General features: G+C 60.6%; 52 protein-coding genes (2 of these 52 running past the window's edge). 36 read left to right on the top strand and 16 right to left on the bottom strand.

Going from position 1 to position 57,534, the window contains the following annotated elements; genetic code table 11:
• From C4N24_RS05550 to C4N24_RS05470, 17 genes are all read left to right on the top strand, one after another.
• On the top strand, positions 1-1,292 hold the 3' portion of the coding sequence (locus C4N24_RS05550; RefSeq protein ID WP_112090642.1) for an NAD(P)/FAD-dependent oxidoreductase. Its footprint begins 154 nt before the window's first position; only the last 1,292 of its 1,446 coding nucleotides appear in the window; the start codon falls outside the window, past its left edge; its stop codon occupies positions 1,290-1,292.
• On the top strand, positions 1,285-2,538 hold the full coding sequence (locus C4N24_RS05545) for an NAD(P)/FAD-dependent oxidoreductase (RefSeq protein WP_112090641.1): 1,254 nt from the start codon (positions 1,285-1,287) through the stop codon (positions 2,536-2,538). Before C4N24_RS05550 ends, C4N24_RS05545 begins: the two co-directional genes overlap by 8 nt.
• 5 nt (positions 2,539-2,543) lie before the next feature.
• Positions 2,544-2,891: a DUF1667 domain-containing protein gene (locus tag C4N24_RS05540; protein WP_112090640.1), complete on the top strand. Its 348-nt coding sequence runs from the start codon at positions 2,544-2,546 to the stop codon at positions 2,889-2,891.
• Between the two features lie 215 nt (positions 2,892-3,106).
• Positions 3,107-3,877 (top strand): formate dehydrogenase accessory sulfurtransferase FdhD, encoded by a 771-nt coding sequence (locus C4N24_RS05535; protein ID WP_112090639.1) that lies wholly within the window; start codon positions 3,107-3,109, stop codon positions 3,875-3,877.
• 179 nt (positions 3,878-4,056) lie between these two features.
• The gene (locus C4N24_RS05530; protein ID WP_112090638.1) at positions 4,057-4,974 is read left to right on the top strand and encodes an FMN-binding protein; all 918 of its coding nucleotides are present in this window, start codon (positions 4,057-4,059) and stop codon (positions 4,972-4,974) included.
• A 22-nt stretch (positions 4,975-4,996) separates the two neighbouring features.
• Positions 4,997-5,641, top strand: a complete 645-nt coding sequence (locus C4N24_RS05525; RefSeq protein ID WP_055186098.1) for a ferredoxin-like protein — start codon at positions 4,997-4,999, stop codon at positions 5,639-5,641.
• A gap of 12 nt (positions 5,642-5,653) precedes the next feature.
• Positions 5,654-7,810: an aldehyde ferredoxin oxidoreductase N-terminal domain-containing protein gene (locus tag C4N24_RS05520; protein ID WP_112090637.1), complete on the top strand. Its 2,157-nt coding sequence runs from the start codon at positions 5,654-5,656 to the stop codon at positions 7,808-7,810.
• Positions 7,811-7,849: 39 nt separating this feature from the next.
• The gene (locus C4N24_RS05515; RefSeq protein WP_112090636.1) at positions 7,850-8,767 is read left to right on the top strand and encodes a hypothetical protein; all 918 of its coding nucleotides are present in this window, start codon (positions 7,850-7,852) and stop codon (positions 8,765-8,767) included.
• A gap of 442 nt (positions 8,768-9,209) precedes the next feature.
• Positions 9,210-10,448 carry a molybdopterin molybdotransferase MoeA gene (locus tag C4N24_RS05510; RefSeq protein WP_112090635.1) on the top strand — a complete coding sequence of 413 codons (1,239 nt, stop codon included), beginning with the start codon at positions 9,210-9,212 and terminating at the stop codon, positions 10,446-10,448.
• Positions 10,438-10,956 (top strand): molybdopterin-guanine dinucleotide biosynthesis protein B, encoded by a 519-nt coding sequence (gene mobB / locus C4N24_RS05505; RefSeq protein WP_112090634.1) that lies wholly within the window; start codon positions 10,438-10,440, stop codon positions 10,954-10,956. Before C4N24_RS05510 ends, mobB begins: the two co-directional genes overlap by 11 nt.
• Positions 10,957-10,969: 13 nt before the next feature.
• The gene (locus C4N24_RS05500) at positions 10,970-11,989 is read left to right on the top strand and encodes a molybdopterin-binding protein (protein ID WP_112090633.1); all 1,020 of its coding nucleotides are present in this window, start codon (positions 10,970-10,972) and stop codon (positions 11,987-11,989) included.
• Between the two features lie 197 nt (positions 11,990-12,186).
• A complete protein-coding gene (gene moaC / locus C4N24_RS05495) occupies positions 12,187-12,684 on the top strand; it encodes a cyclic pyranopterin monophosphate synthase MoaC (RefSeq protein ID WP_112090632.1) in 498 nt (165 codons plus the stop codon).
• Complete coding sequence (moaA, locus tag C4N24_RS05490; protein WP_112090631.1) at positions 12,677-13,654, top strand: GTP 3',8-cyclase MoaA; 978 nt, start codon at positions 12,677-12,679, stop codon at positions 13,652-13,654. Before moaC ends, moaA begins: the two co-directional genes overlap by 8 nt.
• Positions 13,655-13,660: 6 nt before the next feature.
• On the top strand, positions 13,661-14,593 hold the full coding sequence (locus C4N24_RS05485; RefSeq protein ID WP_112090630.1) for an MOSC domain-containing protein: 933 nt from the start codon (positions 13,661-13,663) through the stop codon (positions 14,591-14,593).
• A gap of 74 nt (positions 14,594-14,667) precedes the next feature.
• Entirely contained in the window at positions 14,668-15,552 is an 885-nt protein-coding gene (modA, locus tag C4N24_RS05480) for a molybdate ABC transporter substrate-binding protein (RefSeq protein ID WP_112090629.1), read from the top strand.
• 10 nt (positions 15,553-15,562) lie between these two features.
• A complete protein-coding gene (gene modB, locus C4N24_RS05475; protein ID WP_112090628.1) occupies positions 15,563-16,234 on the top strand; it encodes a molybdate ABC transporter permease subunit in 672 nt (223 codons plus the stop codon).
• Entirely contained in the window at positions 16,231-17,280 is a 1,050-nt protein-coding gene (locus C4N24_RS05470) for a sulfate/molybdate ABC transporter ATP-binding protein (protein WP_112090627.1), read from the top strand. The genes modB and C4N24_RS05470 overlap by 4 nt, the downstream gene beginning before the upstream one ends.
• Before the next feature lie 73 nt (positions 17,281-17,353).
• Here C4N24_RS05470 and ade read toward each other — a convergent pair whose 3' ends face one another.
• Both ade and C4N24_RS05460 read right to left on the bottom strand, forming a co-directional pair.
• Positions 17,354-19,093 carry an adenine deaminase gene (gene ade / locus C4N24_RS05465; protein ID WP_112090626.1) on the bottom strand — a complete coding sequence of 580 codons (1,740 nt, stop codon included), beginning with the start codon at positions 19,091-19,093 and terminating at the stop codon, positions 17,354-17,356.
• Positions 19,094-19,331: 238 nt separating this feature from the next.
• On the bottom strand, positions 19,332-20,702 hold the full coding sequence (locus tag C4N24_RS05460; protein ID WP_112090625.1) for a sodium-dependent transporter: 1,371 nt from the start codon (positions 20,700-20,702) through the stop codon (positions 19,332-19,334).
• Between the two features lie 126 nt (positions 20,703-20,828).
• Here C4N24_RS05460 and C4N24_RS15140 point away from each other — a divergent pair, with 126 nt between their 5' ends.
• Positions 20,829-21,083 (top strand): hypothetical protein, encoded by a 255-nt coding sequence (locus C4N24_RS15140; protein WP_146746790.1) that lies wholly within the window; start codon positions 20,829-20,831, stop codon positions 21,081-21,083.
• 17 nt (positions 21,084-21,100) lie between these two features.
• On the opposite strand, the gene C4N24_RS05455 is transcribed toward C4N24_RS15140, so the two are convergent.
• The 6 genes from C4N24_RS05455 to C4N24_RS05430 form a co-directional block, all read right to left on the bottom strand.
• Positions 21,101-22,594, bottom strand: a complete 1,494-nt coding sequence (locus C4N24_RS05455) for a DUF1846 domain-containing protein (protein WP_112090624.1) — start codon at positions 22,592-22,594, stop codon at positions 21,101-21,103.
• A 261-nt stretch (positions 22,595-22,855) separates the two neighbouring features.
• Complete coding sequence (locus C4N24_RS05450) at positions 22,856-24,784, bottom strand: PTS fructose transporter subunit IIABC (RefSeq protein WP_112090623.1); 1,929 nt, start codon at positions 24,782-24,784, stop codon at positions 22,856-22,858.
• A gap of 30 nt (positions 24,785-24,814) precedes the next feature.
• A complete protein-coding gene (gene pfkB, locus C4N24_RS05445; protein ID WP_112090622.1) occupies positions 24,815-25,720 on the bottom strand; it encodes a 1-phosphofructokinase in 906 nt (301 codons plus the stop codon).
• Positions 25,717-26,472 (bottom strand): DeoR/GlpR family DNA-binding transcription regulator, encoded by a 756-nt coding sequence (locus tag C4N24_RS05440; RefSeq protein WP_112090621.1) that lies wholly within the window; start codon positions 26,470-26,472, stop codon positions 25,717-25,719. Before C4N24_RS05440 ends, pfkB begins: the two co-directional genes overlap by 4 nt.
• A 283-nt stretch (positions 26,473-26,755) precedes the next feature.
• A complete protein-coding gene (locus tag C4N24_RS05435) occupies positions 26,756-28,240 on the bottom strand; it encodes a C69 family dipeptidase (protein ID WP_112090620.1) in 1,485 nt (494 codons plus the stop codon).
• A gap of 302 nt (positions 28,241-28,542) precedes the next feature.
• Positions 28,543-29,595: an ABC transporter substrate-binding protein gene (locus C4N24_RS05430; RefSeq protein ID WP_112090619.1), complete on the bottom strand. Its 1,053-nt coding sequence runs from the start codon at positions 29,593-29,595 to the stop codon at positions 28,543-28,545.
• A 186-nt stretch (positions 29,596-29,781) separates the two neighbouring features.
• Between C4N24_RS05430 and C4N24_RS05425 the strand changes: the two genes are divergently transcribed.
• From C4N24_RS05425 to C4N24_RS05415, 3 genes are read left to right on the top strand one after another with little or no spacing between them, the layout of a single operon-like run.
• A complete protein-coding gene (locus C4N24_RS05425; RefSeq protein WP_112090618.1) occupies positions 29,782-30,462 on the top strand; it encodes a Crp/Fnr family transcriptional regulator in 681 nt (226 codons plus the stop codon).
• Positions 30,463-30,502: 40 nt separating this feature from the next.
• Positions 30,503-31,483 carry a glycosyltransferase family 2 protein gene (locus tag C4N24_RS05420; RefSeq protein ID WP_055186158.1) on the top strand — a complete coding sequence of 327 codons (981 nt, stop codon included), beginning with the start codon at positions 30,503-30,505 and terminating at the stop codon, positions 31,481-31,483.
• Positions 31,480-32,064 (top strand): flavin reductase family protein, encoded by a 585-nt coding sequence (locus tag C4N24_RS05415; RefSeq protein ID WP_112090617.1) that lies wholly within the window; start codon positions 31,480-31,482, stop codon positions 32,062-32,064. The genes C4N24_RS05420 and C4N24_RS05415 overlap by 4 nt, the downstream gene beginning before the upstream one ends.
• A gap of 38 nt (positions 32,065-32,102) precedes the next feature.
• On the opposite strand, the gene metA is transcribed toward C4N24_RS05415, so the two are convergent.
• The 5 genes from metA to C4N24_RS05390 form a co-directional block, all read right to left on the bottom strand.
• Positions 32,103-33,038 carry a homoserine O-acetyltransferase MetA gene (gene metA / locus C4N24_RS05410; RefSeq protein WP_097782494.1) on the bottom strand — a complete coding sequence of 312 codons (936 nt, stop codon included), beginning with the start codon at positions 33,036-33,038 and terminating at the stop codon, positions 32,103-32,105.
• A gap of 136 nt (positions 33,039-33,174) precedes the next feature.
• The gene (locus C4N24_RS05405) at positions 33,175-34,449 is read right to left on the bottom strand and encodes an O-acetylhomoserine aminocarboxypropyltransferase/cysteine synthase family protein (RefSeq protein ID WP_112090616.1); all 1,275 of its coding nucleotides are present in this window, start codon (positions 34,447-34,449) and stop codon (positions 33,175-33,177) included.
• A gap of 92 nt (positions 34,450-34,541) precedes the next feature.
• The gene (locus C4N24_RS05400; RefSeq protein WP_112090615.1) at positions 34,542-35,198 is read right to left on the bottom strand and encodes a methionine ABC transporter permease; all 657 of its coding nucleotides are present in this window, start codon (positions 35,196-35,198) and stop codon (positions 34,542-34,544) included.
• Positions 35,195-36,208, bottom strand: coding sequence for a methionine ABC transporter ATP-binding protein (locus C4N24_RS05395; RefSeq protein ID WP_112090614.1), 1,014 nt, complete (start codon positions 36,206-36,208; stop codon positions 35,195-35,197). Before C4N24_RS05395 ends, C4N24_RS05400 begins: the two co-directional genes overlap by 4 nt.
• A gap of 18 nt (positions 36,209-36,226) precedes the next feature.
• Positions 36,227-37,141 carry a MetQ/NlpA family ABC transporter substrate-binding protein gene (locus C4N24_RS05390; RefSeq protein ID WP_112090613.1) on the bottom strand — a complete coding sequence of 305 codons (915 nt, stop codon included), beginning with the start codon at positions 37,139-37,141 and terminating at the stop codon, positions 36,227-36,229.
• A gap of 559 nt (positions 37,142-37,700) precedes the next feature.
• Between C4N24_RS05390 and C4N24_RS05385 the strand changes: the two genes are divergently transcribed.
• The 6 genes from C4N24_RS05385 (at position 37,701) to C4N24_RS05360 (ending at position 42,234) form a co-directional block, all read left to right on the top strand.
• Positions 37,701-38,492, top strand: coding sequence for a threonine/serine ThrE exporter family protein (locus C4N24_RS05385; RefSeq protein ID WP_055186150.1), 792 nt, complete (start codon positions 37,701-37,703; stop codon positions 38,490-38,492).
• Entirely contained in the window at positions 38,489-38,941 is a 453-nt protein-coding gene (locus C4N24_RS05380) for a threonine/serine exporter family protein (protein ID WP_112090612.1), read from the top strand. The genes C4N24_RS05385 and C4N24_RS05380 overlap by 4 nt, the downstream gene beginning before the upstream one ends.
• Positions 38,942-38,982: 41 nt before the next feature.
• Positions 38,983-39,558, top strand: coding sequence for a nitroreductase family protein (locus tag C4N24_RS05375; RefSeq protein WP_112090611.1), 576 nt, complete (start codon positions 38,983-38,985; stop codon positions 39,556-39,558).
• A 208-nt stretch (positions 39,559-39,766) separates the two neighbouring features.
• Positions 39,767-40,603, top strand: coding sequence for an ABC transporter substrate-binding protein (locus C4N24_RS05370; RefSeq protein WP_112090610.1), 837 nt, complete (start codon positions 39,767-39,769; stop codon positions 40,601-40,603).
• A gap of 112 nt (positions 40,604-40,715) precedes the next feature.
• On the top strand, positions 40,716-41,480 hold the full coding sequence (locus C4N24_RS05365) for an amino acid ABC transporter permease (protein WP_112090609.1): 765 nt from the start codon (positions 40,716-40,718) through the stop codon (positions 41,478-41,480).
• The gene (locus tag C4N24_RS05360) at positions 41,470-42,234 is read left to right on the top strand and encodes an amino acid ABC transporter ATP-binding protein (protein ID WP_112090608.1); all 765 of its coding nucleotides are present in this window, start codon (positions 41,470-41,472) and stop codon (positions 42,232-42,234) included. The genes C4N24_RS05365 and C4N24_RS05360 overlap by 11 nt, the downstream gene beginning before the upstream one ends.
• Before the next feature lie 70 nt (positions 42,235-42,304).
• Here the strand turns inward: C4N24_RS05360 and C4N24_RS05355 are convergent, their stop codons facing one another.
• The 3 genes from C4N24_RS05355 to C4N24_RS05345 form a co-directional block, all read right to left on the bottom strand.
• A complete protein-coding gene (locus C4N24_RS05355; protein ID WP_112090607.1) occupies positions 42,305-42,856 on the bottom strand; it encodes a TetR/AcrR family transcriptional regulator in 552 nt (183 codons plus the stop codon).
• A gap of 96 nt (positions 42,857-42,952) precedes the next feature.
• Entirely contained in the window at positions 42,953-43,471 is a 519-nt protein-coding gene (locus tag C4N24_RS05350; RefSeq protein ID WP_112090606.1) for a transcription repressor NadR, read from the bottom strand.
• A gap of 177 nt (positions 43,472-43,648) precedes the next feature.
• Positions 43,649-45,004: an alpha-amylase family glycosyl hydrolase gene (locus C4N24_RS05345; RefSeq protein WP_112090605.1), complete on the bottom strand. Its 1,356-nt coding sequence runs from the start codon at positions 45,002-45,004 to the stop codon at positions 43,649-43,651.
• A 237-nt stretch (positions 45,005-45,241) separates the two neighbouring features.
• On the opposite strand from C4N24_RS05345, the gene glgB reads away from it, so the two are divergent.
• From glgB to C4N24_RS05295, 9 genes are all read left to right on the top strand, one after another.
• Complete coding sequence (gene glgB, locus C4N24_RS05340; RefSeq protein WP_112090604.1) at positions 45,242-47,197, top strand: 1,4-alpha-glucan branching protein GlgB; 1,956 nt, start codon at positions 45,242-45,244, stop codon at positions 47,195-47,197.
• A 135-nt stretch (positions 47,198-47,332) separates the two neighbouring features.
• A complete protein-coding gene (locus C4N24_RS05335) occupies positions 47,333-49,276 on the top strand; it encodes a hypothetical protein (protein ID WP_112090603.1) in 1,944 nt (647 codons plus the stop codon).
• 30 nt (positions 49,277-49,306) lie between these two features.
• Complete coding sequence (tig, locus tag C4N24_RS05330) at positions 49,307-50,281, top strand: trigger factor (protein ID WP_112090602.1); 975 nt, start codon at positions 49,307-49,309, stop codon at positions 50,279-50,281.
• Between the two features lie 5 nt (positions 50,282-50,286).
• The gene (locus tag C4N24_RS05325) at positions 50,287-51,585 is read left to right on the top strand and encodes a 4Fe-4S dicluster domain-containing protein (RefSeq protein WP_112090601.1); all 1,299 of its coding nucleotides are present in this window, start codon (positions 50,287-50,289) and stop codon (positions 51,583-51,585) included.
• Positions 51,586-51,868: 283 nt separating this feature from the next.
• Entirely contained in the window at positions 51,869-53,896 is a 2,028-nt protein-coding gene (locus tag C4N24_RS05315) for an ABC transporter substrate-binding protein (RefSeq protein ID WP_242983187.1), read from the top strand.
• A 27-nt stretch (positions 53,897-53,923) separates the two neighbouring features.
• Entirely contained in the window at positions 53,924-54,865 is a 942-nt protein-coding gene (locus C4N24_RS05310) for an ABC transporter permease (protein WP_112090598.1), read from the top strand.
• Complete coding sequence (locus C4N24_RS05305) at positions 54,865-55,887, top strand: ABC transporter permease (protein WP_112090597.1); 1,023 nt, start codon at positions 54,865-54,867, stop codon at positions 55,885-55,887. Before C4N24_RS05310 ends, C4N24_RS05305 begins: the two co-directional genes overlap by 1 nt.
• Positions 55,888-55,897: 10 nt before the next feature.
• Positions 55,898-56,947, top strand: a complete 1,050-nt coding sequence (locus C4N24_RS05300) for an ABC transporter ATP-binding protein (RefSeq protein ID WP_112090596.1) — start codon at positions 55,898-55,900, stop codon at positions 56,945-56,947.
• A gap of 1 nt (position 56,948) precedes the next feature.
• Positions 56,949-57,534, top strand: partial view of an ATP-binding cassette domain-containing protein gene (locus tag C4N24_RS05295; protein WP_112090595.1) — the 5' portion only. The gene runs 347 nt beyond the window's last position; the window shows 586 of its 933 coding nt (coding positions 1-586); the start codon lies at positions 56,949-56,951; the stop codon falls past the right edge of the window.

The following is a 57,534-nucleotide window of genomic DNA, read 5'->3' as shown; positions in this document are numbered from 1 at the left end:
ACGACCCCGCCCCCGGCACCCGCATGGCACGGCTGAATGTGCGCGGCGTGGCACTGGCAAAGGAGATCTGCGCAAAGCTGGATGTCTCCTATAAGCAGTGCGGCTCGCTGGTGCTGGCACTGGACGAAAAGGAACTGCCCCACCTGCAGCATCTGTTCGAAAACGGCACCGCCAACGGCGTACCCGGCATGAAGATCCTTTCCCGGGAAGAGACTCTTGCCATGGAGCCGAGCCTCTCTGAGAAGGTCTGCGGCGCACTGTGGGCACCCAGCGCCGCCATCGTGAACCCGTGGGAGTACGCACTGGCCATGACCGAGGTGGCAGTGCGCAACGGCGTGGAGCTGCGCCGCAGCTGCAAGGTGACCGATGCCGAAGCCATCGAGGGCGGTTACCGCCTGACCGTGCCCGGCGGCACGGTAGAGACCCGCTGCGTCATCAATGCCGCCGGTATCTGGGCGGACAAGGTGCACTCCATGGTAGAGCCCGCCAACTTCCGCATCATCCCCACCCGGGGCGAGTACTACCTGCTGGACAAGAGCGAGGGCACCCGCGTGAGCCACGTTATCTTCCAGTGCCCCAACGCGCTGGGCAAGGGCGTGCTGGTAGCACCTACCGTGCACGGCAACCTGCTCGTCGGCCCCAACGCAGAGCCGGTGGAAGGCAACGACACCTCCTGCACCAGCAGCGGTCTGGAATTCGTCAAGACCACTGCCCAGCGCAGCGTGCCCAGCATCAACTTCGGCGAGTCCATCCGCAGCTTTGCGGGCGTGCGCGCCAATCTGGACGTGGACGACTTTATCATTGGCGAAGAGCCGGAAGCACCCGGCTGGATCGACCTTGCCGGCATGAAGAGCCCCGGCCTGTCCGCTGCCCCGGCGGTTGCTGAGGAAGCTGTTGCCATCCTGCAGCAGCGCGGTGTTCTGGGCGCTGAAAAGGCCGATTACAAGGACGGCCGCCGCCATATCCGCTTCAAGGAGCTTTCCGCAGAGGAAAAGGCGGCACTGGTCAGGGAACAGCCCGCCTATGGCCGGGTGATCTGCCGCTGCGAGACCATCACCGAGGGCGAGATCTTAGCAGCCCTCCACAGCGAGGTGCCCGCCACCACCATCGACGGCGTCAAGCGCCGCGCCGGTGCAGGCATGGGCCGCTGTCAGGGCGGTTTCTGCGGCCCCCGCGTGCTGGAGCTGATCAGCCGTGAGCTGGGCATAGACCCCTTGGACATCCTGCAGGACAAGAACGGCTCGAACGTTCTGGTCAGCGAAACGAAGGTAGGAGGAAAGAGCAATGGTTGATCTGGTCATTATCGGCGGCGGCCCTGCGGGCCTTGCTGCTGCCTGCAAGGCATGGGAAAGCGGTCTGCGCGACATCCTCATTCTGGAGCGCGACAAGGAGCTGGGCGGCATTCTGAACCAGTGCATCCACAACGGCTTCGGTCTGCACCGCTTTGGCGAGCAGCTCACCGGCCCAGAGTACGCCGGACGCTTTATTGCGATGCTCAAGAACACCGGCGTGAAGGTGCAGCTGGACACCATGGTGCTGGAAGTGACCCCGGACAAAAAGGTTCACTGCGTCTCCAAGGAGTACGGCTATCAGATCATCGAAGCCAAGAGCATCGTTCTGGGCATGGGCTGCCGCGAGCGCACCCGTGGTGCCATCGGCACCCCGGGCACCCGCCCTGCCGGTGTGTACACCGCCGGTGCAGCACAGCGCTATGTGAACATGGAAGGCTATCTGGTCGGCAGGCGGGTGCTGATCCTCGGCAGCGGCGATATCGGCCTGATCATGGCACGCCGCATGACCCTTGAGGGCGCAAAGGTGCTGGCCTGCGTAGAGGTGATGCCCTACTCCGGTGGCCTGACCCGCAACATCGTGCAGTGTCTGAACGACTTTGATATTCCTCTGTACCTTTCCCACACCATCGTGGATATTCAGGGCAAGAATCGCGTAGAAAAGGCCATCGTGGCCGAGATCGGCCCCGACCGCAAGCCCATCCCCGGCACCGAGATGGAGTTTGATGTAGACACCATCCTGCTGAGCGTAGGTTTGATCCCCGAGAACGAGCTGACCAAGCAGGCCGGTATCGAGATGGACCCCCGCACCAAGGGCGCCATCGTGTACGAGAACATGGAGACCAGCATTCCCGGCGTGTTTGCCTGCGGCAACGTGGTGCAGGTGCACGATCTGGTGGACTTTGTTTCCGGCGAGAGCGAGCTGGCCGGTGCGGCCGCTGCCAGCTACGTCCAGAACGGCCCCGTAGCCGAGGGACGCGTGCTGACCGTGAGGCCCGGTGCAGATCTTGGCTACACCCTGCCGCAGCGCATCCGTCTGGAGGGCGTGGAAAAGAGCACCAACGTCTCCTTCCGCGTCCGCCGCATCTGCGGCAGGAGCACCATCCTTGTCAAGAGCGGTGACACGGTGATCGCACGCTTCAAGCGCGACCGCCTTGCCCCCGGTGAGATGGAGCACATTGCCCTGCCCAGAGTGCTGCTGGACAGAGCCCCCGTGGACGAAGTGACCATTGAGATCGAGGAGGCATGAGCGATATGAAGGAAGTAATTTGCACCTGCTGCCCGCAGGGCTGCCATCTGCAGGTGGATGAGGCCAACGGCTATAAAGTGACCGGCAACGGCTGCCCCAACGGCATCGCCTACGGCAAGGAAGAGCTGACCCACCCCACCCGCATCATTACCAGCACCGTGCGCGCCGAGGGCTGCCTGCACTCCCGCTGCCCGGTCAAGACCTCCAAGCCCGTGCCCAAGGGACAGATGGCCGAGGTTGTCGCCGCGCTGGACAGCGTGGTGCTGCACGCGCCCATCCATGTGGGTGATGTGGTGCTGCACAACGTCTGCGACACCGGGGCAGACATTGTGACCTGCCGCGATATGGCATAAAGGCCTTTCTGCACAAAGTCAAAGCAGCCGCTGCACCTTGCCGTGCGGTGGCTGCTTTGCGTTGGCGGTGCAAAACACAGGTGCAGCAAGCCCCCTTCCGGGTCGTCCCGTCTCCCATCGCAGCGCAAGCTGCTCTTGACTTTTTGCCGCCGAACCGGTATGTTGGTACTGTCCGTTTGCCACACAGCATTGCATTTATAATATAAGGTAACTTTATGAAAATACACAGCACGACCCCTTTGCAGATCACTGACCGCTTTGGCGCACAGGCGGCCTTTGCCAGCCTGCGCCTGCCGGACGGCACCGAAGCCGCCGTACCGGCAGAGCACGCCGCCGCTATTTATGTAAACGAGCAGCCCGCTTTCCGGGTGGTATGCACCCCGGCGCTGCTGCCGCAGCTGGCCTTGGGGCGGCTGCTCACCGAAGGGTGGATCGCATCTGCAGACGAGGTGGAGCAGATTGCCGTCTGCGCCGAGGGTGCAAAGGTGCAGGTATATCTGCGCCACCCGCTGCCCACCCGCCGCGCCGCCGCGCAGGAAGTTGCCAGCTGCTGCACCGATAATATCGCGCTGGGCAGTCCGGTGGAGCTGCAGCCCCTGCGCCCTGTGCCCGGGCTGGCACTACAGCCGGAATGGGTGCAGACCCTGACCGCCGCCATGCACGCCGGACTGCCGCTGTACCGCGCCACCCGGGCGGTGCACAGCTGCTTTGTGCTGCACAAAGGAGAAATTGTTTTTGCCTGCGAGGATCTGGGGCGGCACAACGCGCTGGATAAGGCGGTGGGCTGCGCGGTGCTGGCGGGGCTGCCGCTGGCAGAATGTGTGCTGTACACCAGCGGCCGGGTGCCGCTGGATATGGTGCGCAAGGCCATCCGCGCGGGGGTGCCGGTGCTGGTAAGCAAAAGTATGCCCACCGTGCAATCCGCAGAGCTTGCGGCGGAATACGGCCTGCAGCTGGTGTGCGGACGCAAAATCCCTAAAGTTTAAGCAAAGATTACAAAAACAATAGTTACAAATCGGAAAAGGCTGTCCGTTTCTGTTGACATCCTTTGCGCCCCCATGTTAATATATTATCGAAGAGACCGCTCCGCTGTTGCAGCAGCCAGAGCGGCCTCAATTGTTGTCCGGGGTTACCCGGCAAAAATAAAAAACAGGCAGGTGATAACATGAAGCAGGCAACCAACCCGTTTGCGCCCGTACCGCTGTGGCGCAAGCGGCTGCCGGGCTATGCAGCCATGGGCGTTGCGACCATCGCCTTGGCGGTCGGTCTGACCACCTTGCAAAGCGCACGCACCACGGTTGCCGGTACGCTGCTGCCGGTGTCGGAGGCGGATGCAGCCGCCTACGGCATCAGCGCAGTGTATCAGCTCGACGATGGCAGCTACCGCGTGGAGGGCTCTCAGAAGGGCTTCCAGAGCGATGTACAGGCTGCCGTGACCATTGACGCCGAGGGCAATGTTTCCGCAGTAGAGATCCTCTCTCAGGACGAAACGGAAAGCCTTGGCGGTCAGTGCGTCAATCCGGAGTTCACGTCCCAGTATCAAGGCGCAGCCCCCTTCACGCTGGCGGGCAAAAGCTACACCGTAACGGACCCCGTTACCGGTGCCGCCTATGCCGCTGCCGGTGCGGCGGAGGAGCAGCCCGCTGCTGCCGGGGATTTTGACCCCGCACAGTGGCGCACCTTCGATACCTCTCCCGAGGCCGAGGCGACCCGCAAGATGTATGCTGCGGGGCTTACCCTCTCGGCACTGAATGGAGAACCCTTGGACGATGAACTGGCTCCGCCGCTGGATTCCAGCGCAGAGGCCGTGGCACGGCGCAAGCTGTACGCAGCCATGCTCAGCAAGAGCGCACTGGACGGCGAGCCGATGGCGATCCCCTTTGCGGATCTCTCGGCAGAAGAGCAGTCCAAGGTGCGTCTGGAGCAGGCCAGCCTGATCACCGCCGGCAATGCGTCCGGTGCCGTCAGCGCAGACCTGACCGAGGTGGATGCCCTTTCCAGCGCGACCATCACCTCTTCGGCTGTGACGACCATCGTCAACAACTCGTATTTCTATGTGACCGGGGTGCTCTGCGCAGAGTGACCTCAACGGAGGAATGGAACCTATGGCAAAAACTGATTTCCTGACGGCTGACATGACCCGCCGTCAATTCATGAAGATCTCGGGCAAGAGCCTTGCAGGGCTCACCCTGTCCGCTTCCATGCTGTCCCTGTTCGGCTGCTCTCAGCAGCAGGTGGATTCCGGCGCAGTGGCCACCTGGGCACTGCCGCAGGGTCTGCTGGTGGTCAACGCAGACCTGTGCACCGGCTGCCAGCGCTGCGAGATCAACTGCACCCTGACCAACGACGGCGTGTGCTCCTCTTACATCAGCCGCGTCAAGATCCAGCGCCGCCTGAATCTGGACGGTGCCGGCAACGGCCTGCTGTCCGGCACCGATAACTGCTTTGTCTACTTCCCGGACACCTGCCGCCAGTGCGAGGACCCCGCCTGCGGCAACGCCTGCCCGCAGAAGGCTATCACCACCGACGACCGCGGCATCCGCGTAGTGGATACCGACAAGTGCATCGGCTGCGGTGCCTGCCATGATGCCTGCCCGTGGCATATGCCCACCGTCAACCCCGAGACCGGCAAGTCCTCCAAGTGCATCGCCTGCGGTGCCTGCGTGGCAGGCTGCCCGTCCGGCGCTCTGTCCATCGTGGATTGGGATGCCGTTACCAGCGCAGCACAGGCTGCATACTTGGATCTGTAAGGAGGAACTACAATGGCTGAAAGTTATGGCTGGGCAGGCAAGATCCTGCGCGTCAACCTGACCACCGGCGAGATCACCACGCAGGATGACGAAAAGTACCATAAGTATATTGGCGGTATGGGCATGGCCTACCGCATTATGTATGAGGAAGCTCCTATGGAGCTGGACCCCTATGACGAGAAGGCTCTGGTCATCTTCGGTGTCGGCCCCCTGACCGGCGCAGGCGTGCCCTGCTCCGGCCGTATGAACGTGACCTTCCGCTCCACCTGGTCCAAGGGTCACTCCATCATCGACGCTCACATGGGCGGCCACATCGGCTCCATGCTGAAGTATGCCGGTTACGACGGCATCGTTGTCAGCGGCATCTCCGAAAAGCCCGTTTACCTGCGCATCGAGGACGGCGAGGTCTCTCTGGAGGACGCAACCGAGATCTGGGGCAAGGGCACCTTTGCTGCCAACAAGTGGATGGTAGAGCAGAACGGCCGCGAGTTCGAGACCGCTTCCATCGGCCCCGCCGGTGAGAATCTGGTGGACTACTCCACCCTGAACACCAGCTTTGGCAACTCCGGCGGCGCCGGTCTGGGCGCTGCCATGGGCAACAAGAAGCTGAAGGGTCTGGCTATCCGCGGCACCGGCAGTGTCAAGGTCGCTGACCCCAAGAAGGTGCTGGAGCTCTCCAACTACATGATGGGCAACCTGATCGGCGGCAACAACAACCACAACGTGCCCGCACAGCCTCAGAGCTGGGCAGAGTACAGCGCCACCTCCGGCAAGAACCGCTGGTCCGGCGCCCCCGGCCGTATGTGGAAGAAGGCTCCCGGCGGCCCCGTGGATACCGGCGAGCAGCCCTACAACGATATCAACAAGGTGGCTCTGCGCTGCTTCAAGGGCTACTTTGACTTCGGCGCTCCCGCTGCCGAGTACACCGTGAAGAACGGCGGCTGCTCCTCCTGCCCCATCCGCTGCTACACCGAATACGATGTGGATCCGCTGGCAGATTACGATCTGCCCACCCACAACTCCAACACCTGTATGCCCGTGCTGTACGGCACCCGCGTCTACCCGGATGGCGTGCACGACTTCAAGTACGAGGGCGACGGCACCATGGTCATCAATCTGGCATGGTCTCATGCTGTGGACGACATGGGTCTGTGGGACAACTACGGCAACCTGAACCGCGACCTGCTGTGGATCCTGCGGATGCCCCGCGAGGAAGCCACCAAGTACATCAGCGAGGCCGAGTACGACTCTCTGCCCTGGGAGTGGGAGAAGGCCGGCGATCCCCGCTGGGAGGTCGAGCTGATCCGCCGCATGGCTTACGGCGAGGGCGACCTGTCCGTCATCGCCAAGGGCACGCTGGCCATGATGGAGAAGTTCGGCCTGCCCAAGAGCTGGCTGGACCGCGACGATGGCGCTACCAACTCCAACCTGATCTACAACGGCTTCCCCAACCACCACGGCCCTGCTGAGGCATGGCAGGTTGGTATGCTGTACAACCTCGTCTACAACCGTGACTGCATGATCCACGAGATCGTCTGCGAGACCGGTTCCGGCGCTCCCTATGAAGTGACCAAGAAGGTCATGGAGGACTTCTTCGGCGAGGGCTGCTATGATAAGGCCAAGGCCTACACTCCCATCAACGAGAACAAGGCAAAGCTAGCTGCCTACTGCGTCAACGATAAGAACTTCCACGACTCCGCTACCCTGTGCAACTGGATGTGGCCCATGACCCAGTCTCCCTCCAAGGAGCGCGACTACCACGGCGATCTGGACCTGCAGGCAGACTTTATGACTGCTGTTACCGGCGAGACCTATACCCAGGCCGGTCTGCAGGAGGACGGTGCCCGCATCACCCAGATGCTGCGCGCGATGACCGCCATCAGCTTCCAGCAGAACTGCGGCAGCGCAAACCTGCGTCAGGAGCACGACGCCATCTGCGATTGGGTGTTTGATAAGGACCCCGACTTCAAGGCATTTGAGGAAGGCACCACCAAGCTGGACCGCGCCGACATGGAGAAGGCAAAGGATCTGTTCTACGACATCTTCGGCTGGGACCGCACCACCGGTGTGCCCACCCGCGAGACGCTGGAGAAGTATGATCTGGCTGACATGGCCGATGATCTGGAAAAGCGCGGCATCTACGCCCAGAACACCGCAGCAGCTGAATAAATCCAACAGATAAATCCCATAGAAAGAGGAAAGACCGTCATGTTGTTTGGCAGACGTAAACCCGGCTACACCACCACGGTGGATGGCAGCGTAGACCCGGAACAGGCCGTTCTGGAGCTGCAAAAGGCAGAACTGGCCGCCAAGAAAAAGCCCAAGGCAGAGGTGTTCGACATCGACGCCGCAAGCGAGACTGCCCGCCGCCTGAAGGAGACCGGCAGCACCTTTGACGGCAGCGCCGCCAAGACTGGCGAGGACGTGATCGCCGCAGTGGAGCGGGAGACCGCCGAGCTTGCCGCAAAGCAGGCCGCCGAGGCCGCACCCGAAGCCGCCGAAGCCGCGCAGCCCGATGCTGCGAAGCCGGAGCTGCTGGATTTTCTGGCAAGTGAGCCGGAGGCGGAAAACGATCCCTTTGCGGATCAGCCCACCAAGACCGCCCCGGAGCTGCCGGAGCTGACCCCTGCACAGGAGCTGGCTGGTTACATCCGTGCCCGCTCTGCGGCTGCGCTGATTACCCCCCACGCTTTGCTGCTGGAGGAAGTGGAAAACGCCGACGAGCTGCTGGCGCAGATGCCCGCAGACCCCCAGTGCACCGATATCGTCACCCGCGCGGGCGCAAAGGACACCTACTACTACTCCAACGCCAACATGAGCGATAACTATGCCATGATCGCGCAGCTCATCGAGGACAAGGATCTGTGTGTGATGTTTGCTGAGATGGTGCGGTTCAACGCCCGCATCTACCCCAGCGCCACTCCGCTCAAGTACTTCCAGCGCTCTCCCTACGGCCTTGCGCCGGAGGTCATCGAGCAGACTTGGAAGGCCATGCAGGAGAACCCGGAGTATGCCGATATCGAGGAGCTGACCAACAACCAGAACGAGCGGTTCCTCTTTTCCACCAAGCACCTCACCCGCCGCTACGCCAAGGCTATCAGCGACGTGGACGATTTCTGCGATTAAACCATAAACTACAATTGAATCAGGGTATAAGAGCTTCTTTGAGCAAAGGTGTCTAAACTCCCACAAAGAGCAGGGCACCGCGCCGCAATGCTAAGGGCTGCATAAGCCGGCATTCAAGGGTGGCGGGGGAAACCCCACCGCCTTCCCGCAGAAGAAACGCTGCAATTTGAAAAAAAGAACTCCTCCCATCTTCACAGGTGCTTTTTGGCTGTGTGCTGCCACTGCAAGGGCGGCGCATAGCCAAAGGCTGCCACCGGCGTAGCAGACTGCAAACTGCCGCTGCCGGTTTTGTGGGGATATTCTGCGGAGGCGTTTTGATTTTCCAGTCAAGACGTCTCCGCTTCTTTTTCACCTGCCTTTTTGAAAAAAGAATACCCCTGCCGGTGTCCCCGTCTGAGCCATAGCAGAAGGGGAGAGCGGCGGGTCTATGGAGGAAGTTATAATGAATCAGCCTTTCTGCTCCCCCGTTCAGGCGCTGCGCAGCGTGCTGGACGCGGCAGCGCTTCTGCCTTATCCGTCCCCGGAGACCATCCCGCTGGAAGCCGCCTGCGGGCGCATTGCCGCCAGTGACATTTGCGCCCGGATGGACCAGCCCCCCTTTGACCGCAGCCCGCTGGACGGCTACGCCCTGCACAGTGCGGATACCGCCGGTGCAAGCCGGGAGAACCCGGTCACCCTGCCGGTGGTGATGAAGCTTTACGCGGGCGATGCCCCGGCTGCGGCGCTGCCCGCAGGGTGCGCTACCCGCATCATGACCGGCGCACCCCTGCCGGAGGGCGCGGACTGCGTCCTGATGCAGGAGCTGACCGACAGCGGCGAAGAGACCGTGCAGCTTTATGCCGCCGTAAAGCCCCTGCAAAACGTGGTGTTCCGGGGCGAGGATGTGGCCGCAGGCGCGGTCATTGCGCCCGCCGGGACGGTGCTCACCCCCGCCCATCTGGGCGTGCTGGCCGGGCAGGGCTACGCCGAGGTAACCGTCTGCCGCCCGCTGACCGTAGGCATCCTTTCCACCGGCAGCGAGCTGCTGGAACCCGGCGCACCGTGGGCACCCGGTAAAATTTACGATGCCAACGGCATCCAGAATGCCGCCCGGCTGCGTCAGCTGGGCTTTGCCGTGGAGCGGCAGCAGTGCTCCGATGACCCGGAGGTCATCACCGGCAAAATGCAGGAGCTGCTGACCCGCTGCGATGCTGTCATCACCAGCGGCGGTGTCTCCGTAGGGCAGAAGGATTATCTGCCCCTTGTGCTGGAAAAGCTGGGTGCACAGCTGCTGGTGGAGGGCGTAGCCCAGAAACCCGGCAGCCCCATGCTGGCGGCTACACTTAACGGTAAGCTGGTGTTCTGCCTGTCCGGCAACCCCTTTGCCGCCGCTGCCACGCTGGAGCAGTACGCCATCCCTGCGCTGCTGCGCGCTGCCGGACGGCGGGAGGAGAGCTGCATCCCCGCCCGCACCGTCTGCACTCTGACCAATGGCTTTTCTAAACCCAGCAAGGGCAACCGCTATCTGCGGGCGACTGCCTGCGGCGGCAAGGTAACGCTGCCCGGCGCGGGCAACGCCGAGGTGCACTCCTCCGGTGCGCTGTCCGCCATGATGGGCTGCAACTGTCTGGTGGAGATCCCTGCCGGCAGCGGGCCGGTAGAACCCGGTACAGAAGTGGAGGTGCTTTGCTTTGTACAGTGAACAAAAACAGGCGCTGGCCGAAACACAGGCGCTCAAGCGCCCGGCGGTGCTGGCGGTCAGCGGGGTGCACAACAGCGGTAAGACCACCCTGCTGGAAAAGCTGCTGCCCGTGCTGCGCAGCCGTGGACTGAAGGTGGGCGTTATCAAGCACGACGGCCACGATTTTACCCCGGATGTGCCCGGCACCGACAGTTACCGTCTGCGGGAAGCAGGTGCCGAGGGCGTGGCGGTCTACTCCGGCACGCGCTACCTGCTGACCGAGGAATTCCGCCTGACCGAGCAGGATCTGCTTGCCCTGTTCGAGCGTCACGGCTACGACCTTGTGCTGCTGGAGGGGTTCAAGTCCAGCGGCTGGCCGAAGATCGAGGTGGTGCGCAGCGCCATTTCGGATGCGCCCGTCTCCTTCCAGCCGCTGGCGGTGGTGGGGGATATTCCCGGCGCAGATTTTGACCTGAACGATATTCCGGCACTGGCAGACTGGATCGAAGCCCAGATGCCCGCGCTGTAAGGAGAATGCCATCATGAAACTGATCCGTACTGTTGACGCCGCAGGGCAGGTGCTCTGCCATGATATCACCCAGATCATCCCGGGCGAGTACAAGGATGCCCGCTTCCGCAAGGGGCACGTCATCCAGCCCGAGGATATTCCCGTGCTGCTTTCCATCGGCAAGGAGAACCTCTACGTCTGGGAAAAGCACCCCGGCATCCTCCACGAGGACGAAGCAGCCGCCCTGCTGTACAAGGCCGCTGCGGGCAAAAATATCCACGGCACTGCGCCGAAAGAAGGCAAGATCGAGCTGATCGCAGACTGCGATGGGCTGCTAAAGATCAACCGCAGGGCGCTTCTGGCTGTGAACAGCACCCCGCAGATGATGATCGCCACCATCCACGGCGACCTGCCGGTGAAAAAGGGTCAGAAGCTTGCCGGTACCCGCATCATCCCGCTGGTCATCGAGCAGGAGAAGATGGACGCCATGCAGGCCGCTGCCGGGGCAGAGCCTATCCTGAACGTGCTGCCCATGCAGGCCAAAAAGGTGGGCATCATCACCACCGGCAGCGAGGTGTTCAAGGGACGCATCGAGGATAAATTTACCCCCATCCTGCAAAGCAAGCTGGCCGTCTACGGCTGCGAGATGGTTTTCCACAAGGTCTGCGATGACGACCCCGCCGGGATCACCGCCGCCATTCTGGAAGCCAAGGCCGCAGGGTGTGAGCTGATCTTTACCACCGGCGGCATGAGCGTGGACCCCGACGACCGCACCCCGCTTGCCATCAAGAACACCGGCGCCGATATCATCACCTATGGTGCACCGGTGCTGCCGGGAGCCATGTTCCTCGTCAGCTATCTGGGCGGTGTGCCGGTGTGCGGCCTGCCCGGCTGCGTGATGTACGCCAAGCGCACCATTTTTGACCTGCTGCTGCCCCGCCTGCTGGCAGATGACCCCATCACCGCCGAGGATATCGCCCGCTTGGGCGAAGGCGGCTTGTGCCTGAACTGCGAAGTGTGCCACTGGCCGAACTGCGGCTTTGGGCACTGCTAAGGGCAGCTTGCTCGCCCTCTCCGTCACGGCCTACGCCGTGCCACCTCTCCCAAAGGGAGAGGCCTTGGCAAAGAGATGAAGTTTGCGTGGACTGCCAAGGGCTCCCACTTTGGGGGAGCTGGCGAATGAAATGAGCCTGAGAGGGCGAGGACGTTTGCAAATTTGATTCATTTTAAAATAAGAAAGATACGATCTTTATGAATGATAATAATCTGACACATTTTGATGCCGCCGGGAATGCCGTGATGGTGGACGTGAGCGCAAAGCCCGTCACCGCCCGGGAAGCCATTGCCCACGGCATTATTACCATGAACGCCGAAGCCTTTGCCGCAGTGCAGAGCGGCACTGTGAAAAAAGGCGATGTGCTGGGCGTGGCGCGCATTGCGGGCATTATGGCCACCAAGCGCACCAGCGAGCTGATCCCCCTGTGCCATCCGCTGCCCCTGACCAAGGTAGGCATCGAGTTCCGTCTGCTGCCCGAGCAGCAGGCCGTGGAAGCCCTTTGCACCGTAAAAACCAGCGGCGTGACCGGCGTGGAGATGGAAGCGCTGACCGGCGTTTCCACCGCACTGCTGACCATCTACGATATGTGCAAGGCCGTGGATAAGGGCATGGAGCTGGGCGAGATCCATCTGGTGGAAAAGACCGGCGGCAAAAGCGGCCACTACATCCGGGCGGAGGGCGGCTATGTTTGATCGTTACCAGCGCGAGATTCATTATCTGCGCCTGTCGGTGACCGACCTGTGCAACCTGCGCTGCCGCTACTGTATGCCGGACGGCGTGGAAAAGCTGGAGCGGGAAGCCGTGCTGACTTACGAGGAGTTTCTGCGCTTGGCTGCGCTGTTTGCCCGGTGCGGCATTGACACCGTGCGAGTGACCGGCGGCGAGCCGCTGGTGCGCAAGAATGTGGCGCAGCTGGTTGCAGGGCTTAAAGAGACTCCGGGCATCCGCCGGGTCACCCTGACCACCAACGCGGTGCTGCTGGCAGAGCAGCTGCCCGCCCTGCTGGACGCCGGGCTGGACAGCGTGAACATCAGTCTGGACACTCTGCGCCCGGAGGTGTTCCGGCAGATCACTGCCCGGGACGATTTTGCCGCCGTGCAGGCGGGCTTGCAGGCGGCGCTGCAAAGTGGTCTGCCCGTCAAGCTGAACTGCGTGCCGCAGGCGGGCGTCAACGAGGGCGAGCTGGAACAGCTCGCCGCTCTGGCAAAGGACAACGCCATGCAGGTGCGGTTCATTGAGATGATGCCCATCGGCTACGGCGCTTCCATGCCCTGCATCTCCGGCCCGGAACTGCGGGCGCGGTTTGCCCGGCGCTGGCCGGAGCTTGCGCCCCTTTCTGCTGCGCAGGAGCACGCCTTGGGTGACGGCCCGGCGGTGTACTACACCGTGCCGGGCTGGCAGGGCAGCATCGGCTTTATTGCAGCGGTGCACGGCAAGTTCTGTGCTTCCTGCAACCGGGTGCGGCTGACAAGTCAGGGCTTTTTGCGCCCCTGCCTTGCCAGCGAGACCGGCTGCGACCTGCGCGCCCTGCTGCGCAGCGGCGCGGACGACGCACAGCTGCTGGCCGCCATCCGGGAGACCATCTGGGCAAAGCCCCGGGAACACCATTTTAACGACAGTTCCATGCCCGCTACCCGCGGGATGTATCGCATTGGAGGATAAATAACTATGGGTAAGCTTCTGGCAATCTGTACCAGCCCCAAGCGGGGCACCGTAAAAACTGAGGTGCCCAGCGCCGTTTTGACCCCGGAATGGGGCATTGTGGAGGACGCCCACGGCGGCAACTGGCACCGTCAGGTCAGTATGCTCAGCGCCGAAAAGATCGAGGCGTTCCGCAAGAAGATCTGGGTGGACTACGGTGCCTTCGGCGAAAATCTGGTCATCGAGGGCTTCGATTTCCGCAATCTGCCGGTGACAAGCCGGTTCGCCATCGGGGACGTGGTGCTGGAAATGACCCAGATCGGCAAAGAGTGCCACAACGACTGCGTCATCAAGCAGCAGACCGGCGAGTGCATCATGCCCCACGAGGGCGTGTTCGCCCGGGTGCTCACCGGCGGCGAGATCCATGTGGGGGACGAGGTGACCCTGCTGCCCGCACTGGAAAACCCGCCCCTGCGCGCTGCCGTTATCACCCTTTCGGATAAGGGCAGCCGCGGCGAGCGGGAGGATAAAAGCGGCCCGCTGATTGCCCAAATGCTCACCGCCGCAGGCTATGTGGTGGAGGAGACCATGATCCTGCCGGACGAAGCCAAGGCGCTGAAAGCGCAGCTCATCCGCATGGCAGACGGCCGTCAGGTGAACCTTGTGCTCACCACCGGTGGCACCGGCTTCTCCCCCCGGGACATCACCCCGGAAGCCACCTGCGCTGTGGCCGACCGCAACGCACCCGGCATTGCCGAAGCCATGCGCTACCACAGCCTGAGCATCACCCCGCGCGGGATGCTGAGCCGTGGCGTCAGCGTGCTGCGCGGCAAGACCCTGATCGTCAATCTGCCGGGCAGCCCCAAGGCAGTGCAGGAGAATCTGGAGTACATCCTGCCCAGCCTGGAGCACGGGGTACGCATCGCCGCAGGTCTGGACGGCGAGTGCGCCCGCAAGTAAGGTTTCCTGCCCTGTTTTCCTTTACGGGGCGTAGAAATATACTATTTTTTACTTGAAGTAAGGAGAAAACAGAGATGAACGACCATCGCATTTCCCGCCGGAGTTTTCTGGTCGCTGCCGGTATGGCCGGTGCAGCCGCTGCCCTCACCGCCTGCGGCGGTGCTGCTTCCAGCGCAGCATCGTCTGTGGCTTCCTCTGTCGCCGCTTCCCCGGAAGCGGCCCAGAGCGTGGAGTTGATCGTGTTTGCCGCCGCCTCCCTCACCGAGACACTCAATGCTCTCGGCGAGAGCTACACGGCAGAGCACCCGGAGGTGACCTTCCGCTTTAACTTCGACTCCTCCGGCACCCTCAAGACCCAGATCCAGGAGGGCGCGGATTGCGATCTGTTCATCTCTGCCGGTCAGAAGCAGATGAACCAGCTGGACATCACCGCTTCTGCCGATGTGAACAAGGACGGGCTGGACTTTGTGGATGCCGACAGCCGCGTGGACCTGCTGGAGAACAAGGTGGTGCTCTGCGTGCCGGAGGGCAGCGACAAGGGCATTGACAGCTTTGATGCACTGGCCGAGCACCTGAAGGCACAGGATATCCTGTTCTGCATGGGCAACAGCGATGTGCCTGTGGGCCAGTACACCCAGAAGATCCTTGCCTACTACCAGCTGGACGAAGCCACACTGGCCGCTGCGGGTGTGATCACCTACGGTTCCAACGTCAAGGAGGTGACCACGCAGATCACCGAAGGCAGCGTGGATGCCGGTGTCGTTTACTGCACCGATGCGTACAGCGCCGGTCTGACCCCCGTGGATGAGGCCACCAGGGAGATGTGCGGTCAGGTCATCTATCCTGCCGCTGTGCTGAAAGCTGCCCCCAACGCTGAGGCTGCCAAGGAGTTTTTGGCTTACTTACAGACCGACAAGGCCATGACCGTATTCGAGGGCGTGGGCTTCAGCGCCGTATAAAGGAGCAGACATGGACTGGTATCCGTTGTGGAACAGCCTGCGCATTGCTTTGATCAGCTGCGCGGCGGTGTTCTTTCTTGGCATTTTTGCGGCCTATTATATTGCTCGTCTGCCCCGGGTGGTCAAGGGTGTGCTGGATGTGCTGCTCACCCTGCCTATGGTGCTGCCGCCCACGGTGGTGGGCTACTTTCTGCTGCTGCTCTTCGGCGCAAAGCGGCCGCTGGGCATCTTTTTCATGCAGCAGTTTAGGGTAAAGCTGGTCATGAACTGGTACAGCGCCATCTTTGCTTCTATCGTGGTGGCTTTTCCGCTGATGTACCGCACCGCGCGCGGCGCGTTTGAAAGCTTTGACGAAACGCTGGCGTGGTCGGCGCAGACGCTGGGACAGTCCGATACATGGATCTTCTGGCGGGTGCGGATGCCCGCCTGCCGTCAGGGCATTCTGGCGGGCACAGTGCTGGCCTTTGCCCGGGCACTGGGCGAATACGGCGCTACCAGCATGATCGCGGGCTACACCCCCGGCAAGACCGCCACCATCGCCACCACGGTCTACCAGCTCTGGCGCACCAACGATGAACTGGGTGCCATGCGGTGGGTGCTGGTGGATATCGCCATTTCGGCGGTGGTGCTGCTGGCGGTGAACCTGCTGGAGAAAAAACAGAAAGCGGGTGCCCGGAAATGAGCCTTGAAATCAACATTGAAAAAAAGCTGGACGGCTTCACCCTCCGCGCCGCCTTTACCGCCGGCAACACCTCCACCGCTTTGCTGGGAGCTTCCGGCTGCGGCAAAAGCATGACATTGCGGTGCATTGCAGGCATCGTAAAGCCGGACCGCGGACGCATCGTGCTGGACGGGCGGGTGCTGTTTGACAGTGCGCAGCACATCGACCTGCCGCCGCAGCAGCGGGGCGTGGGGCTGCTGTTCCAGAACTACGCCCTGTTCCCCAACATGACTGTGGAGCAGAATGTCCTTTGCGGCCTGAAGGCGGAAAAAGACCCCGCCGCCCGCCGCGCTGCCTGCGCCGAAATGCTGCGTGCCATGCGGCTGGAACCGCTTGCCAAGCGCTACCCCGCCCAGCTTTCCGGCGGACAGCAGCAGCGCGCCGCGCTGGCGCGCATTCTGGTGGGCAAGCCCCGCATTCTGATGCTGGACGAGCCCTTCAGCGCATTGGACAGCTATCTGCGGGAAGAGGTAGAAGGCGAGGTAGGCAGCCTGCTGGCAAACTTTGCGGGCACTGCCCTGCTGGTGACCCACAACCGGGACGAGGCCTACCGCCTGTGCAAAGAGATGATCGTTCTGAACGAAGGACAGGTGCTGCGCACCGGCAGCACCAAGGCCGTTTTTGCCGACCCGCAGAGTGTTGCCGCCGCGCGGCTGACCGGCTGCAAGAACATTCTGCCCTGCACCCCGCTGGACAGCCACACCGTCCGGCTGGACGGCTGGAACACCACCCTGCGGCTGGCGCTGCCCGTCCCGGCGGGCTGCACCGCTGTGGGCATCCGTGCCCACGACTTTACGCCCTGCACCGCCGATGTGCCCAACGCCATCCCGGTAAAGGCCGTTTCCACCAGTGAGAACCCCTTTGACTGGAACCTCATCTGCACCCCGCCGGAGGGCACGGCGCAGCTGTGGTGGAAGGTAAGCAAAAAAAGCCTTTCCTCGGCAGCGCCCGCCGCACCGCAGTACCTGTGTGCCGCGCCGGAGAGCATCATGCCGCTGAAAGGCTGAAAAAATATTTATCTAAAATTCAATGCGCCAGACCTGCAGGTCCGGCGCATTGAATTTTATTCTTCTACTTTTTTCAGAACACCGCCGGGACGATCTGCTGGGCATCCACATCCACGATGCCGTAGGTGTTCAGCCGCAGCTTCGGGATGACCGGCAGGCTGACGAAAGCAAGGGTCATAAAGGCGTCGATGTCCTCCGAGATGCCGTGGGCTTTCAGCGCTGCCTTGAGCGCTTGCAGCTTTTCCTCCACGGCTTCGGCGCTCTCGGTGCTCATAAGCCCTGCCACCGGCAGCGGCAGCTCGCCCACTACCTGTCCGTTCAACGCAAAGGCAAGGCCGCCTTTATTTTTGCGCACCGTGTTGCCCGCCAGCACCATGTCGGCATCGTTGGTGCCCGCCACGATGAGGTTGTGGGAGTCGTGCGCAATGCTGGAAGCCACTGCGCCGCGTTGCAGGCCGTAGTTGCCCAAAAAGCCCAAGCCCACATGACCGGAGCGGTGATGCCGCTCGAACACCGCCAGCTTGACGATCTGCTGCGTCACGTCCACGCCGGGCGCTGTGCCCGGGTGCTGACAGAACGGAACGATCTTTTCGGTAGTCAGCAGGGCGTGCGGAGTCAGGCAGATCACCCGCTGCTGGGTGCCGGTCTGTTTCAGCTGCAATTGCTCCGGGGTGATCTCGTCCATATTGAAGGAATCGAACACCCGCGCAAACCGTGCTTTGTCCACCGCAAGGGCGGCGGGATGCAGCATTCTGCCCTGCTGCGCCACCAGCTTGCCCTTTTTGTACACCTGCTCCACCGTGAACTTTTCCAGATCGGACAGCACGATCAGGTCGGCGGTATAGCCGGGAGCTACCGCGCCGCTGTGCGCAAGACCGAAATACTGGCACGGAACAAGGGTGCCCATCCGCACTGCCACCACCGGGTCCACCCCGGCGGCAATAGCCTTACGGATGATATAATCGATGTGTCCGCCCTGCAACAGGTCTCCGGGGTGCTTGTCGTCGGTCACCAGCATACAGCGGCTGCAATAAGGCTCCCGGAACAGGGGCAGCAGGCTGTCCATATTCTGGGCTGCCGTGCCTTCCCGCACCATGATGTACTGTCCGCGCCGCAGCTTTTCCATGGCTTCGCGGACGTCCGAGCATTCATGATCGGACTGCACCCCGGCAGTGACATAGGCGTTCAGCTCCTCCCCGCTGAGGAAGGGTGCGTGCCCATCGATCTTTTTGCCCGCAGCGGTGCAGTCGCAGATCTTCTGCAAAATCTTTTCGTCCGCGCGCACTGTGCCGTAGGAGTTCATCAGCTCAGCAAGACCCAGCACCCGGGGCTGCTGGTAATAGGGGCGCAGCTGCTCTGCTTCCAGCACCGCGCCGGACTCGTCCAGCCCAGTGGCGGGCACGCAGGAGGGCAGCATAAAGTAGACCGAAAGCGCCAGATCTTTTGTGGTCTCCAGCATAAAGTCCAGCCCTGCCGTACCGGCCACATTGGAGATCTCGTGCGGGTCAGTGACCACCGCCGTGGTGCCGTGGGGCAGCACCGCCTGTTCAAAGGCCGGGCCGCAGAGCATAGAGCTTTCAATGTGGATGTGCCCATCCACAAGCCCCGGGCAGACATACTTGCCCTGCAAGTCCAGCTCGGTCTCGCCGGTGTAGTGCCCCACGCCAAGGATGATGCCCTGACAGATGGCTACGTCAGCCTGCTCGATCTCGTTTGTGAACACGTTGATGACCCGGGCGTTTTTCAGCACCAGCTCTGCCCGCACGTCACCCTTTGCTGTCAGGATCTGCTGCTTCAAGGTTTCCATTTTCATAAGGGCCCCCTTGTCCTGTTTTCCTGTAAAAAGCTTCTATATGAAGGCTTCCCCCGGTCGGGGGAAGCTGTCACCGAAGGTGACTGATGAGGGCGCAGGTAAGCAGCAGCTTACGGGTAATTTCCCCTCATCCGTCATTGCTGACGCAATGCCACCTTCCCCCAAGGGGGAAGGCTTTTGCTCTGGGGCAAGCTGCAAAAGTGGATTGTCGTGAGCTGCATCCACGAAATCGTACCGTTTACATGGCGATCCAGCCCAAGGCGTTTGCCACCGAGCTTGCCAGAATGATAGCTGCAAAAATGGGGCACAGCCAGCGGATCATAAAATTGAACACCGGCTTGCGGCGGAACCGCTGACCGTCCTGCTCCACCTCCTGCGCGATCTGTTCCACGCCGATGACGCGGGACACCAGCAGGCAGGTGGCAATGGCTGCAATGGGCATCATGACCGAGTTGGTCAAAAAGTCGAAGAAGTCCAAAAACTGCATCCCGAACACGGTCACCCCGGCCAGCGGGCCGTAGCCCAGTGCCGACAGGCTGCCCAGCGCCACCATGATGGCGCCGATGAGCACGGTGGAGCGGGTGCGATCCCAGCCCAGCTCGTCCTCAAAGGTGGAGACGGCGCTCTCGGTCAGGGCGATGGAGCTGGTAATGGCTGCAAACAGCACCAGCACAAAGAACAGCACACCCACCACAGTGCCCAGACCCATGCTGGCAAACACCTTGGGGATGGTGATGAACATCAGCGCAGGGCCGGCCTGCAGGGTGTCCGGGTCGCCGCCGGAGAAGGCAAACACCGCCGGGATGATCATCAGACCTGCCATGATAGCAATGGCGGTATCGAACACCTCCACGTTCTCGGTGGACTCCTCAATGGAAACGTCCTTCTTCATATAAGAACCAAAGGTGACCAGAATGCCCATGGCGATGGACAAAGAATAGAACATCTGTCCCATGGCGGTGACTACAGTCATCCACGAAAAGTTTTTGGGGTTGGGCACCAGAAAGTACTTCACACCCGCCAGTGCGCCGGGACGGGTGACCGAGTAGCCCGCAATGATCAGCGACAGCACCACCAGCACCGGCATCATCACCTTGGAGACCCGCTCCACGCCGTTGCGCACACCGGCAAAGATAATGCCCAGCGTGAACAGACTGAACAGCAAAAACGCCAGCTCGGCCTGCAAGCCGTTGGTGATAAAGGCAGAGAAGTAGCCGTCCGCTGCCAGATTGCCGCCGCGTCCGCACAGGTACTCGGCCAGATAGTGGATGACCCAGCCGCCGATGACCGAATAATACGGCACGATCAAAATGGGGATAATGGCGTTGATCCAGCCGCCGAACCGGATGCCCCTGCCCTTGCCGAAGTGGGCGTAGGCGCTGACCGGGCTTTTGTGGGTCATGCGTCCCAGTGCAGTCTCGGCCACGATCATGGTATAACCAAAGGTAACTGCCAGCAGAATGTATACCAGCAGGAAAATGCCGCCGCCGTATTTGGCTGCCAGATACGGGAAGCGCCAGATGTTGCCCAGACCCACCGAAGCGCCTGCGGCCGACAGCACGAACCCGATCTTACCGGAGAACGCGCTGCGCTTGTGTTGTTGTTCCATGTTTTAAATCCTCTTTTCCTATCTGCTATAAAAATTAAGCAAAACAAGTGTACCACATCTGCGGACAAGTAGCAAGCAACAGTACGAAATGCCGCTTGCACAGCGGCCTTTGGGAACGTAGGACGATTGGAAATATCCTCCGCTTACGCTCTGGATATTTTCAGCGGAATGATTATTTTTATTTCGCGTTTGTCGCGCTCTGCGGAGCGCTCCAAACGCATTTTCACAAAAAAAGGTTATAAAGGCAAAATGCAGTTTCCAATCACGACCCCCAGCTGTGAAAAAGTGGCTCAGAAACGCCCGCAGGCGTTTCTGAGCCACAAATCAAACAAAGCTTATTTCCTTAAACAATGGCCAAAGCGCACGCGGCGGCCATTCTAAATCGTCCGGCTGTATCCTTACAGCTTATGGTACTTGCGGTCCTCTTCCTCGTAGACGGGGTCGCAGGTCAGGTACATCCCCAGACGGTTCAGGGTGCTGCTGTCCACGCTGGAAAGCAGCACGGTGGAGTGTACATCACAGCCCTTGAGGTTGGGCAGCTGGTGCATGGCTGCTGCGGCAAGCTCGCTGGAAGCAGCAGAGCTGGACAGGGCGATCAGGATCTCGTCGGTGTGCAGGCGGGGGTTCTTGCCGCCCAGATAGTTGGTCTTGAGGGTCTGGATGGGCTCAATGGCAGTTGCGCTGACCAAATCCGTCTCCTGCGGGATGCCCGCCAGATACTTGAGCGCATTGATCAGGGCGCTTGCGGTAGCACCCAGCAGCGGGCCGGTCTTGCCGGTGATCACGGTGCCGTCGCTCAGCTCAATGGCAGCAGCCGGTGCGCCGCCGGTGGCTTCGCTGCGGGCGTGGGCCTGCTTTTCCACCTCTCGTGCACCCATGGTCAGCCCGGCCTGATTCATCAGCAGCTCCAGCTTATAGCGCTCGCTCTCCTTGGCGGTGCCGGTGATCTTCTGCTGGCACAGGCACTTGTAGTACCGGCGCACGATCTCCTTGCGGGAGGCTTCGCAGCAGACTGCATCGTCCACGATGCAGTTGCCGGCCATGTTCACGCCCATATCCGTGGGGGACTTGTAGGGGCTCTGGCCTGCGATCAGTTCGAACATGGCGTTCACCACCGGGAAGATCTCAATGTCGCGGTTGTAGTTCACGGTGGTCACGCCGTAGGCTTCCAGATGGAAGGGGTCGATCATGTTCACATCGTTCAGGTCGGCGGTGGCGGCCTCGTAAGCCAGATTGACCGGGTGCTTCAGGGGAATGTTCCAGATGGGGAAGGTCTCGAACTTGGCGTAACCGGCCTTGACGCCGCGCTTATATTCATGGTACAGCTGGGACAGGCAGACCGCCATTTTTCCGCTGCCGGGGCCGGGCGCGGTGATGACCACCAGCGGGCGCTCGGTCTCAATGTACTCGTTGCGGCCGTAGCCCTCGTCGCTGACGATGCGTGCCACATCGTTGGGGTAGCCGGGGATCTTGTAGTGGCGGAAGGTGCGGATGCCCAGACTGTTCAGCCGCTTTTCAAAGGCCTCCACCTCGGCGGCGGCGGTGTACTTGGTCACGCACACGCTGCCCACATACAGCCCCACCTCCTGAAAAGCGTCGATCAGGCGCAGCACGTCCAGATCGTAGGTGATGCCGTAGTCGCCGCGCACCTTGCTGCTGATGATGTCCTCGGCGCTGATGACGATGACGATCTCGGCCTGCTCCTTGAGCTGCAGCAGCATCTGCAGCTTGGAGTCCGGCTGAAAGCCGGGCAGCACGCGGGAGGCGTGGTAATCATCGAACAGCTTGCCGCCGAATTCCAGATACAGTTTATTGTCAAACTTCTTGATGCGCTCGCGGATATGCTCAGACTGCATGGAAAGATATTTGTCGTTGTCAAATCCTATTTTCATCGTTCGTTTCCTCTCTGGTGGCCCGGCACACCATACCCGGGCGTTAAATCACAAGCATAAGTATACCACAGCCCGGGATAGGGTGCAATGCAAAACAACGCGCAGAATGCAATTCCGGCAGGATAGGCCGTTTTGGGCGGTATATTGTCCTGTTTTTTGTGAAAATGGCGCTTGTGCAAACGCAAAAGGGGCCGCCGCGGTGTGCGGCAGTCCCCTTTGCTCTTATGAAGAACTATCCGTATGGAGAAAGAAAATGGCTTGTTACTTTGCCTCAGCAGGCTGGGTCTTTTTGACAAGGCTCAGGATCACTGCACCCAGCACACTGCCCACAGCCAGCGCCACGCAGTACAGCGCAGCGTGATCCACCACCGGGAATACGAAGATGCCGCCGTGGGGTGCGCGCAGTGCGCAGCCGAAGGTCATAGAGAGCGCACCGGCGACCGCAGAGCCGACAACGCAGCTGGGCAGAACGCGCAGCGGGTCGGCTGCCGCATAGGGGATGGCACCCTCAGACACGAAGCACAGACCCATGACGTAGTTCACGATGCCGTTGCGGCGCTCTTCCGGCGTCCACTTGCGGGGGCAGAAGGTAGTGGACAGGGCGATGGCGATGGGAGGAACCATGCCGCCCACCATGACGGCGGCCATCACCTCGTAGTTGCCGGAGGCAAGGGCTGCGGTGCCAAAGACATAGGCTGCCTTGTTGACCGGGCCGCCCATATCCACGCTCATCATACCGGCCACGATAGCGCCCAGCAGCACCTTGGAGCTGCCGCCCAGTGCGTTCAGCCAGTCAGTCATGGCGGTGTTGATCATACCCATCACCGGGTTCACGGCGCACATCATCGCACCTACGATAAGAATGCCGCCCAGCGGGTAGATGAGCATCGGGCGGATACCGTTCAGGCTGGCGGGCAGCTTTTCGGTGACCTTTTTGAGGAACTGCACGATGTAGCCCGCTGCAAAACCGGCCAGCAGCGCTGCAAGGAAGCCGCCGGAGATGCCGGTGGTGCTGCCTGCGGCAAGGTCGGTGAAGTTGGTGCCGTTCATAGCCAGCACGCCGCCGGCAAAACCTACGGCAAGACCCGGACGGTCGGCGATGGACATGGCGATGAAACCTGCCAGAATGGGCAGCATATAGCCGAAGGCTGCGCCGCCCACCGTCTTGAAGAAAGCGGCAACAGGGGTGTTCATGCCGAAGTTTGCGGGGTTGATGCTGTAATCATCCAGCAGGAAGGCCAGCGCGATCATGATGCCGCCGCCCACCACGAAGGGCAGCATATGGGAAACGCCGTTCATCAGGTTCTTGTACAGGCTGCGGCCGAAGCTGTCCTTGCCGGAAGCGTCATCCTCGGCTGCTGCGCCGCCCTCGGCGTGGAACACGGGCACCTCGCCGTGGGCGATTTTCTTAATGAGTTCCTCCGGCTTGTGGATGCCGTCATCCACGCGGGTGAACAGCACCGGCTTGCCGTCGAAGCGGGCAGTATCCACCTTTTTCTCCGCTGCTACGATAATACCGTCACAGGCGGCGATCTCGGCGCGGGTCAGGATATTCTTTGCGCCGTCCGAACCATTGGTCTCCACCTTGGTGGGCAGGCCCAGCTTGTCTCCGGCCTTGGTCAGTGCTTCTGCCGCCATGTAGGTATGGGCAATGCCGTTGACGCAGGCGGTTACGGCCAGAATGCGGTAGCCGTCCTGCGGGATGGCCTGCTGGGTAAAGCTTTCTGTGCCGAACTGCGCTTCCTCCTGCGCGTCGATGCACTCCAAGAACTCCTTGGGGCTCTTTGCAGCTTTAAGCTTTTCCACAAAGTCCTCGTTCATCAGCATCTGCATCATGCGTGCCAGCATATCCACGTGCAAGCTGCCGTTTTCCGGGGCGGCAATGGCAAACAGCAGGTCGGTGGTGCCGTCATCCTCGGCGTTATACTGCACCGGGGTTGTCAGCCGCAGGGCAGCCAGACTGGGACGGGTGACCACATTGGTCTTGGCGTGGGGCACGGTGATACCGTTGTCCACATAGGTAGAGCCCTCGGCCTCGCGGGCATAGAGCGCCTTTTTGTAGGCATCCTTATCGGTGATGTTGCCGTGGGTAGCCTGCAGTTCCACCAGACGGCTCAGGATCTGCTCCTGCGTCTGCAGCGCTTCGTCCAGCGCAATGGACTGTGCGGTAAATAACTCGGTAATGCGCATAAACGTTCCTCCTTTGTTCCTTTTATCCTATCAAAGCTGCGCCAGCAGCTCGTCGATCTTTTCCTTTGTGGCAAGCCCAAGGCTGAAAGCCGTTGCGCTGCCGCAGGCGGTGCCCAGCCGCAGCGCCTGCGCGTAGCTGCGGCTTTGCAGATATCCGGCCACAAAACCGGCCACCATGCTGTCGCCCGCGCCCACGCTGTTGACCACCTTGCCCTTGGGGCAGCCGATGCGGTGCACCTGTCCCTGCTCGTCCAGCAGCAGCGCACCGTCCCCTGCCATGCTCACCAGCACGTTGCGGGCGCCCTTTTCCTGCAGAGTGCGGGCAGCTGCCACGATCTCTGCGTCACTGGTCAGCACCTTGCCCACGATCTCGCCCAGCTCATGGTTGTTGGGCTTGATGAGGAAGGGGTGGTAGGGCAGCACGTTCACCAGCAGGTCGCGGGTGGCATCCACCACTGCGCGCACGCCCCTGCCCTGCAGCCGCGCCAGCAGCCGCTCGTAGACGCTTTGCGGCAAGCTTGCCGGGATGCTGCCTGCCAGAATGAGGATATCCCCCTCGGCCAGCTTGTCCAGCTGGGCTTCCAGCTGCTGCAACGCACTTTCCGGGATGGCAGGGCCTGCGCCGTTCAGCTCGGTCTCCTGCCCGGCCTTGATCTTGACGTTGATGCGGGTCATGCCGTTTTCCAGATGCACAAAATCGGTTTTCAGTCCCTGCGCCGCCAGACCGCGCTCCAGCCATGCGCCGGTCTCGCCGGCCACAAAGCCCAGTGCCACGCTCTCGCAGCCCAGCTGCGCCAGCACGCCGGACACGTTGATGCCCTTGCCGCCCAGCACACAGTCCTCGCCTTTGGCGCGGTTCACTTCGCCCACCTCCAGCGGTGCGTCCAGACGCACAACATAGTCGATGGCCGGGTTAAAAGTAACGGTGTAGATCATACTTCTGCCTCCTTTACAAATGTTTGCTGCTTATACTTGGGGTTCGGGCAGCGGTTGGTCAGGATAGCACCGCTGTGCAGATCCGTGATGACCGCCGGATAAATTTTGGCAAACTTGGCGTCGTCCACAAGGAACCAGCTTTCCCTTGCGCGGCGGACGGCTGCGGCCTTTACGGCTGCTTCCTCGGGGTCCGGGGTGGTAAAGCCCGCTTCCAGCGCTACGCCGTTGGCACCCATAAATGCTTTGGTAAAGTTATATTGCTGGATGCTGCTGACTGCCGGGGCCCCCACGATGGCCTCGGTCTGGGGACGCAGCAGCCCGCCGGGCAGATACACCCGGCAGCCCTTTTGTGCCAGCAGCCGGGCGTGCGCCACGCCGTTGGTCACATAAGTGGCCTTGAGCGCCGCACCCGTCAGCGCCCGCACCAGCTCCAGCGTGGTGGTGCCTGCATCGATGAACACAAAATCTTCGGCGGTGATGAGCGCTGCGGCGGCTGCGGCAATGCTGCGCTTTTCTGCCACTGCCAGCGTCTCCTTGGCTTCCATGGTGGGCTCGTCTGCCAGAAAACGGCTGTCCGGCAGGGTAGCCCCTCCGTGCACCTTGGTCAGCCTGCCCTGCCGATCCAGCTCGGTCAAATCGCGCCGGATGGTGGATTCGCTGGTGTGCAGCGCTTCGCACAGCTGCTGCACCGTCACGGTGCGTTTCTCGTTCAGCTGTTCTAAGATCAGTGCAAAACGTTCCTCTGCCAGCATGGTGTCTTTCCCCTTCTTTCCTTCCCACGCCTGACTGTTTCTGCACGGTCTTGGCGTGTTTTGGTTGTCTGCATCTTTATTATAGCAAAAATATCGTCAGAATCAATCAGTTTCAGTCATTTTCGCGCACAAAAATATCCTCGATTTTTGTGCACGGTTGCTAACATCTAGGATACAAGAGTGTCTTTACGCCAAAAAAGACCACCGCACTTGTGTATGCGGTGGTCTTTTTTGCGTTTATGTGACCGGTCGTGACCGGTTTTAGTGCTCAGGCTGGTTTCAATCAGGCGTCCGAGCGGGAGTAGGCGTTCTTCATCTGGCTGCTCAGCTCAAACAGGACCTTGTCCAGCGTGTCGGCGGCCTTCTCCTGCAGCATGGCGGCGATGGCGGTGTTGGCTTCCTCCCGCAGGGCGGCGCGGCGGGCAGCGTCCGGCTCGGCGGCAAGCTTTGCATCGTACTGGTTCACCAGTGCGCGGCCGGCAGAGAGCACGGCTTCCTCGTAGCGCTCGAGGTGGAACAGGGACTTGTTATAGGAAGCGTCTGCCATGGCGGCAATCAGGCGGCTGGTCCAGTAGAAGTTATCGGTGGACACGGTGCCGGTGGTGTTGGCCAGATACTCCGGGGTGCGCTCCACGTTGGCGTAGAAGGGCACCATGGTGTTGAAGGCGTTGGAAGCATAGGCCACCCACTCCACTGCGCGGGATTCCTCCGGCTGGTCGGGACGCATCTGCAGCAGCGCCATAAAGTCGTTGCGGTTGATGCCGATAGAACGGTACGCGCCCTTTGCGGACTTGTCGCCGTAGCTCAGGTAGGGGTCGTAGGGGGTGCCCTGATAGTGGCTGGACAGCATATACTTGATGTCCTCCGGGGTCACCTTGCGCTCCGGCACCATGCACCACGGCAGGTCATCGGACATGGGGGTGTAGTCGGCATCGGCACCCTCCCACACCCATGTGCGGGGGTTGAGGTAGCGCAGCATATACCATGCGCGGGGGGTGTTGTAAACGTGGTCGGCATCATCGTGGCTGCCAAAGGCGTCCCGGGGGTTCAGTGCGCCGTCCAAAGAGAGGTCAAGGTGGTTCTTGGCAATAAACTCCCGCAGGTCGGCGGAGCAGAGGTAGTTTTCCTGTGCGCCAAAGGCATCTTCCAAATCAAAGGTGTCGATGCCCAGTTGGTTGGGCATGACCACATACACATCGTCCGGCACGCGGCGGGCGATCCAGTGGTGACCGCCGATGGTCTCCAGCCACCAGATCTCGTTTACATCCTGAAAAGCGATGCCGTTCATCTCGTAAGTACCGTACTGCTCCAGCAGACTGCCCAGACGCAGCACGCCCTCGCGGGCAGAGCGGATGTAGGGCAGCACCAGATAGACGATATCTTCCTCGCCGATGCCGCCGGGCACCTCAGGCTTTTCGCCCTTGGCGGGCTGATACTCCACCAGCGGGTCTGCGCCCAGCACGCGGGGGTTGGAGGTGATGGTCTCGGTGGCGGTCATGCCCACGTTAGCGGCATTGACGCCGGAAGCTGCCCAGATGCCCTTGCCCTCCACGGCATTGGGCATGGCGGTAAACCGCAGTGCGCCCTCCGGCAGGGGGATCTCCACATGGGAGAGGACGCTGCGGTAGGTCTTGGGAAGCTCCTCCGGGTGGATCACGGTGAATTTTTTAGCGGTGAAATGGCCGGAGCCGGAGTCATCGTTGCGGGCGATCATGGTAGAGCCATCGTACGATGCTGCCTTGCCGACCAGAATGGTAGTGCAAGCCATAGGTTTTCCCTCCATATTCTATAATGTGCTTCTATTGTAGAACTTTTGCAGCGGAATTGCAACCGGGACGAGCTGAAATCCTTATTGTACCCCCTCAGGCTCACTACGTTCGCCAGCTCCCCCAAGGGGACGCCTTTGCGCTATGCCGGAAACTTTCCCGCTACCGCCAAAAGCCGTCCCCTTGGGGAAGGTGGCTTGACGCGAAGCGGCAAGACGGAAGGGGTACATCGTTCCAAAACAAAAAACCGCCGCGCTGCGTACCACGGCAGAGCGGCGGGAGATGGAATGCTTTTTTCAGGCTGTTACTGGGCTGTCCAGTAGAAGTCCTCGCCGGGCAGCGTACCGCCCACGGCGGCGGGGTCGGCATCGTAGAGCACCTGCAGGTAACCGGAGACGTCCGCCTTCAGTTCCTCGCCGGTCAGGCAGACGATGTTGCAGTTGGGCAGTGCCTTTTTGGCGATGGCGGCTTTTGCCACCACGCCCTGCTCCTCGCACAGAGCGGCGGTGCCGTCCAGATCGGTGTTGGCGGCGTTCACGCTTTGGGCATAGTCTGCCAGAAAGGCGGCTACCACATCCGGGTGCTCCTCTGCGTAGGCCTTGCGCACCACGGTCACACCGGTGATCAGCTGGGTGTCTGCCACCTTGTCCCACTCGGCGGTCAGGTCAAGGGCTATCCGCAGGGTGTCGTCCTTCAGCCCGGCGGCGGTCACATAGGGCTGGGGCAGCACGGCAATGGCGTCCTGCGTGCTGGCCATCTGGGCGGTCACCTCGGTGGCTTCGCTGTAATACTGGATGTCCACATCCTTGTCCGGGTCAAGGCCGTTGGAGGTAAGCAGATAGCGCAGCACATACTCCGGGGTAGTGCCCTTGCCGGTGGACAGGATGGTGCGGCCCTTGAGGTCTGCCATGCTGTGGACGGTGTCGCCCTGCTCCACCACATACAGAACGCCCAAGGTGTTCACTGCCACGGCCTGAATGCCGCCGTTGGTTTTCTGGTACAGGGTCGCTGCCAGATTGGCCGGGATAGCGGCCATGTCCAGCTCGCCCTTGATGAGCAGCGGCACGATCTCATCCGCAGCGCCGTAAAGCTGCAAATCGTAGTCCATGGCGGCAGTGCCGGCCTGCTCCATTGAGAGCAGGTTGACAAGACCCATGGTGGTGGGGCCCTTCAGCCCGGCGATGCGCAGCGGCTCTGTAGCAGACAGCGGCGCAGCAGTTTCTTCCTCAGAAGCAGCCGCAGAGGAAGCAGCTTCGGACACCCCCGTGCTGGAAACGGCAGAGCTTGCGCTGCCGCCGCAGGCTGCAAGGCTCAGTGCAAGGCTGAACGCCAGCAGTAAGGACAGGATCTTTTTCATGATATACTCCTTTTCACACCCGGCACACCCCGGTACGGGAAGCGGAAACCGGTCTTTTTTGAAAAATTTTGCAAAATCATTTGCTTTGCGCGTTCCAGTTTACTATAATAGGGGTAAAAATACCGTTGCGTGTGCAACGCAATTGCAGGAGGCTGCAGAGAACGTTGTTTTCTCTGCGGAGTTGCGATGAATAATTATCTGCCGCTGTTACAAACCACCACGCTGTTCGCAGGGCTTTCCGCTGCGGAGCTCAGCACGCTGCTGTCCCGGCTGGGGGCAAGCGTGCGCAGTTACGGCAAGGGCGAAGCCCTTGTGCTGGCGGGGGAGCCCAGCCGCCGGGTAGGCATCGTGCTGTCCGGCGAGCTGGAAGCCTACCGCCCGGCACCGGGCGGGGCACGCATCCCCATTGCCCGGGTAGAGCCGGGCGGGGTATTCGGGGACGTTCTGGGCGGTTCCAGCCTGTCCAGCCCGGTCACCGTGCTGGCTGCTGCCCCCTGTGAGGTGCTGCTGCTGCCCTACGAGCGGCTGCTGCTCTCGGACGGCAGCCCCGCCCACCAGCGGGTGGTGCAGAACCTTGTGCGCACCATCAGCGATAAATATTTTTCCCTCTCCCGCCGCATCGACCTGCTGGTGATGAAGAGCCTGCGCGCCAAGGTGGCGGCTTATCTGCTCAGCGAAGCCGCCCGCGCCCACAGCCTGACCTTCAGCATCCCCTTCTCCCGCATCCAGCTGGCAGATTACCTCAACTGCGACCGCAGCGCCCTTTCCCGGGAGCTGAGCACCATGCAGAGGGAAGGGCTCATCGATACCTACCGCAGCAGCTTCAAGCTGCTGGAGCCGAATGCTTTGCAGCAGATGGTGCAGTAGCCTTTTGCCAACTATCTTATATTTAAGGAGCAATCAAGCAATGTCCAAACCTGTTCTCTGGATCGTGATCCCCTGCTACAATGAGGAGCAGGTGCTGCCCATTACAGCACCCATGTTTCTGGAAAAGATCCACAGTCTGACCGCACAGGGGCTGGTCAGCGATAAAAGCCGGGTGCTCTTTGTCAACGATGGCTCCCGCGACAAAACGTGGGAGCTGATCCAAGGCTTTGCCGCACAGGACGAGCACTATATCGGCATCTCCCAAAGCCGCAACCGCGGTCACCAGAACGCCGTGCTGGCGGGGCTGATGGAGGCACTGCACAGCGACAGCTGCGATATTACCATCTCCATCGACTGCGACGGTCAGGACGACATCAACGCCATGGACGAGATGGTGAAAAAGTATCTGGACGGTGCCGAGGTGGTGTACGGCGTGCGCAGCCGCCGGGACACCGATACCTTCTTCAAGCGGTTCACCGCCGAGGGCTTTTATCATGTGATGAACGCTCTGGGCGCGGATATCGTGTTCAACCACGCAGACTACCGCCTGATCAGCACCCGCGTGCTGGAAAGCTTTGCGGATTACAAGGAGGTCAACATCTTTTTGCGGGGCATGGTGCCGCTGGTGGGCTTTGCCCACGATGTGGTCACCTACGAGCGCCACGAGCGCCTGGCAGGCGAGAGCCACTACCCCCTGAGCAAGATGCTGGCGCTGGCCTTTGACGGCATTACCAGCCTTTCCAACAAACCCATCCGCATCATCACCGGGGCGGGCATCGTGGTGAGCCTTGTCAGCTTTATCGGGGTCATCTGGGCCATCGTGTGCGCCGCCATGGGCAGCAGCGTGGCAGGCTGGGCGTCCACCGTGTGCATCGTCTGCTTTATGGGCGGTGTACAGCTGGTGTGTCTGGGCGTGATCGGCGAGTATATCGGCAAGATCTATATGGAAACCAAAGCCCGCCCGCGCTATATCATCTCGGAGCGCACATGGGCTCCCTACGAAAGGAAATATCACGGATGAGCAAGCAAAGCTGGAAGGGCAGCACCCTTCTGAACCCGGAGCCGCCGGTACTGGTATCCTGCGGCGGGCTGGATAAGCCCAACCTTATCACCATCGGCTGGACAGGCACCATCTGCACCCAGCCCAGCATGGTATCCATCAGCGTGCGCCCGGAGCGGTACAGCCATCAGCTGCTGTGCGAACACGGGCAGTTCGCCATCAACCTGCCCACCGAAAAGCTGGTGCGCGCCATTGACTGGTGCGGTGTGAAGAGCGGCCGCGATGTAGACAAATTTGCCGCCTGCGGCCTGCACGCCGCCCCGGGCAGCGTGCTGACCGACTGCCCGGTGCTGGAGGAAAGCCCGGTCAATCTGGAATGCCGCATCACCCAGCGCATCCCGCTGGGCAGCCACGACCTGTTTTTAGCCGAGGTGGTGGCCTGCGATGTGGACGAGAGCCTGCTGGACGAAAAAGGCAAGCTGTGTCTGGACAAGGCAAACCTCATCGTGTACAGCCACGGCGAGTATCTGGCCCTTGGCAGAAAGCTGGGCACCTTCGGCTACAGTGTGCGGAAGAAAAAGCCCGTAAAACGTAAGAAATAACAAAAAGGCGATGCCGTGCGGCATCGCCTTTTTGTTATTTACTTCTCGTGCTTGACCCGCTGGATATCCCCCAGATCGTAGGGGGTGTTCTGGTAAACGTAGTAGTTGAGCCAGTTTTCGTACAGCAGGTGGGCGTGGGCGCGCCAGCGGAACAGCGGCGGCTTTGCGGGGTCGTCGTCCGGGTAGTAGTTGACGGGCACATGGATGGGCAAGCCCTTGGCTACGTCCCGCTTATACTCGGCATCCAGCGTGTACTTATCGTACTCCGGGTGACCTGTGACGAAGATCTGCCGTCCGTTCTCGGTGCTCATCAGGAAGGGCCCGGCGGCGTCGCTCTCGGCCAGAATGCGCAGGGCGGCGCAGTTGTCCACATCCTCCCGGCAGATGCCGGTATGGCGGCTGTGGGGGGCGTAGAACACCTCATCAAAGCCGCGCACCAGCGGGTTTGCCGGGCGGGTGACCCGGTGCTCGAACACGCCGAACATCTTTTCCGGCAGCAGCTGCTTGCGCACGCCGTAGTGGTAGTACAGCCCGGCCTGTGCGCCCCAGCAGACATGAAGGGTGGAGTAGACGTTCGTTTCGCTGAAGTCCATGATCTCGCACAGCTCGTTCCAGTAGTCCACCTGTTCAAAATCCATGGTCTCCACCGGCGCACCGGTGATGATCATGCCGTCGTAGCGGTTGTTCTTCACCTCGTCAAAGGTCTTGTAAAAAGCCTCAAGGTGAGCAGCCGACACATGGGTGGCAGAGTGGCTGGCGGTCTGCAGCAGGGTCATGTGCACCTGCAGCGGAGTGTTTGCCAGCAGCCGGGCGATCTGGGTCTCGGTGGCGATCTTGGTGGGCATCAGGTTCAGGATCAGAATTTCCAGCGGGCGGATATGCTGCGCCAGCGCCCGCTCCCGGTGCATGACAAAAACGTTTTCCTCATACAGGGCATCAAAGGCGGGTAAGGTCTTGGGGATGATCAGCGGCATAGGATGGTTGCTCCTTTGCTAGATGATCCAAAAATGGCTCCGCGTTCGCTTTGCCATCTTCAGAGGAATCATGATTTTTGATTTCACATTTGTCGCTGCCTGTTGGCCGCGACAAATGTATTTTCACGGGAGGGAATCATACCTTATCCAGCGCCTGCGCGATATCGGCGATGAGATCCTCGGCAGATTCCAGACCGCAGCTCATGCGCACCAGCTCGGCGGGCACACCGGCGGCAGCCAGCTGCTCGTCGTTCATCTGGCGGTGGGTGCTGGAGGCAGGGTTCAGGCAGCAGGTGCGGGCATCTGCCACATGGGTCTCGATGGCGGCAAGCTTCAGCTCCTTCATAAAGGTGCTGGCAGCCTGACGTCCGCCAGCCAGACCAAAGCTCACGACGCCGCAGCTACCGTTAGGCAGATACTTTTGCGCCAGTGCGTGGTAGGGGCTGCTTTCCAGCCCGCAGTAGTTCACATAGGCCACCTTGGGGTGGTTCTCCAAAAACTGTGCCACCGCCATACCGTTGGCGCAGTGACGCTGCATCCGAACGTGCAGGCTTTCCAGACCAAGGTTCAGCATATAGGCGTTCATGGGGGACTGCATGGAGCCGAAATCCCGCATGAGCTGCGCGGTGGCCTTGGTGATGAAAGCACCCTCCTTACCGAAGCGCTCGGCGTAGGTGATGCCGTGGTAGCTATCGTCCGGGGTGCACAGGCCCGGGAACTTCTCGGCGTGCGCCATCCAGTCGAACTTGCCGCCGTCCACGATGGCACCGCCCAGCACTGCGCCGTGACCGTCCATGTACTTGGTGGTGGAGTGGGTCACGATGTCCGCGCCCCACTCAAAGGGGCGGCAGTTGACCGGCGTGGGGAAGGTGTTGTCCACCATCAGCGGCACGCCGTGGGCGTGGGCGGCCTTGGCAAACTTTTCAATGTCCAGCACGGTCAGGGCGGGGTTTGCGATGGTCTCACCGAACACCACCTTGGTGTTGGGCTGGAAGGCAGCGTTCAGCTCCTCCTCGGTGCACAGGGGGTCTACAAAGGTGGCAGTGATGCCCATCTTTGCCATGGTGACTGAGATGAGGTTGAAGGTGCCGCCGTAGATGGTGCTGGAAGCCACGATGTGGTCCCCCGCCTCACAGAGATTGAACAGCGCAAAGAAGTTTGCGGCCTGTCCGCTGGAGGTTAGCATGGCGGCGGTGCCGCCCTCCAACTCGCAGATCTTTTTGGCTACCATGTCGCAGGTGGGGTTCTGCAGACGGGAATAGAAATAGCCGTCTGCTTCCAAATCGAACAGCTTGCCCATGTCCTCGCTGGTGGCGTACTTGAAGGTGGTGGACTGGATGATGGGGATCTGACGGGGCTCGCCATTGCCGGGGGTGTAGCCGCCCTGCACACAGATGGTATCACGGTTCATACAACATACTCCTTTGCTGGTTTTTTGGTCGGGAAGGACGATTCCCCGCAGGAGAGCTGTCTCCGGCGGGGAATCGAAAATTCAAAGTTTTTTTATTTCCGCAGGCGCTTATCGCTCTTGGTGGCCCACAAAGTACCCACAGACTGGAACGCCTGCACCATCAGCACCAGCAGCACCACACAGACGATCATGATGTTGGTCTGGTAGCGGTAGTAGCCGTAGGACAAGGCGATCTTACCCAGACCGCCGCCGCCGATGACGCCGGACATGGCGGAATAGCCCAGAATGGTGGTCAGCGCGGTGGTCATGCTGGAGATCAGGCCGGGCAGGCACTCCGGGATCATGACCTTGGTGATGATCTGGAACGGAGTAGCGCCCATGCTCTGGGCAGCTTCCACTACGCCTTCATCCAGCTCCCGCAGGCTGGTCTCCACCAGACGTGCCACAAAGGGGAAGGCGGCGACCACCAGCGGCACTACGGTGGCCTTGGTGCCCACCGTAGTGCCCACGATGGCGCGGGTAAGCGGGAACACGCAGATCATCAAAATCAGGAAGGGCACGCTGCGCAGGATGTTGATGACGATATTGATCAGATGCATCAGCCAGCTGGGCAGGGGCAGAATGCCGTCCTTGTCACCGGCTACCAGCAGCACGCCCAGCGGCAGACCCAGCACCAGCGCAAAGGCGGTGGAGAGCACCGTTACATAAAAGGTCTCCCAGATGGCAAAACCGTAATCTGCGATATTCATATACCGGTCACCTCCTCTACCGTTACGCCGGACTGGCTGCGCATATATTCCATAGCCTGCTGTGCGACAGCAAGCTCTGCGGGCAGCTTGAGCAGCATAGAGCCGTAGCACTGGCCGCTCAGATCACGGGTATCGGCGCTGAGCACCGACACTAGAATGCCCTTTTCGGCGGCAAGGCTTGCCACCAGCGGCTTTGCAGTGGAGGAACCGTTAAAGGTAACGCGCACCACATGGTCATCCGGCGCAAAGCAGGAAAGATCCCGCGCTGCGCTGCCGCCGTTGGGGGCTACCAGACGCTTGGCGGCTGCCGTTTTGGGGTTTGCAAAAATTTCCTGTACCGAGCCCTGTTCCACGACCACACCGCCGTCCAGAATAGCCACGCTGTCGCAGATCTCCTCCACCACGCTCATCTGGTGGGTAATAACCACCACGGTGATGCCCAGTTTGCGGTTGATATCCTTGATCAGGGTCAGGATGGAGTGGGTGGTGTTGGGGTCCAGCGCACTGGTGGCCTCGTCGCACAGCAACACCTTGGGGTTGGTAGCCAGTGCGCGGGCAATGGCGATGCGCTGCTTCTGACCGCCGGACAGCTGTGCCGGGTAGGCGTTGGCCTTATCCGGCAGCCCCACCATCTCCAGCAGCTCCATGGCGCGCTTTTCCGCCTCGGCCTTTTTTACGCCTGCCAGCTCCATGGGGAAGCAGACATTCTTCAGGCAGGTGCGCTGCATGAGCAGGTTGAACTGCTGGAAGATCATGGTGATCTCCCGGCGGCGTTTGCGCAGCGAGACGGGAGACAAAGTCTCCATTGCCACGCCGTCGATCACCACGCTGCCGCCGGTGGGGCGCTCCAGCAGGTTGATGCAGCGCACCAGCGTGGATTTGCCCGCACCGGACATACCGATGATGCCGTAGATTGCACCATCGGGAATGGTGAGGTTGATGTTTTGCAGCGCTTTCACCGCGCCATCCTTCATCTGGAAGGTCTTGGAAAGGTACTTGAGTTCGATCACAGAAATTGCTCCTTTAGATTATCCCTCGATGGGTGCCAGACTGTCCTGCTTGCCGCCGTAGATGCCCATGGGCTCCACGTGAATGCCGGCAACAGTTACCAGATGGGTACCCTTTTCGGCGTTGAAGTTGTCCAGATACGGCTGATGCTGGAAGTAGTTGGTGTCTACCTGACCGTCCTCGACGATCTGGTTGGGGATCACATAGTCGTCGTACTCCTGGATGTCCAGCGTGATGCCCTTGGCGGCAAGGATCTCCTTGCAGATCTCCAGCACCTCGCAGTGGGGAGCGGGAGTAGCGGCACAGCTGACGGTCTGGCCGTTCAGAGCGTCATAATCCACAGTGGAATCGTAGCCGTCGGTGGGGTTCTCCACAACGGACACCACGGAGCCCTTGTAGGTCTCGTCCATGAAGTCCTTCACCTTCTGGCTCTGCAGGGCAGCAGCCAGAGCCTTGATCTTGGGCTCCTCCTGATTGCCGTCCTTGCACACCAGAATGTTGACGTAAGCAGAAGAGCCGTCCTCCATGGCCAGTGCATCGGTCATGGGGTTCAGACCGGCAGAGATGGCGTAGTTGGAGTTGATGACGGCGTAGTCCTCGTCCTGCAGGACGTTGGGCACCTGAGCGGCCTCCACCTCGTCCACGGTGACGTTCAGGGGGTTCTCCTCGATGTCGTTCTTGGTAGCGGTCAGGCCTGCGTCTGCCTTCAGCTTGAAGAAGCCGTTCTTCTCCAGCAGGGTCAGGGCACGAGCCTCGTTGGTGGTATCGTTGGGCACAGCCACCTTGATCTTATCCAGCTTAGCTGCGGCAGAGGATGCCACGCTGCCGGATGCAGCGGCGGAAGAAGCAGTGGAAGAAGAACCACCGCAGGCAGTCAGGGCAGCGGCTGCGGCTGCCACACCGGTAACTTTCAGAAAATCGCGACGAGTAATCATAGTTTTGTTCCCTCTCTATTGTTCTCTATTATGTACTGCGGCCCGCACGGCACCTTTCCGCGCGCGGCCTTGAACGGATGCATGAAAAATGCCCCCGTCCTTACAAGCCTTAGGCTCTGCAAGGACGGAGGCATGAACATACTTCCGTGGTACCACCTTGGTTCACTGCATCCTTACGGGTGCAGCCTCGATGCTGCGGCAGCGTGTACTGCTTACAGCCGGACGCTGTAACGGGCGCATCCCGTTGCGGGCTTAGCACTCCTGCGCCTCGTCCGCACGGCTCCGAGACCATTTTCAGCTTCCTGTTTCCTGCCCTTTTTCACCGCCCGGGCTCTCTGGTAAGGATCAATGCGAAGGCCTACTCTTCTCTTCACAGCCATTTTTGTGATATTGACACTATAATAACCCCATCGGCGGCATTTGTCAACACCCCTAACGAAGTTTTTTGGTAGGAATATTGCTTCCGGCCTTTTGCCGCGCCCGTTTTTTTGATACACCCTTGTATGCGGCTGGTGCACATGATAAAATAGGGTATCATCTTTTGCAAGGAGAGCAGGCAATGAACAGCAGAGACCCTTTTCCCGATGAAGAGCTGCGCCGCCGCATTATGGATTTTATCATGGCCGCAGGGCAGACCCTGCTGGAAAACGGCGCGGAGGTGTTCCGGGTGGAGCAGACCATGGAGATCATGGCGCGCAGCTTCCACCTGCGGGAATTTCACGTTTATGTGCTGACCAACGGCATTTTTGCCAGCGCCGGCACTGCCGAGATCAGCGAAGTGCGCAACGTACCGGTGCGCACCACCCATCTGGGGCGGGTAGCGGCGGTGAACGAGCTTTCCCGCCAGATTGCCCAGACCGGGATGACCTTGGATGAGGCCGAGAGCCGTCTGGTGCTGGCGCGGCAGCTGCCCTTCCCCAAAGACCATGTGCAGCTGCTGTCCGGGCTGTGCGGGGCGTTCTGCTTTGCCATGATGTTCGGCGGCAACCTGCGCAGTGCACTGGCAGCTGCCGGGGCGGGACTGGTGGCCAGCTGGTATCTGCTGTGGTGCGGGCGGCATGAAGTGCCCGGCGGCTTCCAGAAGATCAGCACCGCCGCGCTGATCACGCTGGTGTGCATCCTGCTATGCAATCTGCTGCACACTTCTGCCAGCCACGCCATCATCGGTACATTGATGATCCTGACTCCGGGCATCGCCTTTACCATGGGCATCCGGGACTTTGTGCAGGGCGACTACCTTTCCGGCACCATCCGCATGATCGACGCTTTGCTCATTGCCGCCAGCATTGCCATAGGCACCGGTCTTGTGCTGCGGCTGTACACAGTATTTACGGGGGTGGTCGTGGTATGATATCCCTTACAGCTGTACAGATCAGTGAGCTGACCGCGCAGTTTTTTCTGGCCGCGGCGGGCACGCTGAGTTTTGCCATTCTGTTTGCGTGCCCCCGGCGCTGCCTGCCTTACTGCGCACTGGTGGGCGCTGTGGGCTGGCTGTGGTACGAACTGCTGACCCTGCTGGGCGCAGACGCCGCCACGGCCTCCCTGCTGGCGGTCATTCCGCTTACCATCCTTACCCGCGTGTTTGCCATTACCCAAAAAACGCCGGTCACGGTGTTTTTGCTGACCGGCATTTTCCCGCTGGTGCCGGGCGCGGGCATTTACTACACCGCCTACTATTTCATCCAGAACGAAAACGCCCTTGCCCTTGCCAAGGGCATCAGCACCTTTAAAATTGCGGTGGCGCTGGCCATCGGCATCAGTCTGGTGCTGTGCGTGCCGCTGCCGAAAAAGCGGAAATAATCTGTCGCTTTCCAAGCTATCTATATAAAGGAGTGATCTCTATGAACGCAATGGAACTTCTGACTACCCGCCGCACCTACCGCCGGTTTGTACAAAAGGCCGTGCCGCAGGATGTGGTGGACGATATCGTACAGGCCGTGCGGCTGTCCTCCTGCGGGGCAAACCGGCAAGCGGTGCGTCTGGTGCTGGTGCAAAGCCCGGAGATGGTGGCCAAGGTACAGCCGCTGGTCAAATGGGCTGGCTATCTGCCGCCGGAGCAGGGCACGCCCAAGGCAGACGAGCTGCCCACCTTTTATGCAGCGGTGGTGCAGGATACCGCCATCCCCGGCGACCTTGCCACCGACACCGGCATTGCGCTGGCAAACATGACCCTTGCCGCATGGGACAAAGGCGTGGGCAGCTGCATCATGGGCGCGATCAATAAGCCCGCCCTGACCGCGCTGCTGGGCATTGAGGAGCCGCAGAAGCTGGCCTTTATGGTGGCCTTCGGCTACCCCACCCACAAAGCCGGCATCGTCCCCATGACCGAGCAGACCGGCGTAAAGTACTATCTGGATGAAAACCGCGACTACTGCGTACCTAAGCGCAGCGCGGAGGAGATTGCAAGAAGCCTGTAAAAGCCGGTTTATACCGCATATATTCATACATTTTCTCCGTTATTGCATAAATGTTTGCAAAATCGTTTCAATTTCACGGATTATTATGCACAAGTATTGACTTTTTGTTTTGTACAAACTATACTAAGTGCGTTCCCCGAAAGCGCGATGAATCGCATCCCATCGGGGCAAAGCAAACTATATTGCATAGATTGAGGAGTGTTTGAATATGAAAAAGATCTCTCGCCGCAGCTTCATGGCTGCCGCTGCTGTTTCCGTTGCTGCTCTGGCTCTGACCGCCTGCGGTGGTTCCGCAAGCTCTGCTGCTTCTTCTGTGGCAAGCTCTGCTGCTTCCTCCGAGGCTGCTTCTTCTGCCGCTGCTGCTGAGCTGACCACCGTGGAAGCCGGCAAGCTGACCATGGCTACCAACGCCGCCTTCCCTCCGTACGAGATGACCACCGATGCCGGCGAGTTCGAGGGCATCGACGTGGACACCGCCAAGGCCATTGCTGAGAAGCTGGGTCTGGAGCTGCAGATCGATGACATGGACTTTGACGCCGCACTGCTCAGCGTGCAGCAGGGCAAGGCCGACATCGTGATGGCAGGCGTTACCGTGACCGACGAGCGCAAGGCTGTGATGGACTTCTCCGACAGCTACGCCACCGGCATCCAGTCCATCATCGTGCCCAACGATTCCGATATTGCTTCTCCCGATGATCTGGCCGGCAAGACGATTGGTACCCAGCGCGGCACCACCGGCTACATCTACTGCTCCGATGACTTCGGCGATGAGAACGTGGTTGCTTACGACGACGGTCTGACCGCTGTGCAGGCCCTGAACAATGGTCAGGTGGACGCTGTGGTCATCGACAACGCTCCCGCACAGGAGTTCGTGGCTGCCAACCCCGGCCTGAAGGTGCTGGATACCAGCTACGCCGAGGAGGATTACGCCATCGGCATGGCAAAGGGTTCTGCTCTGGAGGACGCTGTCAACAAGGCTCTGGAGGAGCTGAAGGCTGACGGCACTCTGCAGGCCATCGTGGACAAGTACATCAACGCAAACTAAGCTGCGTGCCCTGTACCATTCCCGTACCCAAGGAGGCGCCCCGCTCCGGGGCACCTCTTTTTTTAGAAAAAAGTGGTTACAATTTATTGACAAACAGAAAGCGAGGATGTGAATGGCTGCGCAATACGAACTGCTCAAAGAGCTGCTCAACAGCGGCACAAAGCTAAGCTTTGGACAGGATTTCTTTTTTAAGTTTTATCAGGCCTTTCTGCTGAAGGACCGCTGGATGCAGTACATCAACGGTGTGGGCACCACCCTGCTGGTCACCGCACTGGCGCTGGCGCTGGGCGTGGTGCTGGGCAGCGTGGTGGCACTGGTGCGCGTGACCCACGACCAGCAGCGACCCGGCCACAAAAACGCGGTGCTGGGCTTTTTTAACGCGGTGTGTCAGCTGTACACCACCATCATCCGCGGCACGCCCATGATGGTGCAGCTGCTGATCATGAGCATGGTCATTTTTTCCAACAGCCGCAACTTTACTATGGTTGGTGCACTGACCTTGGGCATCAACTCCGGCGCGTATGTATCCGAGATCATCCGCGGCGGCCTGATGGCTGTGGACCCCGGCCAGATGGAGGCCGGGCGCAGCCTTGGCCTGAACTACATGACCACCATGGTGGTCATCATCATCCCGCAGGCCATCCGTGCGGTGCTGCCTGCACTGGGCAACGAGTTCATCGTCCTGCTCAAGGATACTTCCCTGATCACCACCATCGGCGGCAAGGAGCTGCTGTATGCTGCACAGGGCATTATGAACCGTACCTATGAAGCCATGTTCCCCCTGCTGGGCGTTGCACTGATCTACCTGATCCTTGTTATGCTGTTTACATGGCTGCTGAGCAAGTTTGAGAGGAGGCTGGCACAAAGTGACCGATAAGATTTTGGAAGTACGCGGCCTGACCAAGACCTATGGCGGCGTAAAGAAGCGCGGCGCAAAAAAGGCCGACCCCACGCTGGATGTGCTGAAAGGCATCGACCTTGATATTTACCGCGGCGATGTGGTGTGCCTGATCGGCCCTTCCGGCTGCGGCAAGTCCACCTTTCTGCGCTGCCTGAACCGGCTGGAGACTCCCACCTCCGGTTCCATCAAGTTTGAGGGTGTGGAGGTAAACGAGACACACATCGATGCCGTGCGCCAGAAGATGGGCATGGTGTTCCAGCACTTCAACCTGTTCCCCCACCTGACCGTGAAAAAGAACCTTGAGCTGGCACCCAGCCTGCTGAAGCTGAAGGACAAGGACGCCATCTCTGCCCGCGCAGACGAGCTGCTGGCCCGCGTAGGTCTGGCTGACAAGGCCAACGCCTACCCCAAGAGCCTGTCCGGCGGTCAGCAGCAGCGCATCGCCATTGCCCGTGCGCTGGCCATGGACCCGGACGTGATCCTGTTCGACGAGCCCACCAGCGCCCTTGACCCCGAGATGGTGGGCGAGGTGCTGGAGCTGATGAAGGAGCTGGCACACACCGGCATCACCATGCTGGTGGTCACCCACGAAATGGGCTTTGCCCGCGAGGTGTCCAACCGGGTCATCTTCATTGACGGTGGCAAAATTCAGGAGGATGAGCCGCCGCAGGAGTTGTTCACCAACCCCAAACACCCCCGTCTGAAAGCCTTCCTCTCCAAGATGCTGTAAAGAGTTTTTAAACAGAATGCCGGACAACCTGCGGGTTGTCCGGCATTCTGTTTTCTTTATTTTTCTTACATTACATCCGTATCTTCTGCGCGGCGCGGGCGATGGAGGCAAGCAGCGCCACAAGGCGCTTTTCGTCCATCTGGCCGCAGTAGCTGGTAAAGGTGTAGTAGCACCCCTGCACGCAGAAGGACAGCACCACCTTGCGCACTACGTCCGTCTCAAAGGTGGGGTCGGTCTGGGCGATGTAATGGCACATAGCCTGCTCCACCCGGTTGATGAACAGCCCCTGCCGGGAGCCGGAGAACAGCACGGCGATCTCTTCTTGATGCTCGGCAAAGGCGCGGAACATCTCCCGCGCAAGCCACTCGGTGCGCTCGCTCACATCGCTGGCGGTCAGGCGGGGCAGGCTTTCCACCACCGCCTGCACCATCTCGTCCTCCATGGCGTTGGCCAGCGCATAGATATCCTGATAATGGGCGTAAAATGTGGATTTATTGATGCAGGCGCGGTCGCACAGCTCCTTGACACGGATCTTCTCCACCGGCTTTTCGCGGCGCAGCTCCATAAAGGCCTGTTTGATGGCGCGCTCGGTCTTTTCAATGCGGATATCCAGAAAACCCACCTCTTTTGCTTTTTTGTTGATTTTCCAACATTTTTCCGGTTTTGCGGATAGACAAGCCCCGCAAGCCTTTTTATACTGGGTATAAGCGGAGCAGCGTTACTCCTTGCGGTACAAAAGCCCCTGCTGCTCCAAAGCTGCGCGGATGCGGGCAAAGGTGTCCTTATCCGGGCAGCGCAAAGTATGCAGGTGCACGCCGCCGGTCATGCGGCTCAAAAGGCTCTCGGGCGCATCCGCCGCCTGACGGATAAAGTTGTCCACGTCGTACCGGTTGCACAGGTTCAGCGTGGCGCGGATCTCGCCGTACAGGCTGTTTTCCACCGCCACATCCACCACTGTGCCGCCCTGATCCACCACAGTGTACAGCTCCCGGCGCATCTCCTCCTGCGTGCGGTGCACACAGGCCAGAATGCCGGTATAGCCCTTTTCCGCCGGGTGCAGCTGGTAGCCCCGGGGGGTGGCATCGATCTGCGCCCCGCCGGCGCGCAGCAGTGCCACATCTCCTACCACGATCTGCCGCGACACCCCCAGCTCTGCCGCCAGCGTGCTGGCGCTTAAGGGGGCACCGGCGCTGTTCAACCGGGTCAGGATGCGTTCTCTGCGCTGTGCTGCATTCATAGGGGGTCAGGCTTCCTTTCCGTAAAACAACTTTTCTCTCCTTATTGTAGCAAAACGCGGCAAAATGTGCAAGGTTATTCCAACAGCAGACTTCCGAAAAAAGGCTTCCCCCGGAAGGGGGAAGTCTTTCCCCAAAGGGTGAAAGCTTTTGCTCCGGGGCAAGCCTCAAGCGGTGCTTTATTCTACCCGCAGCAGGGTGGCGTAATTGGAGGGCAGCTGCACCTTCATGCGGTTCCACTCGGTGGAGACCAGCACCTCCTGCGCGCCTACAGTGTCCGCCATCAGATCGGTGACCTTGGCAGCTTCCACCGGCAGCTGGAACTCCAGCTGTGCGGGAGTATCGCCGTTATTCAGCACCGCTACCACCGCCTTGCCGTCCAGCACCCGGGCAAAAGCATAGCACTGGGTGGTGAGCTGCAGCTCTTTTACCTCGCCGTAGGTCATTTCCGGCAATTCAGCCTTGCATTTCCCCAGAACTTTGTATACACTGGTAACAGGATTTGTGCGTTCTGCGTCAGCGTAGTCGCTAAGCTCCAGACAGGGGCGCAGCGGCCAGTCGCTGCCCCACTCCTTTTTGCCCTCGATGCCGAACTCCGAGCCGTAGTAGATGGACGGGATGCCCCACAGGCTGTACACCAGAATGGCAATGTGCCGGATATGCTCCCGGTTGCGCAGCTTGTTGGGCAGACGCTCCACATCGTGGTTATCTGAGAAGAGATACAGCCGGGTGTCGTGGCACAGCCCCTGCAGTCGGCGCATAGTGTGGGCAATTTCAAAATAGTTATGGTCGTTGTGTCCGCTCCACAAGCCCTTGTGCAGCTCGTAGTTGGTAACGGAGTGCAGCATTTCCGGGTTTGCCCAGCGGCTGTAATCGCCGTGGATGACCTCGCCCATCAGCCAGAACTCCGGTTTTACCTCGTTTGCCAGACGGCGCAGCCCGCGCATGAAGTCGAAGTCCAGCACGTCGGCTGCATCCAGACGGATGCCGTCGATGTCGAACTGCTCCACCCAGAAGCGGACGGTATCATAATGGTACTGCTGCACCTCCGGGTTGCGCTGGTTCAGCTTGACCAGCAGGTTGTAGCCGCCCCAGTTGCCGTAGGAAAAGCCATCGTTATACTCGTTGTTGCCCCAGAAGTTCACATCGCAGAACCAGTCCTTATAGCGGGCGTTCTCGCGGTTCGACTTCAGGTCCTGGAAGGCAAAGAAATCGCGGCCCACATGGTTGAACACGCCGTCCACGATGACCCGCTGCCCGCGGGCGTGGCAGGCCGCCACAAAGGCCTTGAACTCCTCGTTGGTGCCAAGGCGGCGGTCCACCAGACGGTAGTCGATGGTATCGTAGCCGTGGGAGCCGCTCTCGAACAGCGGGCCGATGTAGATGGCCGTACAGCCCAGCTTTGCCGCGTGGGCTGCCCATGCTTCCAGCTTTGCAAAAGCACCCGGGGTGGGCTGGCCGTCGTTTTCGTGCGCACAGCCGCACAGCCCCAGCGGATAGATGTGATAAAATACTGCTTCGTCATACCAAGCCATGATCGTTCGCTCCCATTCTATTGCTTAAAAAGTTGCGCCGCTTGCACGGCGGTAGCAACAGTATACCACAAGATTTGGCAAATATGTGAAAATTTGCCGATTTTTGTCAAGATTCGCTAAGATTATCGGCTATCATGCCGGTAAATAGCCGTTTTTCTTGGATAGTTTGCCCAAATAGCTTTGTACCAACCGGCGCACGGCGCGCCGGTCAACATAGAGAAGTAAGGAGATCTTTGCATGAATTACCCTGTGATCCCCCGCACGTTTTTCAGTGGCGACTGCTTCGATGCCTACCGCATTCTGGGTGCGCACCCCTGCACCGACCCAAACGGCGCCGAGGGCTGGCGTTTTGCCGTGTGGGCACCCGGTGCCACCGCCGTGGAGGTGTGCGGCGGCTTTGACGGCTGGGAGCGCGGCGTGCCCATGGAAAAAGCCGATACCGGCGTGTGGAGCGCCTTTATCCCCGGCCTTGCGGAGGGGGACCTCTACAAATACCGCGTGCACGGCGCGGACGGCAGCACCGTGATGCGCAGCGACCCCTACGCCTTTGCCACCGAGCTGCGCCCCGGCACCGCCAGCAAGCTGACAAAGCTGGATTTCACCTTTGACGACACCGCGTGGATGGAGCGGCGGGACAAATGCCGCAACCGCCCGCTGAACATCTACGAGCTGCACGCCGGCAGTTGGAAGCATAAGCCCGGCACTACCCAGCCGGACGGCTCGGACGGGTGGTACAACTACGAGGAGCTGGCGCGGGAACTCATCCCGTGGCTGCTGGAGCATCACTTTACCCATGTGGAGCTGCTGCCGCTGGCAGAGCACCCCTTTGACGGCAGCTGGGGCTACCAGACCACCGGCTACTTCTCGGTGACCAGCCGCTACGGCTCCCCCGCCCAGTTTGCCAGCTTTGTCAACGCCTGCCACCGCATGGGCATCGGCGTCATCATGGATTTTGTACCGGTGCACTTTGCCGCCAATGCTGACGCGCTGGCAAAGTTTGACGGCACCCACCTGTACGAGTACGACAGCGACGTGGGTCAGAGCGAGTGGGGCACCTGCAACTTCAACTACTACCGCCGGGAGGTGTGCAGCTTTTTGAGCAGCGCCGCCGGGCTGTGGATGGACGTGTACCACTGCGACGGCATCCGCATGGACGCCATCTCCCGCGCATTGTACTGGCAGGGCGACCCCAACCGCGGCGTGAATCAGGGCGCGGTGAACTTTTTGCGCAGTTTGAACCACGGCCTGAACGAGCGCTGGCCCACCGGCATCTACATGGCGGAGGACTCCACCAACTTCCTCAAGGTGACCGCTCCCACCCGCTACGAGGGCGTGGGCTTTGACTACAAGTGGGACATGGGCTGGATGCACGACACGCTGGACTACTTTGCCACCCCCTTCGGCGAGCGCCCGGGCTGCTACGGCAAGCTGCTGTTCAGTATGCACTACTTCTACAACGAGCTGTACCTGCTGGCGCTGAGCCACGATGAGGTGGTGCACGGCAAAAAGACCATCATTGATAAGCTGTGGGGCAGCTACGCGGAAAAGTGCGCCCAGCTGCGCACCCTATATTTTTATATGTACACCCATCCCGGCAAAAAGCTGAACTTTATGGGCAACGAGCTGGCACATTTCCGGGAGTGGGACGAAAAGCGGGAGCTGGACTGGAATTTGCTGGAATACCCCTTCCACGATGCCTTCCAGAAATACTTTGCCGCCCTTTGCCGCACCTACGCCTCCGAGCCCGCCCTCTACGATGGCGAGTACAACCCGGACTGCTTTGAGTGGGTGGCAAGCGAAAGCTGTGCCGAGGGCGTGTACGCATGGCTGCGCAAGGGGCGCGGGCAGAACCTGCTCTGCGTCATGAACACACAGGACAGCGCCCACAAAAAGTTTCCTCTGTACCTCAAGTTCCCCTGCAGCGCAGAGCTGGTGCTGGATACCGAGGCCGGCACATGGGGCGGCGTGCACAAGGCGCACCGCAAGCAGAACTTCCACACCACCGACGGCGGTGTGTTTGGCAGGGACTACACCCTGACGCTGGATCTGCCCGCCATGGGCAGCTACCTGCTGCGGCTTACCCCGGAAGCCCCGAACCCGGACGCCGCCCGCCTGAGCGCCAACAAGGCGCTGGCGCAAAAGCGCAAGGCGGCAAAGGCTGCAAAAGCCGCCGCAGAAGTTTCCGATAAGTAATATTTATGCAAAAATGTCCCGTCTGCTTTGAAAGCGGCGGGACATTCTGCATTTTTCGCCGCCGGGGTGCTGGACAGTGCCCGGGGGAGTTGTTATACTGTAGAATGTGAAACTTTGCAAGGAGGGTCTTGTTCCATGACCGATACTATCACAAAGCCCCGCGTTTCCGCTGCGGCGAAAACTGCGCTGGTGCTGGCTGCAGCGGCAGTGCTGCTGGCTGTTTTTGCGCTGGCTGCGCCCGGCAGCAGGTTCTTTTTTCCGCTGGTGAGCCTGTGGTGCAACTTAGCGCTGTTCGCCTGTGTGCTGCTGGTGCTGCGGGTAGCAGGGATAAAATTTGACCTGTTCCACAAAGCGGTGATCGTCGGCCTGTGGGCGGCGGCGCTGATCTACTTTTTCTGGGCGCTGAACCGCCGCAGCTTTGTATACATCTGGGATTATGTCAACTATATCAACAAGCAGTACAGCGCCGAAGCCGCCTTTTTGCAAAGCCCGACGGCTGGCTTCCATTACATCTTCGGCTCTTTTGCCGAGGACTACACCAACTTCATTACCCTGTTTCTGGATTTTCCCTTCTGCCTGAGCGACCGCACCGGCGACAGCTTTGCCTTCTGTCAGGTGTTCAGCATCCTGCCCATGCTGCTGGTGCTGCTGGCAGGGCTTACCATCAAGGTGGGGCAGATGCTGCAGGTGAAGAACCGCTTCTGGTACTTCCTTATTGGAATGTCGTGGATGGTCACCTACCCGTGGCTGCGCATGAGTGCCATGCTCAGCCAGCCGGACTGGTTCGGTCTCATCTTCGGCTTCAGCATCCTGCTGCTCACGCTGGATTTCCGGTTTGAAAAACTGGAGCCGGTACGCTTTTGCCTGCTGTTTGCTGCCACGGCAGCCATTATCCTCTCCCGCCGGTGGTACTTATATTTTGTAGTGGGCTACTACTTTGCCTACGCAGTTCTGGTGCTGGTAAGCAGCGTGCGCACCGCCCGCGCCGGGCAGAAAAAGCAGGCGCTCGTGCAGGTGCGCAATCTGGTGCTGTTCGGCCTGATGTCCATGGTGGCCATGCTGGTGCTGCTGTGGCCGATGGTCAGCCACATCCTTGCTTACAGCTACGCCGACCGCTACGCCTACTATAACGGCGGCGGCATGGTCACGGAGATCTACCTGCAATACGCCCGCATGGGCCTGATGAACCTTGTGCTCATCGGTCTGGGCCTGTGGTTCTGCCTGAAAAGGCACAAAATGCCCGCGCTGCCCTGCCTTGCCGGGCTGGAGATCCTGCTGAGCATGCTGCTGTTCACCCGGGTGCAGACCACCGGTTCCCAACATATGCTGCTGTTTTTACCCGGCTGGTTTCTGCTGTTCCTGCTGGGCGCGACTGCGCTGGCCGAGGGCATCACCCGCCGCCGGAACCTGAAGATCGGCTTCTGGCTGTTCACCATCGCCTTTGCCACCTCGGTGCGCTGCTCCCCGCTGACCACCGTCGCTCTGCCGGATTTTCTCATCGGCCGCACTATTCTCTCGGCCTCTCTGCAGGAGAGCGCCCGCGATTTTGCCGCCATTGATGACCTGGTCTATGACCGCAAGGATCTGCCGCAGATCAAGGCCATTGCCAACTGGATCGACACCCACTGCGCCGAGGGCGAGATCAGCTACATGATCCCCCACGACACGCTGTACTGCCCGGACCACTTCAAGAACTGCCAGCTGCCCGCGACCCCCATCAACGATAAGCTGGCCTTCGGCTTCTCGGTGCCGGGCACCCACAACTTCCCCATGCAGTTCTTTGAGGCAAAATACGTTCTCACCGCTGATCCTTTCCCGCTGACTCATGTAAATGACCCTGAGAACGAGATGTCCCACAAGCTGAACGAGAGGTTCCTTGCGGTGCGGGACGAGTACTTTACACAGGAAGCCACCTTTGATATGGGCAACGGCACCACCTTTACCATCTGGCGGCGCACCGTGGCCCCCACCCGCGCCGAGGTGGAGTACTACCTGAGCGCCTTTACCGAGGAAGATGCCAAATACCCGGAGATGTTCTCCGAGATCGCAGAAAGCTGGCTGGCCGCCCGCGGGCTGTAACGCCGCTTTTATAAAAAGGAGTGTTCGACTATGGAACAAACTGCAAACACCATGCCCGCTGCCGCCTTGGGGCAGTACAAGGGGCTTGCCTTCACCCGCCGGGTGCGCCCGGTATCGGAAAAGGCCGTGGAAGCGGATATCGGCAATCTGGCGCGTGTCCATGCGCCCTTTGTGCCGACTGGTGCCCCCGCCGCGCGCGGGATGCGGGTCACGCTGGATTTCGAGGGCTTTCTGGAGGGTGCACCCATCCCGGACAGCCGGATGGAGCAGGTGACCGTGGTGCTGGGCACCGGGCAGCTGATGCCCGCCGCAGAAGAAGCGGTGTACGGCCACTGCGCGGGCGAGACTTTCCGCTTCGACTTCACCTACCCCGCTGAGTTCCGCGTGCCGGAGCTTTCCGGCAAAACCGCACAGTTTGAGATCTGCCTGCACACAGTAGAGCGCAAACAAGTGCCCCCGGTGGACGATGCCCTTGCAAGATCCCTGGGCTATGACGATCTGGACGCCCTGCGGGAGAGCCTGCGGGAGAAAAAGCGTCTTTCCCACGAAGCCAACGCCGACCGCATTGCCGGGGCGGCGCTGCTGGATATGGCGGGCGCAAACCTGACCGTGGAGCTGCCCGCCGAACTGCTGGCGCAGAACGCCGAGTACCAGATGAACCAGCTGCGTCAGCGGCTGCGCAAGAGCCAGATGACCATGGAGCTGTACTGCAAGAGCGCCGGGCTGACCCCGGAGCAGGTGCGGGAGGGCTACCGCAGGGAAGCCGAGCGTCAGCTGCGGGCGGTGCTGGCAGTGCGCGCCATTGCCGAAGCCGAACAAATCACCGTGACCCAGCAGGAGGTGGACGCCGAGTACGCCCGCCTTTCCAAGCTGCACGACACCCCGGAGGAAGAGATCCGCAAAGTGCTGAGCCGGGACGCCGTAGCCGCCGCCGTGACCAACCAGAAGGTGCAGCGCTTCCTGCTCGACCACGCCGCACTTACCTCTGTTGTGGAAAAGGAGTAAAGACCATGGGCTTTTTTACCAGAACTGCAATGGATGCCCTGATGAAGACCACCCATCCAGAGATCAACCGCCGCCAATGCTGGAATTTGCACCCCCACCGCAAGCCCTGCACCACCTGCAAGGATATCTGCCCCTACGGTGAGGAAATTTTCTCCCGCCCGAACCTTGTCAAGGACTGGGACCCCTGCACCGACTGCGGGCTGTGCGTTTCCGCCTGCCGCAGCGGCTGCATTGCACCCTCGCCGGAGCAGGTGCAGCGGGATACCGCCGCAGCGGACTCCGACAGCGATACCATCTGGATCGGCTGTGAAAGATCCACCCGCAAAAACACCGTGGTGCGCAGCTGCATCTGTGCGCTCTCGTGGGAAGCGCTGGCGTATCTGGCGCTGAACAAAAAGATCGTGCTGGACCTGACCCCCTGCGGACAGTGCGAGAACGATCTGTGCGCCGAGCAGCTGCGCAAGGAACTGACCCGCCTTGTGGACTTTTTCGGTCAGCCGATGTTCGAAGCGCGGTTCTCGCTGGCGTATGAGGAAAAAGAGTACCCCTACCATGTGCAGGAATTGACCCGCCGTGAGATGCTGGAGCAGGTGAGCCACGGCTCCAAGAGCGGCACCAAAAAGCTGCTGCAGATGCTGCCCGGCCTGCGCAGCGAAGAGGACAGCGGGGTGGACTTCCGTCTGCTGCTGCACCAGCGCACAAAGCAGCTGAAGGCCGCCATGGAGACGCCCCTGCAGTACGGCTACTATATGCCCAAATTCACCGATAACTGCTTTGGCTGCGGCCGGTGCGAAAAAGCCTGCCGTGCCAACGCTATGAAGTTTGAGGATATGCCGAACGGCCAGACCCGCATCGTACTTACCCCGTGGAAGTGCAGTGAGTGCGGCGTGTGCATGAACGTGTGCTCCAACAAGGGCTTTGACGGCATGAAGCTGTACCAGCTTACCACCCTTGGCCCCGTGGTGCTGCACAAGTGCACCAAGACCCTGTGCAAACAGTGCGGCAAACCCATTGCCCCGGACAGCGCCGAGGGACTGTGCTCGGTGTGCCGCATCAAGGCACGCACCCAGAAGCGGCAGGAGGAAGCGCGTCTGCGTGCCGAGCAGCTGAAAGCCGAACGCGCCGCCAAGGCCGCAGAGGATGCCGCCAAGGCAGCGGAAAACGCTGTGGAATCCACCGCCGAAGCTGCCGCTCAGACCGCAGAGACCGCCGCTGCCGCCCTGCCCGACACCATCCCCGCCGGGCAGAGCGCTTCCCCTGCCAACGTCACTGCGCCCAGTCTCGGAAAGCAGGTTTCCGAATAATAGCCGGACGATTTGACGATTCAGAATGCGCTCCGCGTTGCTTTGCGCATAAATAGCGGAAAAAAGATTTTTATTTTCGGGATAGCGGAGCGCCTGCGGGCGCTCCGCTATCCCATTTTCACGGGAGGGGTCAGCCCCTGCCCCGGTGGAAACTATTTGACGTTGCGCCCAAACAATGCTATACTGGGCTTAAAGTTACCGTTGGTAGCCGATGGACTTGTTACAGAGAGGTAACGGATGTGGTTCCGTTACCTCTTTTTTACAAAGAGCGAAAGAGGTTTTTATGATGCATCATGCTTTTTCCCGCCGTCAGTTCTTAAAGGCCGGCGGTGCAGCAGCCCTTTCCACCGCTGCTGCCGGGCTGCTGAGCAGCTGCGGCGGCTCCTCTGCGGGCGGCACTGCCGCAACCGGCGACAGCACCACCTACACCGTACTGTATGCCCGTCAGCCCGCCTCCCTGAACTACCTGATCTGCTCTGCCGACCCGGACCTGTACCACGGCACCCACTGCGTAGACACGCTGGTGGAGTACGACAGCCGCGGCAAGATCCGCGAAGGTCTTGCCACCAGCTGGGAGTGGGACGCCGACACCCTGACATGGACTTTCCACCTGCGGGACGAGAACTGGGTGGACTATACCGGCGCAGTGCTGGGCCCCGTGACCGCGCAGGACTTTGTGGACGCGCTGGCTTATCTGCTGGACCCAGACTACGCTTCCGGCACTGCCAGCCTTGTCACCCCCTATGTGGCCGGGGCTGAGGACTACTATAACTACTGCGTCTGGCGCAACAATGCCAACAACGGCACTGTGGCCGAGGACGGCACCACCTACACCATCGACGCCGCAGGCACCGTGACCCTGACCGCCGCCGACGGCAGCACCACCACCTGCCCCGCCGTGGATTTTTCCTCCGTGGGCGTGGCTGCCGTGGACGAGCACACCCTGACCTATACTCTGAACTACGACTTCCCGGGCTTTTTGAGCCTTCTGAACTATGCCCCCTTCGAGCCCGCCTACGGCCCCATGCTGGCAGAGCTGGGCGACCAGTTCTGCACCAGCGCCGAGACCGCCTGCAACTGCGGTGCGTTCTATCTGGCGGAGTACACCCCGCTGGAAAGCTGGGTGATGAAGAAAAACCCCGAAAACTACGATAAGGACAACGTGTACATCGACACCATCCGCTACATCTACAATCAGGAGGCGCTCATCAGCGGCCCGGAGATGGTGCGGCGCGGCGAGATCGACCAGGCCACCATCAGCTCGGACATTCTGGACAGCTGGCTGGCGGACGATACCACCAAGGACATGGTGTCCATGGAGCGCCCGGAGACCGGCAAGAGCTACTTCTATTTCTTCAACTTCCTGCCCTACGCCCACCAGTTCCCCAACTGGAACACCACCGGCGTGGACGCCCAGTACCAGCCGGACAACTGGGCCAAGGCGGTGAACAGCACCAACTTCCGCAAGGCGTTCCTCTACGCCATCAACCCCGCCGTCACGCTGGCGGTCACTGCGCCGGAAGGGTACGAGAACTACAAGCTGCACACCATCACCCCGCCCTCCTTCTGCGCCGACAGCAAGGGCGTGGACTACACCGAATGCGGTGCGCTTGCTAACGTGACCGACCACTTTAACGAAGCCACCGCCAAGCAGTACCGCGACGCCGCCGTGCAGGAACTGACCGCTGCGGGGGCTACCTTCCCCATCAAGGTACAGTACCCCTACAACCCCGCCGTGGTGGACTGGGACAAGCAGTGTCAGGTGTTCAAACAGCAGGTGGAGGGCGTACTGAACGACGGTTTCGACTTTGTGGAGATCATCATCACGCAGGGGCCGTCCGATAACTTCCTGAATGCAGTGCGCCGCGCGGGTGCCTACGAGTTCATGTCCTACTACTGGGGCGCGGACTACTCCGACCCCGAGACCGAGGTGTACCCCTTCTATCAGGAAGCGGGCGACCGGGGCACCTGCTACGCCTTTCTGCGCACCGGCGTGGAGGACGGCATCATCACCGGCGAGACCGCCGGCTATGTCATGACCTACATGGACATGGTGGAAAAGGCCAAGGCCATCACTGCCGACCTTGACGCCCGGTACGCCGCCTTTGCCGAGGCCGAGGCGTACCTCATCGAGAATGCGCTGGTCATCCCGCTCAGTCTGCCGGTGCCGCCCTACATCGCCACCCGGCTGAACCTGTGGGAGGGACAGTACGCCCCCACCGGCTTCTCCTCGAACCGCCTGAAGGGCATCCATATCCTCGACCACTACGTTTCCATGGACGAGTATAACCACAACCGGGATGCACGGTAAGGGCTAGAAAAAAGAGAGGTGCACACCATGGTGCAATATCTTGCAAAGCGCATCGGGCGCTCAGTGCTGACGCTGTTTATCATCGTGACGCTGGTGTTCTGCCTGCTGCGGCTCATGCCGGTGGAGGGCTACTTTGCAAACTACGAAAAAATGTCCGAGGCGCAGATCCAAGCTGGGCTGCAGGCCATGGGACTTTTAGACCCCCTGCCGGTGCAGGTGGGGCGCTTTTGGAGAAACGCTCTGCACGGCGACCTTGGCGTGAGCCATATCTATAAGGTAAACGCCCCGGTCACCCAGATCTTAGCCCAGAAGCTGCCCATCTCCATCCAGATGGGCGTGCTGGCCATGCTGCTCAGCCTTGTGCTGGGCATCCCGCTGGGGCTTGTGATGGGGCAGTACAAGGGCCGCTGGCCGGATAAGCTGGGTACGGCGCTGATCGTGCTCATTCAGGCTGTGCCCGCTGCGGTGTACTTTTTGTACATCCAGATGTACGGCACGGCGGCGGTGGGCGTGGGGCTTTTGTTCAACGCCGCAAACTGGCGCTACTGGGTGCTGCCGGTGTGCAGCATGAGCCTTGCAAACCTTGCCTTTTACGCCATGTGGCTGCGCCGCTACATGGTGGACGAAAGCAACAAGGACTACGTCCGTCTTGCCCGCGCCAAGGGCGTGTGCGGGCGGGATATCGCGCTGCATCATGTGTTCCGCAATGCCATGGTGCCGCTGGTGCAGTATATCCCCTCGGCGTTCCTCAACACAGTGGTGGGTTCCATCTATATCGAGAGCCTGTACAGCATCCCCGGCATGGGCGGGCTGCTGGTCACCTGTGTGCAGCGCCACGACAACACCATGGTGCAGGGCATCGTGCTGCTGTACGCCTGCGTGGGCATCGTGGGGCTGATACTGGGCGATATTTTGATGGTGCTCATTGACCCCCGCATCAATTTTGGTAAGAAGGAAGGTGGCCGCTGATGTTCAAACGCGCGTGTTCCCGTCAGCTGGAAACGCAGCTGAACACCCTGCAAAAGGACGGCCCCGCCGCGTGGGCTGCCCTGCCGGAGGAGGAACTGTTCACCCCCGCCGGGTTCAGCAGCCAGCAGGCCGAAGCCACTGCCAGCACCAGTTACAGCTACTGGGGCAGCACTTTCCGTGCCTTTTTTAAAAACAAGCTTGCCGTGGCGCTGCTGGCAGCGCTGGCGGCGGTGGTGGTGTTCGCCTTTGCGCAGCCGCTGCTGCCCGGGCAGGCAAACCCGAACCTTTGCGCTGTAGACCCCGCCACCGGCATCCAGTACCGCAACATCGCCCCGGGGCAGCAGGGCTTTCTCTGGGGCTCCAACTCCATCGGGCAGGATTTATGGGCGCGCATCTGGGCGGGGGCGCGCACCAGCCTGACCATCGCCTTTTTCGTGGCGGTCATCGAAGCCGCCGTGGGCATTACCGCCGGTGTGCTGTGGGGCTATGTGCGTGGGCTGGATTTCCTCTTTACCGAGCTGTACAACATCTTCGATAACATCCCCACCGCCATTGTGCTCATCCTCATCTCCTATGTGGCTACCCCCAGCATCTGGACGATGATCCTTGGTATGTCTATCAAGGGCTGGATCGAGATGGCGCGGTTCATCCGCAACCAGATCTTAATTATCCGCGACCGGGACTATAACGTCGCCTCCCGCTGCATCGGCACGCCCACTTTGCGCATCGTGCTGCGCAACCTGCTGCCGTATCTGGTTTCGGTCATCATGCTGCGCATGGCACTTACCATCCCGGAAGCCATCGGCAACGAGGTGTTCATCACCTATATCGGCCTTGGTCTCTCGGTGGAAACGCCCTCTCTGGGCAATCTGGTGAACGATGGCCGCAAGGTGATGATGCAGGCAGGACTGCGGTACCAGCTGCTCTACCCCACCCTGATTTTAAGCTTTGTCACCATCGCCTTTTACCTGATCGGCAACGCCTTCTCGGACGCCGCCGACCCCAAGAACCATCTGCAGTAAGGAGGAAGCCATGACCCAAGACCCCATCCTCTCGGTGCGCGGCTTGCAGATCCGGTTCGGGCTGCGCGGGCGCACCCTGCACGCCATCCGGGACATCGATCTTGACCTTTACCGGGGCGAGGTGCTTGCCCTTGTGGGCGAGAGCGGCTCCGGCAAAAGTGTGTTCACCAAAAGCTTTATGGGCCTGCTGGACGCGAACGGCAGCATCACCGGCGGCAGCATCGACTACTACCCCACCCCTGGCTGCGTCCCGCTGCACCTTGCGGCGCTGAAAACTGAAAAAGAGTGGCTTGCCGTCCGCGGGCGGGAGATCGCCATGGTGATGCAGGACCCCATGACCAGCCTGAACCCGCTCAAGACCATCGGCGAGCAGATCACCGAAGCCGTCACCCTGCATCAGGGCTTAAAGGGCGCTGCTGCGCGGGAAAAGACGCTGGAATACCTGCGGGACGTGGGCATCCCGGACCCCGCGCTGCGGTACAAGCAGTACCCCCACGAGTTCTCCGGCGGAATGCGGCAGCGGGTGGTCATTGCCATTGCGCTGGCGTGCAACCCGAAAATTCTGCTCTGCGATGAGCCCACCACCGCGCTGGATGTGACCATTCAGGCGCAGATCTTACAGCTGCTGCGGCAGATGCGGGCAAAGTACCACCTGACCATCGTGCTCATCACCCACGACCTTGGCGTGGTGGCAAACCTTGCCGACCGGGTGGCGGTGATGTACGCAGGCGACATCGTGGAGATCGGCACAGCAGACGAAATCTACTACGACCCCCGCCACCCCTACACATGGGCGCTGCTGTCCAGTATGCCCCAGATGGGCGTGAAGGGCGAGGATCTGTTCAGTATCCCGGGCACGCCGCCCAACCTGTTTGCCGAGATCCGCGGCGATGCCTTTGCGCCCCGCAACCCGCAGGCGCTGAAGATCGATTTTGTCAAGCGGCCGCCCTACTTTGCAGTGTCGCCCACCCACAAAGCGCGCACATGGCTGCTGGATCCCCGCGCACCCCGCATCGAGCCGCCCGCTGCGGTGAAAAAGCTGCAAAAGGAGGGGCTGTGATATGGCAGAGCCGTTACTGGAAGTAAAAAATCTGCAGGTGGCCTACGGCAGCGGGCGCAAAGCCTATTCTGCGGTGCAGAACGCCAGTTTCACCATCTATAAAGGCGAGACTTTCGGTCTTGTGGGCGAGAGCGGCTCCGGTAAAACCACCATCGGCCGCGCCATTCTGCGTATCCTGCCCACCACCGGCGGCGAGATTTTATACAAAGGTCAGCGCATCAACGGCAAAATTTCCCGTGCGCTGGATAAGCAGCTCACGCGCGAAATTCAGATGATCTTTCAGGACCCGCAATCCTCCCTGAACGAACGCGCCAAGGTAAGCTACATCGTAGGCGAGGGTTTGCAGAACGTGCGCCCGGAGCTTACCGCCGCGCAGCGGGAGGAAAAGGTGCGGCAGGCGCTGTTGGACGTGGGTCTGCTGCCGGAGTTTGCTTCCCGCTTCCCCCACGAATTTTCCGGCGGGCAGCGCCAGCGCATCGGCATTGCCCGGGCGCTGATCGTAGAGCCGGAGTTCATCGTGGCAGACGAGCCTATCAGTGCACTGGATATGTCCATCCGGGCGCAGGTGCTCAACCTGCTGCGCCAAC

Source organism: Faecalibacterium prausnitzii, from assembly GCF_003287405.1.
Lineage (GTDB): Bacteria > Bacillota > Clostridia > Oscillospirales > Ruminococcaceae > Faecalibacterium > Faecalibacterium intestinale.
The sequence above is the reverse complement of the archived record's forward strand: the minus strand, read 5'-3'. Positions and strand labels throughout refer to the sequence as shown.

Excerpts from the sequence above, each read along its gene's own strand:
- C4N24_RS05365 (WP_112090609.1), top strand. The coding sequence starts at position 40,716 with ATGGCTGCGCAATACGAACTGCTCAAAGAGCTGCTCAACAGCGGCACA.
- C4N24_RS05325 (WP_112090601.1), top strand. The coding sequence starts at position 50,287 with ATGGGCTTTTTTACCAGAACTGCAATGGATGCCCTGATGAAGACCACC.
- C4N24_RS05545 (WP_112090641.1), top strand. The coding sequence starts at position 1,285 with ATGGTTGATCTGGTCATTATCGGCGGCGGCCCTGCGGGCCTTGCTGCT.
- C4N24_RS05425 (WP_112090618.1), top strand. The coding sequence starts at position 29,782 with ATGAATAATTATCTGCCGCTGTTACAAACCACCACGCTGTTCGCAGGG.
- C4N24_RS05530 (WP_112090638.1), top strand. The coding sequence starts at position 4,057 with ATGAAGCAGGCAACCAACCCGTTTGCGCCCGTACCGCTGTGGCGCAAG.
- C4N24_RS05440 (WP_112090621.1), bottom strand. The coding sequence starts at position 26,472 with ATGCTGGCAGAGGAACGTTTTGCACTGATCTTAGAACAGCTGAACGAG.
- C4N24_RS05470 (WP_112090627.1), top strand. The coding sequence starts at position 16,231 with ATGAGCCTTGAAATCAACATTGAAAAAAAGCTGGACGGCTTCACCCTC.
- C4N24_RS05405 (WP_112090616.1), bottom strand. The coding sequence starts at position 34,449 with ATGAACCGTGATACCATCTGTGTGCAGGGCGGCTACACCCCCGGCAAT.
- C4N24_RS05315 (WP_242983187.1), top strand. The coding sequence starts at position 51,869 with ATGATGCATCATGCTTTTTCCCGCCGTCAGTTCTTAAAGGCCGGCGGT.
- C4N24_RS05460 (WP_112090625.1), bottom strand. The coding sequence starts at position 20,702 with ATGGAACAACAACACAAGCGCAGCGCGTTCTCCGGTAAGATCGGGTTC.
- C4N24_RS05450 (WP_112090623.1), bottom strand. The coding sequence starts at position 24,784 with ATGCGCATTACCGAGTTATTTACCGCACAGTCCATTGCGCTGGACGAA.
- C4N24_RS05345 (WP_112090605.1), bottom strand. The coding sequence starts at position 45,004 with ATGGCTTGGTATGACGAAGCAGTATTTTATCACATCTATCCGCTGGGG.
- C4N24_RS05385 (WP_055186150.1), top strand. The coding sequence starts at position 37,701 with ATGAACAGCAGAGACCCTTTTCCCGATGAAGAGCTGCGCCGCCGCATT.
- C4N24_RS05310 (WP_112090598.1), top strand. The coding sequence starts at position 53,924 with ATGGTGCAATATCTTGCAAAGCGCATCGGGCGCTCAGTGCTGACGCTG.
- C4N24_RS05420 (WP_055186158.1), top strand. The coding sequence starts at position 30,503 with ATGTCCAAACCTGTTCTCTGGATCGTGATCCCCTGCTACAATGAGGAG.
- C4N24_RS05485 (WP_112090630.1), top strand. The coding sequence starts at position 13,661 with ATGGGTAAGCTTCTGGCAATCTGTACCAGCCCCAAGCGGGGCACCGTA.
- C4N24_RS05375 (WP_112090611.1), top strand. The coding sequence starts at position 38,983 with ATGAACGCAATGGAACTTCTGACTACCCGCCGCACCTACCGCCGGTTT.
- C4N24_RS05370 (WP_112090610.1), top strand. The coding sequence starts at position 39,767 with ATGAAAAAGATCTCTCGCCGCAGCTTCATGGCTGCCGCTGCTGTTTCC.
- C4N24_RS05380 (WP_112090612.1), top strand. The coding sequence starts at position 38,489 with ATGATATCCCTTACAGCTGTACAGATCAGTGAGCTGACCGCGCAGTTT.
- C4N24_RS05415 (WP_112090617.1), top strand. The coding sequence starts at position 31,480 with ATGAGCAAGCAAAGCTGGAAGGGCAGCACCCTTCTGAACCCGGAGCCG.
- C4N24_RS05455 (WP_112090624.1), bottom strand. The coding sequence starts at position 22,594 with ATGAAAATAGGATTTGACAACGACAAATATCTTTCCATGCAGTCTGAG.
- ade (WP_112090626.1), bottom strand. The coding sequence starts at position 19,093 with ATGAAAATGGAAACCTTGAAGCAGCAGATCCTGACAGCAAAGGGTGAC.
- C4N24_RS05520 (WP_112090637.1), top strand. The coding sequence starts at position 5,654 with ATGGCTGAAAGTTATGGCTGGGCAGGCAAGATCCTGCGCGTCAACCTG.
- C4N24_RS05300 (WP_112090596.1), top strand. The coding sequence starts at position 55,898 with ATGACCCAAGACCCCATCCTCTCGGTGCGCGGCTTGCAGATCCGGTTC.
- C4N24_RS05540 (WP_112090640.1), top strand. The coding sequence starts at position 2,544 with ATGAAGGAAGTAATTTGCACCTGCTGCCCGCAGGGCTGCCATCTGCAG.
- C4N24_RS05535 (WP_112090639.1), top strand. The coding sequence starts at position 3,107 with ATGAAAATACACAGCACGACCCCTTTGCAGATCACTGACCGCTTTGGC.
- glgB (WP_112090604.1), top strand. The coding sequence starts at position 45,242 with ATGAATTACCCTGTGATCCCCCGCACGTTTTTCAGTGGCGACTGCTTC.
- C4N24_RS05305 (WP_112090597.1), top strand. The coding sequence starts at position 54,865 with ATGTTCAAACGCGCGTGTTCCCGTCAGCTGGAAACGCAGCTGAACACC.
- modA (WP_112090629.1), top strand. The coding sequence starts at position 14,668 with ATGAACGACCATCGCATTTCCCGCCGGAGTTTTCTGGTCGCTGCCGGT.
- pfkB (WP_112090622.1), bottom strand. The coding sequence starts at position 25,720 with ATGATCTACACCGTTACTTTTAACCCGGCCATCGACTATGTTGTGCGT.
- modB (WP_112090628.1), top strand. The coding sequence starts at position 15,563 with ATGGACTGGTATCCGTTGTGGAACAGCCTGCGCATTGCTTTGATCAGC.
- C4N24_RS05435 (WP_112090620.1), bottom strand. The coding sequence starts at position 28,240 with ATGGCTTGCACTACCATTCTGGTCGGCAAGGCAGCATCGTACGATGGC.
- C4N24_RS05400 (WP_112090615.1), bottom strand. The coding sequence starts at position 35,198 with ATGAATATCGCAGATTACGGTTTTGCCATCTGGGAGACCTTTTATGTA.
- moaC (WP_112090632.1), top strand. The coding sequence starts at position 12,187 with ATGAATGATAATAATCTGACACATTTTGATGCCGCCGGGAATGCCGTG.
- moaA (WP_112090631.1), top strand. The coding sequence starts at position 12,677 with ATGTTTGATCGTTACCAGCGCGAGATTCATTATCTGCGCCTGTCGGTG.
- C4N24_RS05515 (WP_112090636.1), top strand. The coding sequence starts at position 7,850 with ATGTTGTTTGGCAGACGTAAACCCGGCTACACCACCACGGTGGATGGC.
- C4N24_RS05350 (WP_112090606.1), bottom strand. The coding sequence starts at position 43,471 with ATGAATGCAGCACAGCGCAGAGAACGCATCCTGACCCGGTTGAACAGC.
- C4N24_RS05390 (WP_112090613.1), bottom strand. The coding sequence starts at position 37,141 with ATGATTACTCGTCGCGATTTTCTGAAAGTTACCGGTGTGGCAGCCGCA.
- C4N24_RS05500 (WP_112090633.1), top strand. The coding sequence starts at position 10,970 with ATGAAACTGATCCGTACTGTTGACGCCGCAGGGCAGGTGCTCTGCCAT.
- tig (WP_112090602.1), top strand. The coding sequence starts at position 49,307 with ATGGAACAAACTGCAAACACCATGCCCGCTGCCGCCTTGGGGCAGTAC.
- C4N24_RS05430 (WP_112090619.1), bottom strand. The coding sequence starts at position 29,595 with ATGAAAAAGATCCTGTCCTTACTGCTGGCGTTCAGCCTTGCACTGAGC.
- C4N24_RS05525 (WP_055186098.1), top strand. The coding sequence starts at position 4,997 with ATGGCAAAAACTGATTTCCTGACGGCTGACATGACCCGCCGTCAATTC.
- metA (WP_097782494.1), bottom strand. The coding sequence starts at position 33,038 with ATGCCGCTGATCATCCCCAAGACCTTACCCGCCTTTGATGCCCTGTAT.
- C4N24_RS05335 (WP_112090603.1), top strand. The coding sequence starts at position 47,333 with ATGACCGATACTATCACAAAGCCCCGCGTTTCCGCTGCGGCGAAAACT.
- C4N24_RS05510 (WP_112090635.1), top strand. The coding sequence starts at position 9,210 with ATGAATCAGCCTTTCTGCTCCCCCGTTCAGGCGCTGCGCAGCGTGCTG.